This window comes from Paraburkholderia atlantica (genome assembly GCF_000092885.1).
Lineage (GTDB): Bacteria > Pseudomonadota > Gammaproteobacteria > Burkholderiales > Burkholderiaceae > Paraburkholderia > Paraburkholderia atlantica.
On the sequence record NC_014117.1, the window covers coordinates 1,088,068 to 1,145,051 of the forward strand.

Here is a 56,984-nt window from a genome sequence, read left to right on the forward strand (position 1 = left end):
CGGCGAGCTTGTCGAACGGGATTGCGTAGTCGGGTGCGTCGAGCGTGACGAAGACCGGCTTGCCGCCCGCCAGTTCGATCGACGGCAGATAGCTGTCGTAGGTCGGTTCGATCACGATCACTTCGTCGCCCGCGTGGACCGTGCAGAGGATCGCGGTCAGCAACGCCTGCGTGGCGCCCGCGGTCACGGTGATTTCGCTATTGGCGTCGTAGCGGCGGCCGTACAGATTCGCGATCTTGTCCGAAATCGCCTGACGCAGCGGCAGCACGCCGGCCATCGGCGGATACTGGTTGTGGCCGTCGCGCATCGCGTTCGCGACCGCGTCGACGATGCGCGGATCGCAGGCGAAGTCGGGAAAGCCCTGACCCAGGTTCACCGCGCCTTTTTCCGCGGCGAGCGCGCTCATCACGGTGAAAATCGTCGTGCCGACGTTCGGCAGGCGAGATGGAAACGTGGGGCTCGTGGGCGTGTCGTGCGGTGCGTTCATGGCGTCGTGGGTAGCGGGGCGATAAGGTTGGCCTGGTTTGTCCGAATTCTCGAACAGTCGTTGCGAAGGGCGAAGCCTGATTGTAGGGAATCGCGACAGGCTGTGCGCGCCGCGCGTGTCACCTACGGACAGCCGGATTCATGCGCTGACGGGCTCGCCCCCAGCATTCTGCACGATGCCGGCTTCCGCGGCGAACGGTGCCGGTTGCGCGATTCTGAAGCCGAAATCGCGCGCGATGCGTTTCGCGAGTTTCAACACCGCACGATCTTTCGACACGAGCCAGTCGGCCCGTGCCGCATGCGCGAGCTCGAGAAACTTCTGGTCGTCGCGATCCTTGCATTGGGGCAGCGGCCGGGTGTTGTCGGTGGGCTCGGTCGGCTCAGGTGGCTCGACCAATTGCGCCAGCCGCGCAACGACGGCGAGCGCAGCGGCTTTGTCGACGTTGCGGTGCGCGAATTGTGGATAGTCGAGCACGTAGGCGAGCTCGGCGAGGCAGCGCGCGTCGATTAGCGCGGTGAGCGCGCCGCTTCCGAGCGCGGCGGCGATCGGCCGCGTGTGCGGGTCGTCGAATACGAGAATATCGATCCACACATTGGAATCGAGTACGACGCGCAACGCGCCGCTTGAGGCGGGGGAACCGGGCATTCGTTACAATCGGGCTTTCGTCTTTGACCACCAGGCACGGCGTGCCTGCAAGCCTCTATGATAATCGTTCTGTCGCCGGCGAAATCGCTCGACTACGACACCCCGCCGCACGTCAAAAAGCACACGATCCCCGATTTCGTCGACGACGCCGCCGAACTGATCAGCGGCCTGCGCCGTTTGTCGCCGCAACAGATCGCTTCGCTGATGAGCATTTCCGATCAGCTCGCGCACCTCAATTTCCAGCGTTACGCAGACTGGTCGCCGCAATTCGACACGCACAACGCCAAGCAGGCGGTGCTCGCTTTCAACGGCGACGTGTACGAAGGTTTCGATGCGAAGACTCTGTCGTCGGCCGATCTCGACTATGCGCAGAATCACGTGCGCGTGCTGTCGGGTCTCTATGGCCTGCTGCGTCCGCTCGATCTGCTGCAGCCGTACCGGCTCGAAATGGGCACGCGCTTCGTCAATCCGCGCGGCAAGGATCTGTACGCGTTCTGGGGCGAGCGGATCACGCACGCGTTGAACGCGCAGTTGAAGAAGAATGCGGCTGCCTCGCGCGTGCTGGTCAATTGCGCTTCGGGCGAATACTTCAAGTCGGTCAAGCCGAAGCTGCTCGACGCGCCGGTCGTCACGCCGATGTTCGAAGACTGGAAGGGCGGCCGCTACAAGATCATCAGCTTCCATGCAAAACGCGCGCGCGGCTTGATGGCGCGCTTCGCGGTGGAAAACCGCCTCGATCGTCCCGAGCAGCTGAAGGACTTCGATACCGAAGGCTACGCGTTCAGCGCCGAAGCTTCGAACGACTCCACTTTCGTATTTCGCCGCCGCGTTGCGGAATAAGCATGCCGCTGCGCTAAAAAAGCAGCATTCAGGCAGGAAGACTCTGATGACGTTATCGATTACGAGCAATTTCGACGCAGGCGCGATTGATGTGCTGTCCTGCGAAGACGCCAGCAATATTCGCCTGCGCGTGCGTCCGGACAGCCACGCGGAGTTCGCGCAGTGGTTCTATTTCCGCCTGTCGGGCGCGGCGGGCGAGCGCTGCGTGATGAGCTTCGAGAACGCCGCCGCGTGTGCGTTCGCGGAGGGCTGGCGCGACTATCGGGCGGTCGCGAGCTATGACCGCGTGAACTGGTTTCGCGTGCCGACCTCGTACGACGGCCGCGTGCTGACGATCGACCATACGCCCGATTTCGACAGCATCTACTACGCGTACTTCGAACCGTACAGCGAGGAGCGACATGCCGAGTTTCTCGGCGCCGTGCAGCAGATGCCGCACGCGTCGCTGACCGAGCTCGGCAAGACGGTCGAAGGGCGGCCGATTTCGCTGCTCACGCTCGGCACGCCGCCCGCGGGCGATGCCGCCAACGCCGCGCCCAAAAAGAACATCTGGCTGATCGCCCGCCAGCATCCGGGCGAGACGATGGCCGAATGGTTCATCGAAGGCCTCGTGAAGCGCCTCGTGGGCTGGGGAGACTGGGCGGGCGACCCGGTCGCGCGCAAGCTGTACGATCACGCGGTGTTTCACATCGTGCCGAACATGAATCCGGACGGCAGCGTGCGCGGCAATCTGCGCACCAATGCGGCCGGCGCGAACCTGAATCGCGAATGGATGGAGCCGGACGCCGCGCGCAGTCCCGAGGTGCTGGTGGTGCGCGAAGCGATTCACGCGACGGGCTGCGACCTGTTCTTCGATATTCATGGCGACGAGGCGTTGCCCTATGTGTTCGTCGCGGGCTCCGAAATGCTGCCGGGCTTTACCGAGCGGCAGGGGCGCGAGCAGAAGGCGTTCATCGAGGCGTTCAGGCACGCGAGTCCGGATTTTCAGGACAAGTATGGCTATGCGGCGAGCAAGTATCGCGAGGATGCGTTGAAACTTGCGTCGAAGTACATCGGCAACGAATTCGGCTGTCTGTCGTTAACGTTGGAAATGCCGTTCAAGGACAACGCGAATCTGCCCGACGAGCGGGTGGGCTGGAACGGTGAGCGCAGCGCGTCGCTTGGCGCCGCGATGTTGCAGGCGATTCTGCGTCACGTGGAGACGTTCGCCTGAACAAGCGGACGGTTGGACATGAAAAACGAGGCACGCACGGAAAAGTGCGTGCCTCGTTTTTCATTGGGGCGACTGATCGGACGGTGGCGCGCGCCGATCAGCGCCAGATGCGGTTAGCTCTTCTTCTTCGAGCTCTTGTTTGCCGATTTGCTCGACGTCGTGCGCGAGGATTGACCCGAGCCTGACTTCGACGACTTCTTCGGCGTTTTGCCGCCGACCGCGTGCTTGCCTTTGCCGCTTTTGTGCTTGCCCGATCCCTCGCTGCGCGCGCGGTTCGGCGGCACCGGGTCGTTCCAGCTGAACGCGAGCATTTGCGAGCCGACGTACCCGCAGCGGAATTTCAGATCGGCCGGCTCTCCCGAGTTGTTCTGACGCACGCCGACACCTTCGACGGTGACGATGCTGTCCACCTTGACGCGCTGCTTGCCTTCGTCGAATGAGTCGTTCCACGGCGTGACGGACGAGTGCGCGCTGTCGAACGAACTGGACGGAAATTCGACGTGGTCGAACGCGGTCGACGTGCTCGCGACGAAGTCGCCATGCGCGGCGCAGTCCGCGACGAGCGGATCTGCGTGCATTTCGGTGATAAATCTTTTGACGAGGTCGTTGTGCTGTTCGAGCTGATCAGCGAATGCGGGAGCCGCGCAGATGAGCGAGAGACTCGCTGCGCAGGCCGCCAACCGGCCGATCACCCGCAGCAACCGGCTCGGTACATTGGTGCGATCCATCTAGTTCTTTAGACGCAAATGGGAGATGAGGCAAATAAGATGCCCCGCGCAAGGGTTGAGTTCAATGTTGCTGCAAATATTCTGTCCGGTCCTGATTGGCGCGCCCGGAAAGTCTGCGGCGGCGAGGCGCTGATTATCACAGATCCGCCGCACGCCACGCCAAAGCGGGCATTCTCAGGTGCGCGGGCCGCCCAGGCGATAGCGCCGGACATCGTAGGTGGTTACCCACGCAGGACGGTAGACCGCGATCAGCGCGGTCGCCATGCCGGTGAACCATGCTTCGCCGGTGGCGAGCAGCAGCACGCTGAGCGCGTAGCCGACCGGCACCACGGTCATCGAACCGCCGGACACCGCGATATGAATGCCGAGCGCTGCCGCGGCGGTGAACGACACGGCGATGGCGGGCGAAACGAAGCCCTGGCCGAAGATGAACATGAAAAGGTTGCGCGGCAGCCACGCGGTGCAGATGCGCTGGAGCAAGGTCGACACGGCGACGGGCAGGGCGCCGTAGACGAGGAACGTCAGCGCGATGCCCTGCCACGGCGCATCGAAGACAACGGCGGCGAGACCCGTGACCACCGCCATCGCGATCACGGCGAGCCCCCAGTCGAATAGCGTGACGACGAGCGTGGCGCCGAGAAGATGCATCACGGTACCGTCGTCGAGCCAGGCGTTGCTCGCCCACAGCACCGACACTGCGACGATTATCGCGAGCCAGACATGCTGGAGCGTGCCGTCCTGAAGTCTTTTGAAAGGATTTTTCCACAACGCGAGCGCGATCACCATCGCAGTGGCAGTCCAGCCACCGACAGCGACCCAGAACGGAAGCGGTGTGTAGAGGAAACCCATGTGTCTCATATTACTCGTTGGACGACAAAAGGTGTGAGCGGATTCCATGCCAGCCCACCCTCAACGCTGCGCGCATGCCACTGCGGGCATGCGGATGTTCCAACCCATACGCGCGGCGCGACCCGCGTCATGCGGAGTCCGGCCTGATCGACTTCCGCGCCGGCCTGCCGTTTGGGGTTTCACCGTACGACGTGGCGGGCTCCGCGGCCATCGGCAGCGCGCTGCTGGTGTCGTTGCCGGGCAACGGATACTGGAACCGCGCGCGTTGGCGCCGCCGGAGCGGAACCGGGCCAGGCTGTCCGCGGATGACCGGCCGCGCGCTGTGCTCGCCGTTGTTGCGCAGCACTTGCAAATGATTGGTGAGCCAGCCGTTGTAAAGCGCGACTGCGGCGGCGCGATTGGGCGCGCCGAGTTGCTGGAATATGCTCGTCAGGTGAATCTTGACCGTGCCTTCGCTAATGCCGAGCGTGCGTGCGATCATCTTGTTGGTGCTACCCATGTGCACGCAGCGCATGATCTGCTCTTGTCGCGGCGACAGCCCGCTCGAGAGTTTGTTGCGGCGGGGCGGCGGACTTTCTTCATCGAACGTGCGGATCGCGGTATCGGTTGGCAGCGGCGGATCGATCGCCAGCGCACCGGGCGGCACGTAGTGACCGCCGAGCAGCACCATTTCCAATGCGCGCACGATCAGGCAGGGATCGGTGTCGCGTGGAACGACGCCGAGCACACCCTCGTCCATCAGCGCACGCACGAGCGCGGGCAAGGTCCCGTCGGTGAGCACGCTGATGCGCAGGTCGGGAAAGTGACTGAGCAGCGCGCGAACTTGTGCAACCGACATCCAGTTCTCCCAGTCGATCACGACGAGATCCGGCCGATAACGCTTGAACGGACGTTCGAGCAGACGCCATTCATCGGCCTCGGTGAAGCGCGCCAGCCGGTCGATCTGCCGCAGCAAGGCTTTGAGTCCATCACGTCGTTCTGCGTTTGAATTGAGAATCGCGAAGCGCATGCATGTCTCCAGATGTTTCGGGCGAAATGGCGCGACGCATCTGTCGGACTCATGAAGCTGACTCGATCACGGCGATGCGTCACCGTGCCTATGATGACAAATTCCCTCCGTTTTGACGGCTGTCCAAAAGGCATAAGAAAAGCGGACATTCAACGAAAAAAGCCCCGTCTATACGGGGCTTTTTCGCGATAAGGCGTGGATATCGACGTCGGGATTAGTGGAAATGCGGTTGCGCAGGCTCGGCATCCTCGGGCATTTCCGCGTGGACGATTTCGCCGAGCGGGTCCGCATACAGCGGCACGCCGCAGTCGTCGCAATATTCCGGCTCGAACCGGCCCGCGTGGCGGCGTACATCCGTGATGCCGGTTTCCTTCAGCAGCGCGACGATTTCTTCGAGCGGCTCGTCCGAGCCGGTGACTTCCTCCGGCTCCTCGTCGATGCCCGCCTCGCCGTTTTCGCGGCCGTAGAGCGGCCACACCACACCGTAGATCACGTCGTTGCTGCCCTTGCGCGTGAAGCCGACGCGGTATTCGTCGATGCGCCGTTCACCGAAACCGGCGACCACCGCGCGCAGGTCCTGCGGCGCCGCGCCAATCGTGTCAAAAAGATAACGCACGGCGGTACGCACGGTGTGCGGACGCACACTTTCGTCGGCGTCGCGGCAGGCCGAGTAGTACGCATCCGGCAGCAGACATTCGAATTCGCAGCCCGGCAGCACGACCGACAGGTTCGCGCCGCCTTGCGTGGCCCATTGCTCGAGACATTGGCCGCGCTCGATGCGCGTACCGTGCTCTTCTTCCTGCCAGCGGAACGTCGCTTCGCCGACGGGCGCGGCGACTACCGCAAGCAGAAAGCGCGGGTCCGCCAGAATCGGCGACGTCTCCGGCAGTTCGCCGAAATTGAGCTTCGCGTTGCCGCCGCTGACCGCGGCTTGCGCAAGTTGCTGGGCGATGCGCCACGTTTCGACGTGATGGCGCGGCAGCTGGTCGATGCTGTACAGGAACGGAGCCATTGCCACTCGCGTGTTCGCGGCGAGCACATGCGCTTGCAGGTGTGCGCGCAAAGCGTCGGCGGCGTCGGACTTGAGCGGGCCGGACGGAATCACGTAGCGGGTCCAGGCGAGCACGGGAGCGGCGATCAGCAGCGCTTCGTAAGACACGCCTTCGTGTTCGATGACGAACGATTCGCTATGCGTTTCAGCCATGTCGGCCAGCGCGCCGTATGCATCCGGATGGTTTTGCTGCAGATGGTCGAGCGCTGCGTCCAGCGTGGTCTGGTTGGCATTACGCACGATTTTGGCCAGCAGCGCGTCGAGCTTTGCTTCCCAGAAGCGATCTTCAGTACGGCTGCCCGACGCGAAAAGCGCGAGCGAGAGACCGACGAGCTTGTCGGCGTCGGGAGGGAGACGTTTGGCGATTCGCGAGCGCATAAATCCAGAAAAATTGGGGGCACGGAACCTTATATTCTAGTCTTTTCCAGGCAGCTATATGGCTTGCTCGGCAATCTTGGGGCAGATTCAAGCTCTTTCATCCCAAAAAATGCGTTCGCCACCGACATGGTCGCACGCGACTCGTAACGCCTGGGCCGGATCGGATAAGACACCCCAGACGCCCGACTCGCTTCTATACTGACGGCGTTCAGCGGGCGCCTGACGGGCGTGTGTCATTTGATCGCCACGTCTGGCGCAATAGGGGAGATCCATCGTGAAATCGGACCAACTAATCGAGCGACTTGCAGCGGTATTTGCATTGATTGTGCTCGTGGGTGGGTCGTTGCTGGTGCTGGCGCCATTTACGACTGCGCTGCTGTGGGGCGCCATCCTCAGCTACAGTTCCTGGGGCCTGTACCGGCGGCTCACTGGCGTCGTTGGCGGCCGCCGCAAGCTGGCCGCGACCATGATCGTGCTGATCATTCTGGTCGTGGTGCTCGGGCCGTTCGTCTATGCGGGTTTTGCGTTCGGCGCGCATGTACACGAGATCGTCGCGCTGGTGCAAAGACTTTTCGAGTCGGGGTTGCCGGATCTGCCGCCGTGGGTGCAGCGGATCCCGCTGGTCGGTTCGAGCATCGAGGCCTTTTGGGAGCGCTTGACCAGCAGCAATTCTGAGCTGATTGCGCAGTTGCGCACGCTCGCCGCGCCGGCTGGCAAATGGATTCTGGCGGCGGCGCTTGCGGTGACGCATGGGCTGGGGCTGCTCGCGTTGAGCATTGTGCTGGCCTTTTTCTTTTATACCGGTGGCGAGGGTGCGGCCGCCTGGCTGAACGCCGGCATGCGTCGAGTCGCTGGTGAGCGTGCAGAGTATCTTCTGGCGCTGGCGGGCAGCACGGTGAAGGGCGTGGTCTACGGGATTCTTGGTACGGCCCTCGTGCAGGGGGTTCTCGCGGGATTCGGTTTCTGGGTGGCCGGTGTACCGGCGCCGGCGTTGCTAGGGCTCGTGACGTTTTTTCTGTCGGTGGTACCGGGCGGTCCGGTCGTAGTCTGGTTGCCGGCTGCGATCTGGTTGTATCAGGGTGGGTCGACTGGATGGGCGATTTTTCTGGTGGTGTGGGGCCTGCTGGTAGTAGGCATGGCGGACAACGTCATCAAGCCCATCCTGATTGGCAAGAACAGCGACATGCCGTTGATTCTAGTCATGCTTGGCATTCTCGGCGGCGCGTTTGCGTTTGGTTTTCTTGGTGTTTTCATCGGCCCAACGTTGCTGGCGGTAGCTCATACCGTGCTGCATGATTGGACGATCGGCGCATCCGCCGCGCAGACGCAGGCGCTAGAAGCGAAAGCACCAGCGATAGAAGATCCGGGCCGTGTGGGAAAGACCCCTTAAGGAAAACCCGCCTAAGGGAAACCCCAGGATTTCACTTGCAAGTTCTGGCCGCGGCGACTAGAATTCCGCTCTTTCGTGCTCCGGACGCCGGGGCGCGGGGAAGCGGGAAGCCTTTGCTGGCGAGGGCTCCGGCGGCGTGGGCAGGTTAAGCGAGTGATAAAAAACCTGTTGACGATCCGGCGGAAGTTCTCCATAATCTCGCTTCTCTGCTGCAGACGCAGCGACGCAAACGAAGCGGTGCCGGGTGGTGGTGGTTCAGGCGCAGCGGGTTGGGCGGATCGATCTTTAAAAACTAACAGCCGATAAGTGTGGGCGCTTGATGCGGAATGCGGCGGCGGATTCTCCGGAGTCTGCCGCAAGGCAAAAGTATCAGAAGCCTCACACAGTATTAGAGGAAGGTTTGTCTGTCGAAAGACGGATCAATCATCGTCAGTACGTTGAGTGAGCGACCGGTTCGTAACTGAACCGAAAACAGTAACAGGTTTGAACTGAAGAGTTTGATCCTGGCTCAGATTGAACGCTGGCGGCATGCCTTACACATGCAAGTCGAACGGCAGCACGGACTTCGGTCTGGTGGCGAGTGGCGAACGGGTGAGTAATACATCGGAACGTGTCCTGGAGTGGGGGATAGCCCGGCGAAAGCCGGATTAATACCGCATACGCTCTGTGGAGGAAAGCGGGGGATCTTTCGGGACCTCGCGCTCAAGGGGCGGCCGATGGCAGATTAGGTAGTTGGTGGGGTAAAGGCCTACCAAGCCGACGATCTGTAGCTGGTCTGAGAGGACGACCAGCCACACTGGGACTGAGACACGGCCCAGACTCCTACGGGAGGCAGCAGTGGGGAATTTTGGACAATGGGCGCAAGCCTGATCCAGCAATGCCGCGTGTGTGAAGAAGGCCTTCGGGTTGTAAAGCACTTTTGTCCGGAAAGAAAACCTCTGGGTTAATACCCCGGGGGGATGACGGTACCGGAAGAATAAGCACCGGCTAACTACGTGCCAGCAGCCGCGGTAATACGTAGGGTGCGAGCGTTAATCGGAATTACTGGGCGTAAAGCGTGCGCAGGCGGTGCTGTAAGACCGATGTGAAATCCCCGGGCTTAACCTGGGAACTGCATTGGTGACTGCAGCGCTGGAGTATGGCAGAGGGGGGTGGAATTCCACGTGTAGCAGTGAAATGCGTAGAGATGTGGAGGAACACCGATGGCGAAGGCAGCCCCCTGGGCCAATACTGACGCTCATGCACGAAAGCGTGGGGAGCAAACAGGATTAGATACCCTGGTAGTCCACGCCCTAAACGATGTCAACTGGTTGTCGGGCCTTCATTGGCTTGGTAACGTAGCTAACGCGTGAAGTTGACCGCCTGGGGAGTACGGTCGCAAGATTAAAACTCAAAGGAATTGACGGGGACCCGCACAAGCGGTGGATGATGTGGATTAATTCGATGCAACGCGAAAAAACCTTACCTACCCTTGACATGGATGGAATCCTGGTGAGAGCTGGGAGTGCCCGAAAGGGAGCCATCACACAGGTGCTGCATGGCTGTCGTCAGCTCGTGTCGTGAGATGTTGGGTTAAGTCCCGCAACGAGCGCAACCCTTGTCCCTAGTTGCTACGCAAGAGCACTCCAGGGAGACTGCCGGTGACAAACCGGAGGAAGGTGGGGATGACGTCAAGTCCTCATGGCCCTTATGGGTAGGGCTTCACACGTCATACAATGGTCGGAACAGAGGGTTGCCAAGCCGCGAGGTGGAGCCAATCCCAGAAAACCGATCGTAGTCCGGATCGCACTCTGCAACTCGAGTGCGTGAAGCTGGAATCGCTAGTAATCGCGGATCAGCATGCCGCGGTGAATACGTTCCCGGGTCTTGTACACACCGCCCGTCACACCATGGGAGTGGGTTTTACCAGAAGTGGCTAGTCTAACCGCAAGGAGGACGGTCACCACGGTAGGATTCATGACTGGGGTGAAGTCGTAACAAGGTAGCCGTATCGGAAGGTGCGGCTGGATCACCTCCTTTCCAGAGCTATGCATTCCTTGCACTCAAGTGCTCACGCTTATCGGCTGTAGTTTGGTAGAAGCAACGCAGACAGACTCAGGGGTCTGTAGCTCAGTCGGTTAGAGCACCGTCTTGATAAGGCGGGGGTCGATGGTTCGAATCCATCCAGACCCGCCACTGTCTTGTCTGGTGAGCTGGTCGGGTGAAACCTCTGGAGTGTGTGTTGTGTGAGACTGGGGGATTAGCTCAGCTGGGAGAGCACCTGCTTTGCAAGCAGGGGGTCGTCGGTTCGATCCCGTCATCCTCCACCAATCCTCAATGCGCAGGGTTCTGCATGAAGGCAGAGCGTTGCGCATTGGCGATTGAGCCAGTCAGAGCGGTACACGATCAAATCGTGATATCGGCTGTCGTTCTTTAACAATCAGGAAGAAGTAGTAAAGAGATTCACGAAAGCGTACCTGGAGATGGGTGCGTGAGTAGGTGAATCAGGGTTGTGATTGTATCGATGTATTTTAAGGGAATCGAGAGATTGCCTTTGGAATACGGCGCAACACGAATACTCAACCTGTAGCGGCATGTGATCTGCGGTGAGCAATCATTGAGACACACCCGTTATAGGGTCAAGCGAACAAGTGCATGTGGTGGATGCCTTGGCGATCACAGGCGATGAAGGACGCGGTAGCCTGCGAAAAGCTCCGGGGAGCTGGCAAACGAGCTTTGATCCGGAGATGTCCGAATGGGGAAACCCACTCCTAATGGAGTATCCATGACTGAATCCATAGGTCATGTGAAGCGAACGCGGTGAACTGAAACATCTAAGTAACCGCAGGAAAAGAAATCAACCGAGATTCCCAAAGTAGTGGCGAGCGAAATGGGATCAGCCTGTACTCTTTATTCTCATTGTTAGTCGAACGCTCTGGAAAGTGCGGCCATAGCAGGTGATAGCCCTGTAGACGAAAACAGCGGGAAAGAACTGGGTGTACGACAAGTAGGGCGGGACACGTGAAATCCTGTCTGAAGATGGGGGGACCATCCTCCAAGGCTAAATACTCGTGATCGACCGATAGTGAACCAGTACCGTGAGGGAAAGGCGAAAAGAACCCCGGGAGGGGAGTGAAACAGATCCTGAAACCGCATGCATACAAACAGTCGGAGCCTCGTAAGGGGTGACGGCGTACCTTTTGTATAATGGGTCAGCGACTTACATTCAGTGGCGAGCTTAACCGATTAGGGCAGGCGTAGCGAAAGCGAGTCCGAACAGGGCGTCCAGTCGCTGGGTGTAGACCCGAAACCAGGTGATCTATCCATGGCCAGGTTGAAGGCACGGTAACACGTGCTGGAGGACCGAACCCACTAACGTTGAAAAGTTAGGGGATGAGCTGTGGATAGGGGTGAAAGGCTAAACAAACCTGGAAATAGCTGGTTCTCTCCGAAAACTATTTAGGTAGTGCCTCGTGTATCACCTTCGGGGGTAGAGCACTGTCATGGTTGTGGGGTCCATTGCGGATTACTTCGCCATAGCAAACTCCGAATACCGAAGAGTGCAATCACGGGAGACAGACATCGGGTGCTAACGTCCGGTGTCAAGAGGGAAACAACCCAGACCGCCAGCTAAGGTCCCCAAATATGGCTAAGTGGGAAACGAAGTGGGAAGGCTAAAACAGTCAGGAGGTTGGCTTAGAAGCAGCCACCCTTTAAAGAAAGCGTAATAGCTCACTGATCGAGTCGTCCTGCGCGGAAGATGTAACGGGGCTAAGCCATATACCGAAGCTGCGGATGCACATTAATGTGCATGGTAGGAGAGCGTTCCGTAAGCCTGCGAAGGTGCACTGGAAAGTGTGCTGGAGGTATCGGAAGTGCGAATGCTGACATGAGTAGCGATAAAGGGGGTGAAAGGCCCCCTCGCCGTAAGCCCAAGGTTTCCTACGCAACGTTCATCGGCGTAGGGTGAGTCGGCCCCTAAGGCGAGGCAGAAATGCGTAGCTGATGGGAAGCAGATTAATATTTCTGCACCATTGTGAAATGCGATGGGGGGACGGATCGCGGAAGGTTGTCCGGGTGTTGGAAGTCCCGGTCGCTGCATTGGAGAGGGTGCCCTGGCAAATCCGGGCACAGGACTCAAGGGTGTGGCGCGAGCTTCTTCGGAAGCGAAGCAACTGGAAGGGGTTCCAGGAAAAGCCTCTAAGCTTCAGTTTCACAGTGACCGTACCGCAAACCGACACAGGTGGGCGAGATGAGTATTCTAAGGCGCTTGAGAGAACTCGGGAGAAGGAACTCGGCAAATTGGTACCGTAACTTCGGGATAAGGTACGCCCTGGTAGCTTGACTGGCCTGCGCCAGAAGGGTGAAAGGGTTGCAATAAACTGGTGGCTGCGACTGTTTAATAAAAACACAGCACTCTGCAAACACGAAAGTGGACGTATAGGGTGTGACGCCTGCCCGGTGCCGGAAGATTAAATGATGGGGTGCAAGCTCCTGATTGAAGTCCCGGTAAACGGCGGCCGTAACTATAACGGTCCTAAGGTAGCGAAATTCCTTGTCGGGTAAGTTCCGACCTGCACGAATGGCGTAACGATGGCCACACTGTCTCCTCCCGAGACTCAGCGAAGTTGAAGTGTTTGTGATGATGCAATCTCCCCGCGGCTAGACGGAAAGACCCCATGAACCTTTACTGTAGCTTTGCATTGGACTTTGAACCGGTCTGTGTAGGATAGGTGGGAGGCTATGAAGCGTGAACGCCAGTTTGCGTGGAGCCGTCCTTGAAATACCACCCTGATCTGTTTGAGGTTCTAACCTTGGTCCGTAATCCGGATCGGGGACAGTGCATGGTAGGCAGTTTGACTGGGGCGGTCTCCTCCCAAAGTGTAACGGAGGAGTACGAAGGTACGCTAGGTACGGTCGGAAATCGTGCTGATAGTGCAATGGCATAAGCGTGCTTGACTGTGAGACTGACAAGTCGAACAGGTGCGAAAGCAGGTCATAGTGATCCGGTGGTTCTGTATGGAAGGGCCATCGCTCAACGGATAAAAGGTACTCTGGGGATAACAGGCTGATACCGCCCAAGAGTTCATATCGACGGCGGTGTTTGGCACCTCGATGTCGGCTCATCTCATCCTGGGGCTGTAGCCGGTCCCAAGGGTATGGCTGTTCGCCATTTAAAGAGGTACGTGAGCTGGGTTTAAAACGTCGTGAGACAGTTTGGTCCCTATCTGCCGTGGGCGCTGGATATTTGAAGGGGGCTGCTCCTAGTACGAGAGGACCGGAGTGGACGAACCTCTGGTGTACCGGTTGTCACGCCAGTGGCATCGCCGGGTAGCTATGTTCGGAAGAGATAACCGCTGAAAGCATCTAAGCGGGAAACTCGCCTTAAGATGAGATATCCCCGGGGCTTCGAGCCCCTTGAAGGGTCGTTCAAGACCAGGACGTTGATAGGTCAGGTGTGCACGTACAGTAATGTACTGAGCTAACTGATACTAATTGCCCGTAAGGCTTGATCCTATAACAGGTGTGTCTCGACAACCGTCAGCGCTTCAGCGCTTACGGGTGTCCGATCCCCGAAGGGGATGAAGACATGCCGGTTGAGATCGGTGTTGTGCCAGAAACAACACAACCCCACACACGAATCCTTTACGCTTCTTCCCGATTGGCTGTGGCGCCGGGTTGACCCCAACCTGAGAGCGACGCAGCAACCCGTCATGCCTGATGACCATAGCGAGTCGGTCCCACCCCTTCCCATCCCGAACAGGACCGTGAAACGACTCCACGCCGATGATAGTGCGGATTGCCCGTGTGAAAGTAGGTAATCGTCAGGCTCCCCCAAAGCCAGAAACCCCACCCCCAGCGGTGGGGTTTTTGCGTTTACGCGGCCGTCATCGGTAAGCGCCCGGGCACCCCACCTTGAATTGCGCTAAAGCTCTTGGCAGTAGCGTGTCCACTTAACGGTTTAACGAATAAGCGGACACGTGAACACTATCGAAGAAGAAACGCTGCCGACACGTCGACGCCGGCGACGTTACAGCGAAGAGTTAAAGCGCAGGTTGTGGCAGCGTGCCAGGGAACGGAAGTCTCGGTCACGGCGGTCGCGCTGGAACACGAGCTCAATGCGAACCTGCTGCGACGCTGGATCGATCAGGCCGAAGGCAGACTTCCCCCTAGACTGCCGGGCCGTCCGGCGCATACGCATGCAGCGTCCTTGCCGGGATTTGTTCCGGTTGCACTTGAGACGCGCGAGACGCGTTCGACAGAGATCGTGTCGAAGTGCGCCGTGGCGATCAGACGGTCACGGTAAGCTGGCCAGCAACGGAAGCAGCGCAGTGCGTCGCGTGGCTTCGTGGGTGGTTGTGGTGATCCGTGTCGACGAGGTGTGGCTGGCTGTCGATCCGCTGGACATGCGCGCCGGCTTCGACACTGTACTGGCGCGGGTAGTCAAGGTAGTCGGCGCCGCGCATCCGCACCATGCCTACCTGTTCACCAACCGCCGTGCCAACCGCGTGAAGGTGCTGGTGCATGACGGCATCGGCATCTGGCTGGCAGCACGGCGGCTGAATCAGGGGCAATTCGTCTGGCCGCACATGGGCAGCGAGCCGAAGCAGCATGCACTGACGCATAAGCAGCTGGCTGGCCTGGTGCTGGGCCTGCCGTGGCAGCGCATCGGCTAGGACGGCGTGATCCGCATCGTCTGGGACAGGGTCCTGAGGGACGTAAACAGTTTCGCTTCCACGGTGTGTGGGGTTCTCTGACTGGCCCGCATGAACCTGCCCTCCGACCTCGCTGCCCTCGATGCTGAGCAGTTGCGCGCCCTGGCGGCGCAACTGATGGCCGAGGTGCAGGCAAAGGATCTGGAGCTGAGCAACAGGGAGCGAGAGGTCAGCGAACGGGACCGCGAACTCCACTTCCGGCAGACCCGCATCGAGCAGCTCACTCACGAGATCTCGATTCTCAAGCGCCAGCAGTTCGGCCGACGCAGCGAACAGCTCAACACCGAGCAGATGAGCCTGCTCGACGAGGCGATTGATGGGGACCTGGCCGCCGTCGAGATGGAACTCGAGCAGCTCGAACCCACCACGCCCGAACGGCAACGCGAGCAGCCCAAACGCGCACCGTTGCCACCGCGGCTACCGCGCGTCGACATCCATCACGAGCCGCACAGCACGATGTGCCAGTGCGGCTGCGAACGCGTGCGCATCGGCGAGGACATCAGCGAGAAGCTGGATGTTGACGGTTGAGCGATACATCCGCGGCAAGTGGGTATGTCGCCACTGCGAAACGTTGATTCAGGCACCGATGCCTGCACACGTGATCGACCAGGGCATTCCGACGACCGGCCTGCTTGCATCAGTGCTGGTCAGCAAGTATGCGGACCACCTTCCCCTTTATCGCCAGGAACAGATCTTTGCGCGGGCGGGCCTGGCGATACCGCGCTCGACGCTGGGTGCGTGGGTAGGCACATGCGGTGTGCAGTTGCAGCCGCTGGTCGACGCACTGCATCAGGAGATCCTGCAGCGCGATGTGCTGCATGCGGATGAGACACCGGTGCAAATGCTCAGCCCCGGCAAGGGCAAGACTCACCGTGCGTATCTCCGGGCGTATACGCCCACGCAGTTCAGTGACCTGCGCGCCGTTGTCTACGACTTCGCCGACAGTCGCGCCGGCGAGCATGCACGCACGTTCCTGGAGAACTGGCACGGCAAGCTGGTGTGCGACGACTACGGCGGGTACAAGGCCTCATTCCAGCAGGGAGTCACCGAGGTCGGATGCGCGGCTCACGCGCGGCGCAAGTTCTTCGATCTGCATGCCAACCACAGCAGTCAGGTCGCCGGGCAGGCGCTGCCGTTCTTCGCAGCGCTGTACGACATTGAGCGTGATGCTCGGGAACTGGGGGCCGAGGAGCGGCGCCGGCTCCGGCAAAGCCGGGCCAGGCCAGTCTGTGATGCGTTCTATGAATGGGCCCCTGTTGAATTCCGAGTGGGTGGTATCGTCCGGTTTTTTGTGCAAAAGACGAAGGGAAGTCATGCATAGCCAGTTGTTCGAAGCCGCATTGGGTGTGAGCGATCCGTGGTTCGGGAGCGGCGTTGATTTCGACGCGGCGGCCAAACGGCTGACGATTCAGATCGATTTTACTGCCGGGACTCGCTTTCCGTATCCGGAAGTGGCTGGCGCGCATCCCGTGCATGATACTGTCGTCAAGCGCTACCGCCACCGGCAAGCTCAGTGGCTTCACGCTGCTTTTCGAGGCGATGGTACTTACGCTCGCGCAGCAGATGCCCTTTGCTGCAGTGGCGCGTGCCGTCGGCGAGTCGTGGTACCGCGGACACGCGATCTGCAAGCGCTACGTCGAACTGGCGTTGGCCGAGATTGATGTGTCCGACCTGACGAGCGCTGCCGTCGACGAAACTTACTATAAGCGCGGTCACAACTATCTGACGCTCGTGGCCGACGCCAAACAACGCAAGATCGTGTTCGTTACCGAAGGCCGCGATGCTGCCACCATCGAGCAGTTCGCCGCCCATCTGCAAGCGCACAACGCCACGCCCGGGCAAATCACCTCGGTCAGCATCGACATGTCGCCTGCCTTCATCAAGGGCGTCAGCAGGCACCTGCCCAACGCCCGCATCACCTTCGACAAATTCCACGTTGTCGCTCAGGCATCGTTTGCTCTGGACAAGACGCGGCGGCTCGAACAGAAGACCGACCCTGACCTCAACGGCCTGCGCTGGGCACTGCTCAAGGACCGCGACCGGTTGAACGTGGGGCAGCGTGCCGACCTGGACGCGCTCGTTGCCAACGTCACGACCAGGCGCACCGCCCGGGCCTGGCTCTATCGCGAGCAATTGCGAGACATCCTCGATCGCAAACAGATCAACGTCGTCTCCGCGATGCTTGAGCAGTGGTGCACCAACGAGATGCGCTCCAAAGTCGAACCCATGAAAGAGGTTGCACGCATGATCCGCAAGCACTTCGACGGCATCGTCGCCTGGACCCAGACGCGCCAGACCAACGGCTTTCTGGGAGCTCTCAACGGCCTGTTTCAGGCCGCTACGCGACGCGCGCGCGGTTACGCCAACCTCACGACCATGCGTACCGTGCTGTTTCTGATCGCCGGCAAGCTCGACTTCACTTCGATCAACCCGCATGCGGCATAACCCACTCAAATCTCAACAGAGCCATGAATGGCTGGCTGCGCAACGCAAACTCGTGTCCGAAGGCTCCGCCATTGCCAAAGCCCTGGGCTACAGCCTCAAGCGCAGGGAAGCGCTCACGCGCTATCTTGACGACGGGAATGTGCCCATCGATAACAACGACTGTCATGCCGCTAGCGGCATGAGCAAAGTTATGCCGACTCCCCGATTATGCCGCGTCGTGCATGCGCGTGGCGGTGGATATGGCCTTTCGTGATCGCAGTGTCGGCATAAACGTATGATTTCTCACGCTGGCTATCGCGCTGGCCAGGAGAGATCAGATGAATGCGGCACGCTCAGTCAGCGAATCCGGCGGGCTGCCGGCCCATCACATCGATGCATTTCTTGATCGTCTACGGACGGCACACTATTCCGAGGTATCACTTCGCAAGAAACGAAGAGTCCTGTGTGCGTTCTCTGGGTGGATGAAGAACAGGCACATCGACCTGATTGGATCTCGATGAGTCTGTCACGGCTCGTTTTATGAAGCGCATGATTGACGCATCACGAGACCGCGTCCAGCGTGCGCGACCCACATTGCGGCAGTTTCTCGCCTATCTGCGTGCCGAAGCCGTTGTGTGCCCGCCGACGTCGGGCCGCCAATCCGCAATCGCGCACATTTATCGCCGATACCTGGACTATCTGAGGCAGGATCGCGGACTCGCGAAGAACTCTCTGCTCGTCTATGGCCCGTTCATTCGCGACTTTCTCGACTGCCACTCGCCGGCGACGGAAGTTTATTGCCAGATGCATTTGACGCGGTAACGATCCGGAATCATCTTCTTGCCCGCAGCAAAGGCCGATCGGCAAAGTACACGCGGCTGATGGCAGTTGCGCTCCGCTCGTTCTGCCATTTCCTCTTTCTGCGTGGCGACACGGCCCGAGACCTGTATGAGTCAGTGCCCTCGGTTCGTAAGTGGCGACAGTCGACTGTGCCGACGTTCCTCACGCCTGAGCAGCAAGAAGCTCTCATTGCATCTGCAGACCGGTCGACTCCGACTGGGCGCCGTGACTATGCAATCCTGCTGTTGTTGGCGCGGCTCGGCTTACGTGCCGGAGAAATCGTCGCAATCGAGCTCGACGACATTCACTGGCGCTCGGGGGAACTCGTCGTTCATGGCAAGGGGCAGATAGTCGAGCACGTCCCGCTGCCATCGGAGGTCGGAGAAGCAATCGCAACATATTCTCCGCAATGGTCGCGGAGCGAGTGCATCGCGGCGCGTCTTCCTTCGCAGATTGGCACCTCGGGTTGGTTTGGCGGGGCCGGCGGCGATTGGCAAGATTGTTTGTCAGGCCTTCGCACGTGCCGGTTTCCGCCCCGCGTGCCGGGGCGCCGCACATCTGTTCCGTCACGGTCTGGCGACGACGATGATTCGCCACGGGGCCTCGATCGCGGAGATAGCCGAGGTCTTGCGGCACCGCTCACCGGACAGTACCGCGATCTATGCAAAGGTCGCGTTTGAGGACCTGCGCGAGGTCGCGCGCTCGTGGCACACGGCTGGAGGTCCAATATGACTGCGATCCGCGATTCTCTCGCTCGGTACGTGGCGGTCCGCGGCGCTCTCGGGGCGTCATTCTACGAACCTGCATTGGCACTCGGCCATTTCGTTGATCTTCTGGAACATGGAGGTGCTGAGTTCATTACTACCGATCTGGCTCTGCGCTGGGCGATGACGTCCACACTCGTCGAACGCGCCACTTGGGGGAGGCGCCTCTCTCAAGTGAGAGGATTCGCCAGATGGATGAACGTCATTGACGGTCGAAAACAGATTCCTCCGGCAGGGCTCCTGAGTGCCCGCAGACGGCGCAATGCCCAGCACATTTACACCGAGCAGGAAATTGATCTGCTTATGACCCGAGCAGCTCAACTGCGATCCCGAACCGGCATGCGAGCACTGACGTATTCGACGCTCATAGGGCTTCTTGTAGCGACGGGCCTCAGGCCAGGCGAAGCGTTTCGGCTCGACCGGTCGGACGTTGACCTCGTCAGCGGGATACTCTCCATCCGGGAATCCAAGCTCGGCAAATCGCGGCGTGTTCCTGTGGCAGAGTCGACCCGGGTGGCACTCGAACACCACGTCCAGAAACGCGATCAACTCTGTCCTTTACGATTGAGCGAGGCGTTTCTGGTTAGTGAGCGTGGCAAGCGATTGAATGCCGGCACCGCACGAAGTATGTTCGTCAGAATGTCGCGCGCTGTTGGTCTGCGATCGGCGACAGAGGATGGGCGCGATGGTTACGGCCCACGCCTCCAAGACTTCCGGCATAGCTTCGCGACTGGACGGCTGGTCGAGTGGTATCGTGCCTGTCGCGACGTAAGTCGGGAATTGCCGAAACTTGCCGCCTACCTCGGGCATGTCAACGTCGGTCTTACGTACTGGTACATCGAAGCGGTTCCTGAGTTGCTCGAACTCGCGGCAGCCTATCTCGACAAGAACTGTCCAGGAGAACAGCCGTGAGCGCCGCCAGTCTCCCATCCCTCGTTCAGCGTTTTTTTAGCCAGCGTCTGCTCGATCAGCAAGGTCTGAGTTCGCATACGGTGGCAAGTTACCGTGACACGTTCCGGCTGCTTCTAGCGTTTGCCACTAAGCGCATCAGGCGCACGCCGTCAAAGCTGCGAATCGAGGACTTCGACATGTCGTTGATCGAGGAATTCCTACCACCTCGAACACGGCAGAGGCAATTCGGTGCGGACACGCAACACGCGCCTTGCCGCCGTGCATGCCTTCTTCCGGTTCGTCGCGATCAGCGAGCCTGCGTTGTTTCTGCAGTGTCAGCGTATCCTTGCAATTCCGTCCAAACGTTGTGAACATGGTCCCGTCGAGTTTCTAACCGAGAAAGAGGCCGCAGCGCTAGTAGCGGCACCTGATGTACGAACATGGATCGGCAATCGCGACCGAGCGCTGCTTCTTGTAGCGGTTCAAATGGGTCTGCGGAATAGCGAATTGACCTCTATCAGGCGTCAGGATGTGGTGCTCGGTACAGGCGCCCACGTCCGTTGCCTCGGCAAAGGCAGAAAGATGCGATGCACTCCGCTTCGACCGGACGTCGTCGCGGTGATGAAAGCATGGCTACGCTATCAACCTGGCGAACCCGACGATCCGGTCTTCCCCAGTTCGCGCGGTGGCCGTCTTAGCGCCGACGCACTTCAGCGGCTTGTGTCGCGCAACGTCGCAATCGCGTGCCACTCGTGCCCCTCGCTGAAGGACAAGTCAGTAACTCCCCACACGCTTCGACACGGGGCCGCTATGAGCCTGTTGCATCACGGCGTAGACCTGTCCGTAATCGCGCTCTGGCTCGGTCACGAGTCCTCCGAGACGACTCAGATCTACTTGCACGCCGACATGCAACTCAAGGAACGCGCGCTCGCGCACGCCACGGCGAGCGGTGTTGCGCCGACACGCTACAAACCTCCAGATCCGTTATCCGGCGGTACTGGGCCTGCAGGCAATGCGCTGCAAGAATGTGAACACCAGTGTGGTTGCCGTTGCGCGAGAACTCTCAGGGTTCATCTGGGACATCAGCAGACTGGCGATGTCCCTCGCCATACCGAAAGATGCCAGGCCGGTCTGACACTCCATCATCTTAACGAGGACACTGAGAGTTTCCTGAAGACGGCGTAGCCCGGCACCCGAGTAACCCGCGAGCGGATTATGCAACACATCTAATGCGATTTGCGACTTGAGGCAGCGGCAGGCTCATAGGGCGGACCACAGTAATGCGGTAACCAACCCGCGGATATCAGTGTGACCCACCGTCGAGACGTACTGCTACGTCGCCCTCAGGAAATTCAGATGAACCAAAACCGAGAACCCATCGCGATTGACACGGAAAGTCATATCAATCCGCCGGGTCTGCGCTACTCCATGTGGTGGGGACTACTCTTGCAACTTCTTATCAGACCGTCGAGACGGCACGCTGGATTCGCTTACCAAGCGGCGGAATCAAGCGGAAGTCGTCATTCCCCGCCATGGAAACGCGGCTAGTACCCGCCTGATCGCCGTATCGAAAGGTGTGCGTCGGCCGAGGCCAAGTGCCTCCAGACGGCTCGATGCCAGATGACAGTTGTGCGGGCGCGGCGTCGCGTCGGTGGGTGTGTGCTGCGGCATCAAATGCGCGTCGAGTTGCAATGCTTCTGCCACGCGCACGGCGATCTCGTACTTGTTCATCGGTTCGTCGCCCGACCATTGCACGATGCCGGAGATGGTTTCGCCGCGCGCGTGTCGTTCGAGCATCTGTCGGATCACGACCGCGACATCGGGCGTGAACGTAGGATAGCGGATCGCCCAAGCGTCCATCTTGGCAGCTTGGGTGTCCGGCGCGGCCGACGCCGCGATCGCCGGCACGAGGCTAGTCACGGCCGACTCCGACCAATTCGCAATCGGCCCATACAACAACGGCAGACGCAGCACGCATCCGCGCTCGGCCGTTTCGATTAGCGCTCGTTCGCCTTCGAGCTTGCTCTGTCCGTACGCGTTCAATGGCGCTGGTGTACTGTCGTGACGATAGGGCGGGTGCTTGCCGTCAAACACGTAGTCGGTCGAGATCGACAGCGTCCACGCGCCGTGTCGATTTGCCGCGCTGGCGATCATTTGCACGGCATCGACGTTCAACGCACGAGCATGTGCCGGATCGCGTTCGCATACATCGGGTCGGCGCTCCGCCGCGGCGATCACGACGGCATCCGGGACCACGTGGTCGATGAAACGCTCGACCGCCAGGCTATCGCGAACATCCAATCGGACCATTTGCGGAGACGGCCGACTAAATGCTGTGGAGACGATGTGCCAATCGACTTGGCCCGCGAGTTCGTCGATGAGCGCGCGGCCGAGCAGCCCGGAACCACCGATTACGGCGACCTTGAACATGCCGGGCACCCTCAGCGCAGAGACGTGACGGTGTATCCGGCTTCGTCAATCGCGGCCTTCAGTGCCTCGATCGGTTGTGCCGACTCCACGAGCACGCGGCCGCTCGCGAGATCCACCTGAACCTGCGCGGCCGCGTCGTGCTCGCGGATCGCGTTCGTGACGGCGGTAACACAGTGCTGGCAACTCATGCCTTCTACATGGAGTTCGATTGTCATTGCAGGACCTCGAGGGAATCAGATCGCGGATAGCCGAATTATGCCTGCCGTTTCGTGTTTGGGTAGCTGACCTTCCCACCATGGGAAGGTGTAGGATCGGTTCGAGTTCATCCGCAATCTTGGGAAAACAGTCATGAACATTGGCGAAGCGGCCCGCGCGTCGGGCGTCACGGCGAAAATGATCCGCTACTACGAAAGCGTCGGCCTATTGACCGCAAAGGGGCGCACCAGTGCTGGCTACCGCGTGTATGGCCCCCAGGAAGTGCATTCTCTTCGCTTTATCCGCCAGGCCCGTCGACTCGGATTTCTCGTCGAGGATATCCGGCGACTGCTTGCCCTATGGAACGACCGCTCGCGTGCAAGCGCCGAAGTAAAGCGAATCGCACTCGAACATGTCGCCGAACTCGATCGCCGCATCACCGAGTTGACGGACATGCGCGACACTCTCGCGCATCTGGCCGACCATTGTCACGGCGATGACCGGCCAGATTGTCCGATCATCGAGCGATTAGCGGACACCGATCTTGTTTCGGGACAAGGTTGCCATCCGCTTTAGCCGGTGGATCGGGGGAAAAAGGCGCAACCGGGTCTGCCGCGGCTCAAGCCAAGCGAGTTGCGCACCGAAAGTGTGCGTGGAAATTGGCGCAATGACCTGCGCGCCGAGCGTACCCGATGAATCTCAATGAAATCAGCGCCTGAAATGCACCTATGCAGTGCTTCATTCCAGAATGGAATGCACGTCATGCGGGCATTTCACTGTTCAGGTTGCACCCTATGGCTATAATACGGGTTAACCCTTTTACGGGAAATCCCTGATGTCAAATCACCGGGGATTCGGTCTGATCCTTGGAGAACATCATGTTTGCATTCATTCTTGAGAAGCTGAGCACCTGGTTCGAAACCGCGGAACGTAGCCGTCGTGAGGCATACCTCGCATCTTCGTCCGATATCGTCCAGCTCGAACAGCGCATTCGTTCGCTGGAAACCAACGGCTATTCGCGCTGAGTTTCCGCTTTGAGTTTGACCTTGGCGGCGCCTTTTGCGTGGCCATTGCAGTACCAATGTCGAGCCCCGTCAAAGCGGGGCTTTGTCGCATCTGAACACCGAAACCCGGGTGCCTTCGGCGTTTTTCGAGTGATCGTCGCAAGAAGGCTTCTCATGGCGAATATCGACTAGCTTCGTAACGCGGGCCGCGGTAATGTAGGGCGTTTTTCGCGCAAGACGGCATTCATAACCAATCGGGCTGCCCATGTCCTCCGTCCGTTCGCTGCAAACTTTCCGATTCTTGATGGCCGCGGCCGCCGCGGCGACGCTCGCCACCCTCTGCGCTGCGTCGGACGCATATGCGGTATCCGATTACGAGCGTCCTCCAGTGATTCTCGATACGCTTGGCGGCATCAATAATGGCCAGAGCGGTACCGTACTGCTGAGCTCGCCGCCCGCGCCGGAGCCGATCGTCGCCGCGCCGTCGATCGCGGCACCGGCCGAACTGCCTGCAGAATCGTCGCCGCCGTTCGTCGTCGCACCGTATATTCAGTTGCCGGCGGGCGGTGGCGTGCCGCCGCGGCCGATGCCTCGACCGGTGCCGTTTCCGCAATAGGCAGTGACGGCGCGAAAGATCGCCGGTCTCGCTTCTCTCCCTACGCCAGCTTTGCTCGGACCTAGCAACTCCATTCGGGTTTGGGCGCATGGCGTCGGTGAAACCGTCCGACGACAATCGTTGCGACGCCTCGTCGCCCTGAGCTTCGGTCCCGGCGTGCGCGCCTGCGTCACCGCTTCGAACGGAAAACACAGGAGACGTCACCATGCCCAATCACTGGATGCAGCGTGCGACCCGCGCCTGCGTGATGCTGCTCACACTGGCTACGCTGCCCAGCGCCGGATTCGCGAAGGACGCGCCGGAAATGCCGACACTGACGATGGCCGTCGGCGGCTTACCAGGTCTCTACTACCTCCCGGTCCTCGCCGCGCGGCAACTCGGCTACTTCAAGGACGAAGGCCTGAATGTCACGCTCGAAGATTTCGCGGGCGGCTCGAAGGCGCTAGAAGCGGTGGTGGGCGGCAGCGCCGAAGTGGGCGCGGGCGCATTCGAGCACACGCTGTTCATGCAGGCGAAGGGACAGCACTATCGGGCGTTCGTGTTGATGGGCCGCGCCCCGCAGATCGTGATCGGCGTGGTGCAGTCGAAGGCCGACCAGATCAAGTCGCTCGCGGACTTCAAGGGCGCGAAGGTCGGCGTGAGCGCACCGGGTTCGTCGACCGATCTCGTGCTCACCGTTGCGTTGCGCAAGGCCGGCGTGCAGCGCAGCGACATTTCGGCGATCGGCGTCGGCAGTGGGGCGACGGTGCTGGCCGCGGTGGGCAGTGGGCAGATCGACGCACTATCCAATGTCGATCCGATGATGACCAAGCTCACGCGTAGCGGCGCGATCAAGGTGCTGGTGGATACGCGCACGGTGAAAGGCACGCAGGAGGTTTTCGGCGGCACGATGCCCGCGGCGACGCTTTACGCGCCCGAAAGCTTTATCCAGAAAAATCCGAAGACGACGCAGGCGCTGACCAACGCGATCGTGCGCGCCAATCATTGGCTGCAGACCGCGAGCGATGCGGATCTGTTGAAGATGGTGCCGCCAGCCTACCTGTTGGGCGACCCGACGCTTTATCTCGACGCCTTTCACAACGTGCGCGATGCGTATTCGCCGGACGGACTGATGCCCGCGGATGGGCCGGCGACGGCGCTGCGCGCGTTGTCGTCGTTCGACAGCCGGCTCGATCCGAAAAGGATCGATTTGAGTGCGACCTATACGAACCAGTTCGCGAGCAAGGCGGCCGCGCAGTTGAAGTGAGCCTGGGTGCAGACCAGGTTGCGCGGGCAGGCAACTGCAGACCGCACGCGCAATCCGCTCACGCGCCGCTCATCGCGTTCAATTGCCGCGATATTCGACCTTGAACGTCGCAGCCTTGTCCTCGCCGAGCGTCTTGACGAGCCATGGCATCTGATCGTTCAGCATCTTCGCGAGCGTATACGGCGGGTTCAGGACGAACATGCCGCTACCGAAGAGCCCATAGCCGTCTTCCGGTGGATTGCTGACGGTCAGGCTGACGTGCAGCCAGTTGTCCTTCTGCAACTGCTTGAGCTGGTCGGGAAAACGCTGCGACTCGGGGCGCTTGACTTGCGGATACCACACCGCATACGTGCCGGTCGGAAACCGCTTCAGACTTTCTTCGACACAGCGCAGCGTGCGCCCGTAATCGCGCTTGTCTTCATACGACGGGTCGAGCAGGATCAGCGCGCGACGCGGCGCCGGCGGCAACAGCGCGAGAATGCCGTCGAAGCCGTCGCCCGCGTACAGCATCGCGCGGCGACCCGCGTCGCGAAAATTGTGGCGCAGCACGTCGATTTCGGTGCTGTGCAATTCGAATAGCCGCATCCGATCCTGCGCGCGCAACTGTCGCCACGCGAGATACGGCGAGCCCGGATAGAAATGCAACTGGCCGTCGGCATTGAGCGCGCTGACTTCGTCGACGTAGTCGGCGAACAACGGCGGCAGGTCGTTGCGGCCCCACAGTTTTGCAATACCCGTCTCGAACTCGCCGGTCTTCGTCGCGTAGCCTTCCTTCAGCGAGTAGACGCCGGCGCCCGCGTGCGTGTCGATATACCAGTAGGCCTTGTCCTTCTGGCCAAGGTAGCGCAGGAGCTGCAACACGACGGCGTGTTTCAGAACGTCGGCGTGATTGCCGGCATGAAAGGCGTGGCGGTAGCTGAGCATGATGAGAGGACGCTGAGAGAGCGCAGGCCGGCCCAAAGGAGTCGGCGACGCGCGGTCGCGTATTGTACGCGACCGCGCGTGCCCGGTTGGCCACTCAGTGCGTGGCGCTGCGGGGCGATTACTCGTGCGCGTCGCCGATGATCTCCTCGATTCGCTGCTTGATCTCCGGCGTGATGCGCGCCGCCAGCTCGGTGGACTGCATATTTTCGCCGATCTGTTCGACCCGCGAGGCGCCCGTGATCACCGTGCTGACATTCGGATTCTTCAGAATCCACGCGATCGCGAGCTGACCCACTGTGCAGTCGAGTTCGTCGGCGACCGCGCCGAGCTGGCCGACCACGTTGTTCCGTGTCGGGTCGGTGAGCTGCTGACGCAGCCAGTCATAGCCCTGCAACTGCGCGCGACTGTCGGCCGGCACGCCGTCACGGTATTTGCCGGTGAGCAGACCCGATGCGAGCGGACTCCACGTGGTCAGGCCGAGGCCGATGTCCTCGTAGAGCCGCTTGTATTCCTGCTCGACGCGTTTGCGGTGAAACAGGTTGTATTGCGGCTGCTCCATGACCGGCTTGTGCAGATGATGCCGCTCGGCGATTTCATATGCGGCGCGAATCTCGTCGGCGCTCCATTCCGAGGTGCCCCAGTACAGCGCCTTGCCGCGCGTGATCATGTCGCTCATTGCCCAGACCGTTTCCTCGACCGGCGTGTTCGGGTCGGGACGATGACAGAACACGAGATCGACGTAATCGAGTTGCAGGCGCTTCAACGACCCGTCGATCGCGTTCATCAGGTACTTGCGGTTCAGCGTGTGGTACTGATTCGGCGCTTCGTTGAGTCCCCAGAAAAATTTCGTCGACACGACGTAGCTCACGCGCGGCCACGCGAGCTCCTTCAACGCATGGCCCATGATTTCCTCGGATTTGCCGCCCGCATAGACTTCGGCGTTGTCGAAGAAATTGACGCCCGCGTCGCGCGCCGCGGCAAGCGATTCGCGCGCGGCGCGGTGATCCACCTGGTTGCCGTACGTGACCCATGAGCCGATCGACAACTCGCTCACTTGCAGGCCGGAGCGGCCCAGACGTCGATAATTCATGCATGTCTCCTGGTTGGTGATGCCACGGGAATGGAGCCCGGATTCAGCCGGAAAGCGTCCAGTTTAAATAGATCCGGTTCGGCGTGCGTTTTACCTATGCCGTTCACAGGGTTCATGCACAATAGCAAAGTCGGCCGCTGCGCTGCATCCGCCGAACGGTCTATACCGTTTGGCCGACTTCTCGCGGCGCGCGGCTTCGTGGTCTCATTGCTCATCAACTGCATGGAGGTTCTGGATGTCGTCTCTGAACTCGAATCTGAACGGCAAGGTCGCCGTCGTCACTGGCGCCGCGAGCGGCATCGGCAAACAGATCGCGTTGACTCTGTCAGCCGCGGGTGCGGCCGTCGCGATCGCCGACCTGAACCAGGACGGCGCGAACGCCGTTGCTGAAGAAATCAGAAAGGGCGGCGGTAAGGCAATCGGCGTGGCAATGGACGTGACGAGCGAAGACGCCGTCAACCAGGGTATCGACAAGGTCGCCGAGGAATTCGGCTCGATCGACATTCTCGTTTCCAACGCCGGCATCCAGATCGTCAATCCGATCGAAAACTATTCGTTCTCGGACTGGAAGAAGATGCAGGCCATTCACGTGGACGGTGCGTTCCTGACCACCAAGGCCGCGCTCAAGCACATGTACAAGGACAACCGGGGCGGTGTCGTGATCTACATGGGCTCGGTCCACTCGCATCTCGCCTCGCCGCTGAAGTCGGCGTACGTGACCGCGAAGCATGCTCTGCTGGGTCTGTCGCGCGTGCTCGCCAAGGAGGGGGCTGCGCACAACGTGCGTTCGCACGTCGTGTGTCCGGGCTTCGTGCGCACGCCGCTCGTCGACAAGCAGATTCCCGAGCAGGCGAAGGAGTTCGGCATCAGCGAAGAAGAAGTGATCAAGCGCGTGATGCTGGGCGGTACCGTCGACGGTATCTTCACGACGGTCGAAGACGTCGCGCAGACCGTGCTGTTCCTGTCGACCTTCCCGAGCGCGGCGCTGACTGGCCAGTCGTTCGTCGTGAGCCACGGCTGGTACATGCACTAAGGGGCGGCCCATGGCGCAACGCAATCTGAAGCGGGCGCGCGTGGGCGTGTCCGGCGACGGGGAGGGCGCGGGTCCGGCGGTTGCCGCCCGCTCGCGCCGGCACCTCCGGTTGCCCAACTACGAAACCGTCGCGCTGATGCTGCAAGGCGGTGGCGCGCTCGGCGCCTATCAGGCCGGCGTCTTTCAGGGACTTTACGAAGCCGGCATCGAACCGAACTGGATCGCCGGAATTTCGATCGGTGCGCTGAATACCGCGATCATTGCGGGCAATCCGCCGGAACGACGCGTCGAGCGTCTGCTGCAGTTCTGGGAGACGATCTGCCAGCCGGCGTTCGGACCGCCGTTGCCCGCTCCGGTCGAACACGCGCTGTTCAATTCGAGCGAAGCGGTGCGCAAGGCATTTACGGCAGCACAGGCAATGAGCGCGATCGTCGAAGGGCAAAAGGGCTTTTTCGTGCCGCGTTTTCCGCCGCCGTTGCCCACGGTGTCCGGTCCGCCGCAATTGGCGAGCTACTACGACACCACGCCGCTGAAGGCCACGCTCGAGTCGCTGTGTGATTTCGACCGGATCAATTCCGGGGAAATACGCGTGTCGGTGGGCGCGGTGAATTGCGGCACGGGCAATTTTGCGTACTTCGACAATACGCACACCACGCTCAGGCCCGAGCATTTCATAGCGTCGGGCGCGTTGCCGCCGGGCTTCGCGGCTGTCGAGATAGACGGACAGTTCTACTGGGACGGCGGCCTGATGTCGAACACGCCGCTCTACGAGGTGCTCCAGACCACGCCGCGTCGCGATACGCTCGCCTTTCAGGTCGATTTATGGAGCGCGATCGGGCCGGTGCCGGACAACATCACGGACGTGCAGGGGCGCATGAAAGACATCCAGTATTCGAGCCGTACGCGTCTCGTGACCGACATGCTGCAGCGCTCGCAGCGTTTCCGCCACGTACTGCGCGAGGTGCTGGACCGTGTGCCCGAAGAGCAACGCGACGATCCGTGGTGCAAGCTGGCCCAAGACCTGTCGTGCTCGAAGCGCTACAACGTGATTCACCTGATCTACCGGCACAAGGAATACGAAGGACATTACAAGGACTTCCAATTCGGTCTGTCGACGATGCGCGAGCATTGGCGAAGCGGTCTCGAAGATATTGTCCGTTCCCTCGAGCAGCCCGACTGGCTCGATATGCCGCAGAACGATGCCGGCTTCGTCACGCACGATATTCATCGGGACTCGCGCTGATTTCTGCGCAGACAGACCCGACGCGACGCCGGCAACGTCCTACGAACAGGCAGGCAGGCATGAAAAAACGGCGCCCTTTTCATAAAAGAGCGCCGTTTCGATAGACAGTTGCAGCGGTGAACCTGCTGCACTGGCGCGGCAAACCTCCGCGCCGTGAATCGCCTTACTTCAGCACGTGAGCAATCGCGTTGGCGACGACGTCGAGATTGCGCGTATTCAGCGCAGCCACGCAGATACGGCCGGTGCTGACCGCATAGATGCCGAACTCTTCGCGCAGACGATCCACTTGCGGTGCCGTCAGACCCGAGTACGAGAACATGCCGCGCTGTGCGTTCACGAAGCTGAAGTCACGATCGACACCGCTCGCCTTCAGGCGTTCGACGAGACCGTTACGCATTGCGCGGATACGGTCGCGCATTTCGCCCAGTTCGCTTTCCCACGTCGCGCGCAGTTCCGGCGACGCGAGCACGGCCGCGACCACCGAGCCGCCGTGCGTCGGCGGGTTCGAGTAGTTGGTGCGGATCACGCGCTTCAGTTGCGACAGCACGCGCGCCGCTTCTTCCTTGCTCGAGGTGATGATCGACAGTGCGCCGACACGCTCGCCGTACAGCGAGAACGACTTCGAGAACGACGACGACACGAACACGTTCAGTTCCTGCGCCGCGAACAGACGCACGGCTGCCGCGTCCGCTTCGATGTTGTCGCCGAAGCCCTGGTAGGCGATATCGAGGAACGGCACGAGGTTGCGCGCCTTGACGACCTCGACGACCTGCTTCCACTGTTCGACGCTCAGGTCGACGCCGGTCGGGTTGTGGCAGCACGCGTGCAGCACGACGATCGTGCCCGCCGCATAGCTGTTCAGCGCGTTCAGCATGGCGTCGAAGTTCACGCCGTGCGTCTGCGCGTCATAGTACGGATACGATTCGACGACGAAGCCCGCGCCTTCGAACAGCGCGCGATGGTTTTCCCAGCTCGGGTCGCTGATCGCGACCTTGCTGTTCGGGTTCACGCGCTTCAGGAAGTCCGCGCCGATCTTCAGCGCGCCCGTGCCGCCCAGCGCCTGCGCCGTGACGACGCGGCCGGCCGCGATCAGCGGCGAGTCGTTGCCGAGCAGCAGCTTTTGCACGGCGGCATCGTAAGCGGCGATACCTTCGATCGGCAGATAGCCACGCGGCAGCGCGGCATCGACGCGGGCCTTTTCCGCCTCGCGCACGGCGCGCAGCAGCGGGATCTTGCCTTCTTCATTGAAGTACACGCCAACCCCGAGGTTGACCTTGGTGGCGCGCGTATCGGCGTTGAAAGCTTCGTTCAGGCCCAGAATCGGGTCGCGGGGAGCTAGTTCGACGGCGGAGAACAGAGACATGATGGGTGGGCAGCAGTAGTAAAAAGAGGGCGGCTTCGCGCGCGGGAGGCCTCATATGGAGCGTCGGCGGCATTTCGGGCGTGCGGCGTGAGTTCGACGAAACGCGAAAATCAGGGACGGCCTATGGACAGCGGCGAGCGAGCGCAACTTCGCATTGTAACGAATCTGGGCGCTTTTTTCGGACGACCGGATGGCCAAAAGGCAATTATTTGCTTGAAAAACAGGCACTGGGGGGCCATGTGGCAGTATGGAATTCGAGCGGACGGCGCGCGGTGGACCGCGCGCGCGTGCCGAGGTGCGCTGTCCTTCGCCGCGCGTACGTCCGCAAGGGGCCATAACAGATAGTCGCCTGCACGCCCCAGTGCAGCCCTACGTAACCCCGCTCGATCTTCGCTTTCAGCAACCCGTTAGAATGATTCTTTGCTCAAGGCCCGGTGCCGCCCCTCATGTCCGAACACCATCTGACTGAAGCCGACGATACGCTCGACGAATCCAAATTCATCACGTTCGAAGGTTCGCCGTTCAAGCTCTACCAGCCGTATCCGCCCGCCGGCGACCAGCCCACGGCCATCGAGACGCTCGTCGAGGGCGTCGGCGATGGTCTCGCGTTCCAGACGCTGCTCGGCGTGACCGGCTCCGGCAAGACCTTCACGATGGCCAACACGATCGCGCGGCTCGGCCGCCCGGCGATCGTTTTCGCGCCGAACAAGACGCTCGCCGCGCAGCTGTACTCGGAGTTCCGCGAGTTCTTTCCACGCAACGCGGTCGAGTACTTCGTCTCGTACTACGACTACTACCAGCCGGAAGCGTATGTGCCTCAGCGCGATCTGTTCATCGAGAAAGACTCGTCGATCAACGAGCATATCGAGCAGATGCGGCTGTCGGCGACCAAGAGCCTGATGGAGCGGCGCGACGTCGTGATCGTCGCGACGGTGTCGGCGATTTACGGTATCGGCAATCCGTCCGAATACCACCAGATGATCCTGACGCTGCGCACCGGCGACCGGCTCGGCCAGCGCGACGTCATCGCGCGGCTGATCGCGATGCAGTACAGCCGCAACGAAGCCGACTTCCAGCGCGGCTCGTTCCGTGTGCGCGGCGACACGATCGATATCTTCCCGGCCGAGCACGCCGAGATGGCGGTGCGCGTCGAGCTGTTCGACGACGAAGTCGAAACGCTGCAGCTGTTCGATCCGCTCACCGGCCGCGTGCGGCAGAAAATTCCGCGCTTTACGGTGTATCCGTCGTCGCACTACGTGACGCCGCGCGACACCGTGCTGCGCGCGGTCGAAACGATCAAGGCCGAACTGCGCGACCGGCTCGAGTTCTTCTATAGCGAAGGCAAGCTCGTCGAGGCGCAGCGGCTCGAGCAGCGTACCCGCTTCGACCTTGAAATGCTGCAGGAGCTCGGATTCTGCAAGGGCATCGAGAACTATTCGCGGCACTTCTCTGGCGCGGCGCCGGGCGAGCCGCCGCCGACGCTCGTCGATTACCTGCCGCCCGACGCGATCATGATGCTCGACGAATCGCACGTGTTGATCGGCCAGCTGAACGGCATGTACAACGGCGACCGTGCGCGCAAGGAAAATCTCGTCGACTACGGCTTCCGGCTGCCGTCGGCGCTCGACAACCGGCCGCTCAAGTTCAACGAGTTCGAGCGCAAGATGCGCCAGGTTGTGTTCGTGTCGGCGACGCCCGCCGATTACGAAAAGAAGACGTCGGGGCAGGTTGCCGAACAGCTGGTGCGCCCGACCGGCCTCGTCGACCCCGAGATCGAGGTGCGGCCGGCCCGCAGCCAGGTCGACGACGTGCTCGGCGAGATCAACGAGCGCATCAAGGCCGGCGACCGCGTGCTGGTCACGACGCTGACCAAGCGGATGGCCGAGCAGCTCACCGAGTTTCTGGCCGACCATGGCATCAAGGTGCGCTATCTGCACAGCGACATCGACACGGTCGAGCGCGTCGAAATCATCCGCGATCTGCGTCTCGGCGCGTTCGACGTGCTGGTCGGTATCAACCTGCTGCGCGAGGGTCTCGATATTCCCGAGGTGTCGCTGGTCGCGATTCTCGACGCGGACAAGGAAGGCTTCCTGCGCGCCGAGCGTTCGCTGATCCAGACCATCGGCCGGGCGGCGCGTAACGTGAACGGCAAGGCGATCCTGTATGCGGACAACATCACCGACTCGATGCGCCGCGCGATCGACGAAACCGAGCGGCGCCGCGCGAAGCAGATCGCGTTTAACGCCGCGCACGGCATCACGCCGCGTGGCGTCGTGAAACGGATTCGCGACATCATCGACGGCGTGTACAACGTCGACGAAGCGCGCGCCGAGTTGAAGGAGCAGCAGACCCGCGCGAAATTCGAGGACATGTCCGAGAAGCAACTCGCCAAGGAAATCAAGCGCCTCGAAAAGCAGATGATGGAGCACGCGAAGAATCTCGAGTTCGAGAAGGCCGCGCAGACTCGCGACCAGCTGGCGCTGCTACGTCAGCGCGTGTTCGGCGCGAACGTCGGCGATCACGTGGCGGGCGTCGACTAATCGACGTTTCGTTCCATCGCCTTTGTCCACCATGAAAGGGCGCGGCCATTCGCCGCGCCTGTTCGCATTGGCCGGCACTTAAGCTCCCGCGGGAGCCGTCGAAATGGTCACTTTGACGGTGACGAATTCCATCCCTGCTTCCCAGCCACACAAAGATTTTTCTTAAGCGAACCTTAAGACCATGCTGGCATGAGGCCAAGCGCACTAACAGGTTTGTTCTCACCAGCGATCGATGATAAACTCAACCAATATTGAGAATGGTTCGCATTTAAATTTACATCTGTCTTGCGACCGCCGTATTTCAATGAGATCGATTCCAGTCTGATAAAAACAAGGAGCATCAATGCGGATTTCTTCCTTTGTGCGCGGTGGCGCGGCAGCGGTAGCCGTGGTCGCGGCGCTGTCGGCCTCGGCCGCCGAATATCCGATCGGCAAGCAGCAGATTCAGGGTGGCATGGAAATCGGTGTGGTCTACCTGCAGCCGATCACGATGGAGCCCGAAGGCATGATGCGCAAGGCGTCGGATTCGGACATCCATCTCGAGTCCGACATTCACGCGGTCAAGAACAATCCGACGGGTTTCGCCGAAGGCGACTGGATGCCTTATCTGCAGGTGCGCTACGAACTGACGAAGGCCGGCTCGAACCAGCCATTGAAGGGCGACCTGATGGCGATGGTCGCGAACGACGGTCCGCACTACGGCGACAACGTCAAACTGCAAGGCCCGGGCAAGTATCACCTGAAGCTGATCGTCGAACCGCCGATGCAGACGGGCCACATGGCGTTCGGCCGCCACGTCGACAAGGAAACTGGCGTCGGTCCGTGGTTCAAGCCAATCACGCTCGAATATGACTTCACCTTCGCTGGCATCGGCAAGAAGGGCGGTTATTGATCGGCGTGCGGCGCCAACGCGGTCGCTCAACGTATCAGTTAATGCAGCAGACGGCGCGCGGACGGTCGGTGTGATACCCGGCGTCGGCGCGTCGCGTTTTCCGGAAAGGGCAATGGGAATCAACCGAAAGATCACGATGCTTGCCGCCACGTTTTGCCTGGCGGCCACGGCTCACGCAGCCGATCTGCCGACCTTCAAGCTCGAAATGAACGACGGCAAGCTGAACCCGGCCCGCATCGAAGTGCCCGCGGGGCAGCGTATCAAGATCGAAGTGCGTAACACCGGCAAGGGCGCGGCCGAATTCGAAAGCGTGCAGTTGCGTAAAGAGAAGGTGCTGGCGCCGGGCGCCGATTCGTTCGTCGTGATCGCTCCGCTGGAGCCGGGCGAATACAAGTTTTTCGACGACTTTCATCAGCAGGCGCAGGGCGTGATCGTCGCGAAGTGAAGTGGGCAGTAGAAGGATCGAAGGGAGAGCTTGAATGGGTCAGATTCTGTTCATCGTGTGGCGGGAAAGTGTCGAGGCGCTGCTGGTCGTCGGCATCCTGTACGCGTGGTTGAAAAATGGCGACGACGACGCGCGCCGCGGCCTGCCGTACCTGTGGGGCGGCCTGGCGGCCGGCGTGATCGCGGCGGTCGCGCTCGGCGCGGCGCTGGTCGGCTTCACCGAGGTGCTCGCCGGTGACGCGCAGGATTACTTCCAGACGGCGATGGTGCTCATCGCCTGCGTGCTGATCGTGCAGATGGTGCTGTGGATGAAGCAGCACGGCCGCACGCTGAAGCGCGACATGGAACAGTCGCTGCAAAAGAGCAAGCGCGATTCGAACTGGTGGGGCGTCGCGCTGCTGGTCGCACTGGCGATCGCGCGCGAAGGCAGCGAAACGGTGATCTTCCTGTACGGCTTGGGCTTTGGCCAGTCGGGTCATGTCGACGGCAGCCAGATGCTCGCTGTCGCGATCGGTCTTGCGCTCGCGTTCCTGACCTTCTACGTGTTGCAGCTCGGCGGCAAGATCATCTCGTGGCGGCTCTTTTTCCGCGTCACCGAAATCATGCTGCTGTTCCTCGGTGCGGGGCTGTTCCAGACCGGCATCGACAAGCTGATCGACAAGGAAATCCTGCCGACGCTCGTCGACCAGCTGTGGAATTCGTCGGCGATCCTCGATGATTCGAGCACCTTCGGCTCGCTCGTCGCGACGCTGACCGGCTACCGCGCGCATCCTGCACTGATGAATCTGCTTGCCTATGCCGTGTACTGGGCGGTCGTTTATCTGCTGGTGCGCCGCGCTACTCGCAAGCCCGCGCGACAAACAGCAGGGCGCGCGGCATGAGCGCCGTGATGGCTTCGCGGCCTGGCCGCCTCGCGGCGGTCGGCCAGTGGATGCAGCGCCATGGCGCGGTGATTCGTGGCATCCAATGGGTCGTGGTCGCGGTGTACGCGTTCCTGATCATCGCGCCCGCGCTGATGCCGCTGCCGGACGATACCGCGCATCTATGGAGCAACCTGACACTCGCCGCGCAGTTCGTGTTCTGGGGCATCTGGTGGCCGTTCGTGCTGCTGTCGATGGTGATGCTCGGCCGCGTCTGGTGCGGCGTGCTGTGCCCGGAGGGCGCGCTCGCCGAGTTCGCGAGCAAGTTCGGGCGCGGCCGCGCGATTCCGCACTGGATGCGCTGGGGCGGATGGCCCTTCGTCGCATTCGGCATCACGACGATCTACGGTCAGATGGTGAGCGTCTACCAGTATCCGAAAGCGGTATTGCTGGTGCTCGGCGGCTCGACTTTCGCGGCGATCGTGATAGGTCTGCTGTACGGTCGCGAGAAGCGCATCTGGTGCAAATACCTGTGCCCCGTCAACGGGGTTTTTTCGCTTCTGGCGCGCCTCGCGCCGTTTCACTACAAGGTCGACGAGGACGCGTGGCGCCGTTCGTACACGAACGGCGAGCACGGGCACCGGGTGATTCCGATCAACTGCGCGCCGCTCGTGCCGTTGCGCAACATGAAGGGCGCGGCCGACTGCCATATGTGCGGCCGCTGCAGCGGACACCGTGATGCGATCGCGTTGACGTGGCGCAAGCCTTCGACGGAAGTCGTGCAGTTGGGCGACAAAAAGGCGAATCCGTGGGACACCGCGCTGATCCTGTATGGCCTGCTCGGCATCGCGATCGGTGCGTTCCACTGGACCGCGTCGCGCTGGTTCATCGACCTGAAGATGTTCGCGGCGACCTGGCTCGTCGATCACGACATCACGTGGCCGCTCGACACCAACGCGCCGTGGTTCCTGTTCACGCATTACCCTGATCAGAACGACGTGTTCTCGTGGCTCGACGGCTCGCTGCTGATCGGCTACATCCTCGCGACGGCGCTCGTCTACGGTACCGCGCTGCTGCTGTTGCTGACGGGCGCGACGCGCATGCTCGGGCGCTTCAACGCAACGCGGTTGCATCATTTGACGCAGGGGCTGATTCCGATCGCAGGCGCGGGCGTATTCCTCGGTTTGTCGGCGACGACGCTGTCACTGCTGCGCGCCGAGCACGTGTCGCTGTGGTGGGCGTCGGATCTGCGCATCGCGATTCTCGTGATTGCCAGCGCATGGAGTGCATGGCTCGCGTGGCTCGTCACGCGTCGCTATAGCGAGCGCTTCGTGCCGCGTGCGCTGGCGATGCTGTGGTTCGTCGCGGCGCTGGCGGTCGTCAATAGCGCGTGGTGGCTGATGTTCTGGGGCTGGGCGTCGAAGTAAGTCTTTGGCCTGTGTTCGGTGCGAACGCGGGCGCAAGCGCAAAGAAAAAGCCGTGGGATGGTGACATCCCACGGCTTTTTCTTTTTCATCTTCAGCGTTGTGCGCCGTTGTGCGCATCCGCTTTCGAGTGAGAACCAAAAAAAACGGCCTGGCTTGCTGCGACGGCTGGCTTGGTGTCTGCACGAAGGGGTCTAGTTCTCGCGTGCAAGCCGTCGTGGCTGGCTAATGCCTAACACCTCTCGCGGAGGTGGTCCCCACAATACCCGGTACTTACTTCGTTCGTGTTGCGTTGCTACTTCGTCAGGATCAGCTTGCCGAGGCGCGTCGCTCGTAGCTGGTACGTCTCGCCGTTGTGCACGATGCTGATGTGACTATGGCCTTGCAGCAGCGCGTCGCTGCGCACCACCCGTTCCGCAGTCGCGCTCTGGCCGGCGGTGCGTTCGGCGGTGGGCTTCGCTGCAGGCGCGGTCGTCGTCGACGGCTTCGGCCGGCTGGCTAGCGCGGCCGCTGAGCGGCGCAGGCTCAGCGTGGTGGAGCGAGTCATATCGGTCATTCGTTCTAGCTTGTTCGTCGATTCGATGGGAGGATTCTAAATGATAACTATTCCTATTTACAAGGCCGAGAAATTGATCGGATTCGACTTCTGATAGCTGAATGAAATGTGTGGCTAGACGACGACCTTGGGGGCCATCCTGGACATGGCCCCGCGACGGCGCGGGCAGCGCGCCCGCGCAGTTTCTCAGTGCAACGGTCCCGGTTCCTGTCTGGTCGCGACGTACTGGCGGATCAGCCGCACCGTATCGATATCGTTCTCGCGATACGCGGACTTGACGATCTCCTGCGTCCGCACGGCGTCCTGATCGGTCGTCGAGACGGGCAGCGTGGTCGCGTACTCGAAGCGCAGGAACAGCTGCAGCTCATCGGGTTGCTCGATCGTCATCGTCAATGAGCCGCCGACGTGTTCCGCGGTCGGCAGGATGTCGTAGCGCACGCTGTCGCTTTCCTGCAGCGTGACGCGATCGCGCACGGTGGCCTGGCCGTAGTGCAACTCACGCTCGAGCACGTTGCCGTCGCGCGACAGGATCGTGCAGCTGTCGAGGCCCATCACGAACAGTTGCGGCTGCTCGGCGCGCAGCACAAGGCCTTCCCACAGCTGCTCGCGAGTCATCGATTCGACGAGGGGATTCAACGGATCGTTGATCTGAATGAGATGTTCGAAATTCAAGTCGACTGCGTCCTATGAAAATATTGCAATGCCCGTGGCCCGAACGGGCGACGTCCGACCGTCCTATGCATCGTCTGGTGCGCCTGTTAAGCGACGGCGAGCGCGGAGCGGATCGAAATCGTGTGCGTGAGGATTTTGTGCACCGGGCATGCATTGGCAATTTGCAAAAGCCGTTCCCGCTGCTCGTCGGACAGTTCGCCATCGAGCATGATCTGACGGTCGATCGTAGAGCCCGCGTTGCCGGTTTCCATCGACAGTTTGACCCGTACGCCCGCGAGCGGCCAGCCTTTGCGCTGCGCATACATCTTCAGCGTGATCGACGTGCACGCGCCGAGGCTCGACAGCAGCAGCGAGACCGGTGTCGGGCCGCGGTCGCCGCCGCCTAGCGATTCGGGTTCGTCGGCAATCCATGTGTGCTTGCCGTCGTCGAACACGACCTGGAAATTCGTCGAACCGATGTGGGCGGTGACGGTGGGTTCTGCCATGCGCGCTCCTGTGATAGCGATCATATTGGGTCGCGCGGCTCGGACCGTTGCAAGCAACGCGGCTCGCGCGACATGAGCCGATATTGTGACCGAATTTACCGGTGTTCGCGCCCCGAGAGGGGCGATCTGGCGGCGCGCGTTAGCCGGTCAATGCGTGATCGCGCCCATCCGCCCGGCCTGATAGTCGACCACCGCCTGACGGATCTCGTCCTCGGTATTCATCACGAACGGGCCATAGCGCACCACCGGCTCCTTCAGCGGCACGCCGCCGAGCAGCAGCACTTCGAGCGGTTCGTCGCCGGCAGTGATGGTCACCGTGTCGCCGTCGTTGGCGAACACGACCATCGTGCGCGCGTCGATGTCGGCGCGCGCGTCGCCTTCGCCATACACGCCCTTGCCGGACAGCCCATACGCGAACGCGCGATAGTCGGTCGGCACCGGCTGGCGGATCGTCGCGCCCGGCTGCAGCGAGAAATGCTGATACAGGATCGGCGTACGCGTCTCGATCGCGGCCTTGACGCCGAGCGCTTCGCCCGCGATGACCTTGACGCGCACCTGGCCGTCTTCGGACGTCGCGACCGGAATGCGTGTCGACGGGATCTCCTGATAGCGCGGTGCGATCATCTTGTCGCGACGCGGCAAGTTCACCCACAACTGCAGGCCGTGCACGCGGCCGCCGGTGCGCGTGAATTCCGGGTCCGGCATTTCGCTATGCACGACGCCCGCGCCCGCGGTCATCCACTGGACGTCGCCGGCGTGCAGCGTGCCCGAATGGCCCGCCGAGTCCTTGTGGCCGAACTGGCCTTCGAGCACATACGTGACCGTCTCGAAGCCGCGATGCGGATGATCGGGCGCGCCGATGGCCTCGCCCGGCGCATAGTCGATCGGCCCCATTTCGTCGAGCAGCAGGAATGGATCGAAGTCCATCAAGAGACGCGTCGGAAACGGCCGATGAACGATGAATCCGCCGCCTTCCACCGTGCGAACCGACGGAAACGTGCGTTCGATCGTGCGTGACGTAGTCATCAATATCACCTCGAAAAATGGGGAATAGCGTTATTTCTGAAACATGGAGCTATTATAGGGACCGTTTTTCGCGGTGCCAGCCGCCTCCCAGCAATGGATTGTTCTGTTCATGGAACGATGAGATGAAGATCGATTCACACAACCTGAACGACCTGATGTACTTTTCGCAGGTCGTCGAACATGGCGGATTTTCGGCCGCCGAGCGGGTCTTGGGCATCTCGAAGTCGCGCCTGTCGCGCCGGCTCACGGAGCTGGAGGCGTCACTCGGCGTGCGGCTGTTGCAGCGTTCCACTCGCAAGCTCGCGCTGACTGAAGCGGGGCAGCTGTTCTACCAGCATTGTCAGGCGATGCTCAGCGAAGCGCAGGCGGCGGTCAATGTCGTGCAGCAATTGCGCTCGTCGCCGCGCGGCACGGTGCGCGTCAGCGTTCCGGTCACGATCTCGCAGACGATTCTGTCGACGATCCTGCCGGAATTCATGCACCGCTATCCGGAGGTGCGCGTCGTGATGCGCGTGACCAATCGCGTGGTCGATCTGTTCGAGGATTCGATCGACGTCGCGTTGCGTGTGCGTTCCGATCCGCCGGAAAACGCGAACATCGTCGTGCGGCCGCTGTGGCGCACAGAGCAGATGCTGGTCGGCGCGCCGAGTCTGCTGCAGCAGAATGCGCCGCCGCTCACGCCGGCCGACCTGAACCGCTTCGAAACACTCGACGTGCCGACGAGCGACGGCCGCCACGTGTACAACCTGATCTCGCCCGACGGCACACGCCATGCTCACGAGCACGAGCCGCGCCTCGTGACCGCGGATCTGATGACGATCCGCGAGGCGGTGCTGGCCGGCGTCGGCATCGCCGCGTTGCCTGAGATGATGTATGGCGCCGCGTTGAGGGCAGGGCTGTTGTCACCCGTGATGCCGGGCTGGAGTTTTCCGACGCCGCAGTTGTACGCGGTGTTCGTATCGCGTCAGGGGATGGTGCCGGCCGTGCGCGCGTTCGTCGATTATCTGGTCGAGATGCTCGATCCGGATGAAGGTAAGCACATCATGGGCGAGTGTCCTGCGCACGGCAACAAAACGATCGCGCAGGCATCGGTTGCGGCGGCGGCTCCCGTTGCGTCGACGGTGGTTTGATAAGCCGCTTGAGGAAACACAGGAGTCGCACGGTGCGCCGCGAGCCTGTATCGCGCTTCGCAAATCGCTTTTAGCATTTAAGCGTGGCCTGTTATGGTTACTTTCAATGGCCGTTTGCTTGAATGCGCGCGCGCACAGGCATATAGTGAAATCCCTTTCGCTAAGGAGTCTCCTATGCGAAAACTCATGGCCGCTATCATAGCGGGCCTGATAGGGCTGACCGCGTTGTCCGTGTCGACCACGGCCCTCGCATGCGGTGATAAAAGCTATCAGTCTTCGGCCGATGGCAAATGATCCCGCCGCCCGAAGGCGCCGAGCGCGCACAAAAAAGGCCTTCATCCGACGATGAAGGCCTTTTACTTTCTGGCCGTCTTTCAACGGGTATTTCGCGTGGACGAGCGTACTGCTTCGCGTGCCACGCTACCCGTTACTTCGCTTTGGGCTGCGTGACGAAACCAATCTTCGTCAGTCCGCCGGCCTGCGCGGCGGACATCACCTGAGCGACCTTCTCGTACGGCACCTTGCGGTCCGCATCGAGATGCAGTTCCGGCTGCGGGCTTGCCTGCGCGGCCGCGGCGATCTTCGCGGCGAGCGCCGCCTCGTCGACCTTGGTGCTGTCCCACAGCACGTTGCCGTCCGCGTCGATCGACACCGTCACCTGCGCGGGCTTCGTGTCTTCCTTCTGACTGCTTGCGTGCGGCAGGTCGATCTTTACCGCGTGACGGATCACCGGAATCGTCACCATGAAGACGATCAGCAGAACCAGCATCACGTCGACGAGCGGCGTCATGTTGATCTCGTTCATCAGGCCGTCGTCATCGTCTCCGGCGAAAGGGCTCATTGCCATCGGAATGCCTCGTCGATCAGTTGGCGCGGGTCGCGAGACGCAGGCCGTCGCCGCGTTTGGTCGACGACAGACGCGCACCGGTTACGAAGAACGCATGCAGGCCGTGCGCGAAGCGGCTCAGCTTCGCGACGATCGCCTTGTTGGCGCGCGTCAGCGCGTTGTAGCCGAGCACCGCCGGAATCGCGACGAACAGACCGAACGCGGTCATGATCAGCGCTTCGCCGACCGGACCGGCGACCTGATCGATCGACGACTGGCCGCTCGCGCCGATCGCGAGCAGCGCGTGATAGATGCCCCACACGGTGCCGAACAGGCCGACGAACGGCGCGGTGCTGCCGATCGACGCGAGAATCGCGAGACCGCTCTGCATGCGCGCGACGCTTTCGTCCATCGTGTCCTTCAGGCAGCGCGTGATCCAGTCCGACACGTCCATGCGGTCATGCAGATGCGGCTGCGTCTGGTGGTGATGGTCAGCCGCTTCCTGGCCCGACAGCGCGAGTGCGAGGAACGGGTTGTCATGCGGCGTCGAGGCGCCGCCGCCGAGCTTTTTCACGCCGTCTGCGAGGTCGTCCGAATGCCAGAACGCCTGCTCGGCGTTCTTCGTCAGGCGCTTCAGGCGCACCACATTCCACCCTTTGACGACGATCACGCTCCACGACATCACCGACATTATCAACAGCGCGAGCGCGATACCGCGCGTCACGAAATCCCCTTGCGCCCACACGTGCGCCAATCCATAGTTTTGCATCGCGATTCCTTGTTTTTGAAAGCTTGCTTCAGTCGGTCAGATTGAAGTTGAAAGGCTGGGTAAAAGCGGCCCGAATCGGTTGGCCGTTCTCGAGGTAAGGCTTGCAGGCGCTGGCGTGCACGGCCGCGACGGCGGCGTCGTCGAGCCGGCTAAAGCCGCTGCTCTTCGCCAGTTCGATGTTTTCGAGCTTGCCGCTCAGGCCGATGACGAACCGCACGGACGCGGTGCCGGTCTCGTGACGGCGCTTTGACAGCGTCGGGTAATCCGGCTGCGCGATATTGCACTCGACGTGCGACACGTTTTTCGGCGCGCTGACCTCCATCGTCGGCTTGCCGATCGCGGGTGCTGCCGCGGCGGGCGGCGTCGCCGGCGCGGTGGGCGCGGGCGGTGTCGGATCTGGCGCGGCGACTGGCGTCGGCGACGGCGCATCGGCTTGCTGCAACGGAGTCGGAGTGGGAGTCGGCTTGGGCGTCGGAGCCGGTTTCGGCTGGACTTTCGGCTTCGTATGGACGGGCGGCGTCGGCTGGGGCGGCGGCGGAGCGAGCGATTGCAGCGCGACCGGCGCGGCGACCGGTGCGGGCGGCAGCAGTTCGGCGGTCATCACGCGCGATTCGAGCGCGACCTGCACAGGCTCGTGACGCAGCGTCATGATCATGGCGAGCAGCGCGACGTGAACCACGGCGACCACGGCGGTGGCCGTCAGCGCGCGGGAATTTGGTCGGGTGGACGACGCCAGCGGGGCGCCTGCGGTAACGGGGTGCGGAGCCTGCATGGTCAGTGTGGCAGCACACCGTTCGGGCGGCGCGTCGGACAGGACATCGTCATGTTCGGAAAATCAGCAGCGAAATGAACAAAGTAGTCACGAAACCAATCAGCAATTCCATCTCGAGCTCCTTTCGAAGGGAGAAGGGGTAGCTGGCTGGTACGAATACTGGCTTGCTGACGGCAGTGGGATAACGCGGTACGGCGGACTGTACTGCGGTTTTGTTGCAGACATGCGGCACTTTCAATGTCGCATTAAGCGTTACATTAAACGTGCATGAAGCATAGGGGCTTGGGAAACACCGACACGGCTTGCACCGCGCCCCGCTAGCTAATTCAGGCTGCCTTGCGCTCGTAGAACGTGACTTGCATGACTTCGGCGACGCTCTGCACCTGTTGATGACGCTCGACTACGCCACAACGGCTCGCGCATACGCCGCTTTGCAGCATCACGTCGCGCACGGATTCCTCGCATTTGCCGCAGCACGAGGCGACGCCGAGTTCAAACTGCAACTCGTCGAACGAGTCGATGCCGTCCGCAATCGAGGAGCGGATTGTGCGGTCGGAAACGGATTTGCAGACACAGACGATCATGGCAGGCGTCATAGCTAACGTTAATGCGAATTATTATCATTTTGTTTGGTTCGTTTGGCAAGCGTCCTGTGCGATTTTTTGTAACAAAACCAGCCGCTTAGAATGGATTTTGTCGGCAGACAGGGCGACGCGCGTGCCGGATGCCGGCTCTAGGCGGCGCGGGAATCCGATGCGGCAGTGCGGCGGGACGGTATCGACACCTGCTCGACCGCAGCCTCGATCTGCAGCAGTGTGGCAGCCAGTTGCTGCTGATGGATGCCGTCGTCGGTGGAGTAGAAGCGCGGCAGCGGCGTGCTTGCGGCTGGCGTGGCGGCGCGCAGGCCGTGTTGCTCGAGCACGCGTTCGAGCTGACGCGCGATCGCCACGCTCGTGTCGATCAGTGCGAGCCGCTCGCCGACGATGTCTCGGATCGCCGCGTCGAGAAACGGGTAATGGGTGCAGCCGAGCACCAGCGTGTCGGCGCCAGCGTCGAGCATTGGTTGCAGGTAGCTGCGCAGCAGCGCGCGTAGCTCGGCGGAGCCGACGTCGCAGCGCTCGACCGCCTGCACGAGCCCGTGACCGGGCTGGCACAGAAAGCGGCAATCGGCGGCGTAGCGTTCGAGCAGCCCCTGGAAGCGGGCGCTGCGCAACGTCGCCTGGGTCGCCAGCACGCCGGCGACGCGGCTTTTCGATTGCAGTGCCGCGGGCTTGACGCCCGGTTCGACGCCGACCAGCGGAATCGGCAGCTTTTCGCGCACCAGCGCGATCGACTGCGCGGTCGCCGTATTGCACGCGACCACGAGCGCCTTCGCGCCTCGTGCGGCGAGCCATTCGCCGATGGCTAGCGTGCGGTCGGTGATGAAGTCATCGTCGCGCTCGCCATAGGGCGCGTACAGCGAATCCGCGACATACAGCAGCGCCTCGTCAGGCAGTTGCGCGCGCACCGCACGCAGCACCGACAGTCCGCCGAGCCCCGAATCGAAAATTCCGATCGGCGCCAGCGACGCGGCACCAGCGGCAACACTGCGGACAGTCGGGGACGGCGCGGGAACGGGCATAGACGAAGGAAACGAGCGTGACGTGGCGGTCGAAGAAACAGGCGGAACCAAGGGCGAAGAGCCAGCAAGCGCGCAAGTATATCGCCCACGCGGTGCGGTCCGGCGCGAATGCCTGCCGGGCAGGTATCGGGCCGCAACCGCGCGGGATGCTTCAACGTGCCTCGATCACGACTCGACCGAGCCCATCGCGCTTTGCTGGTAGTTCTGGATACCGACCTTATCGATCAGATCGAGCTGGGTTTCGAGCCAGTCGATGTGCTCTTCGGTGTCGTCGAGAATCTTCGTGAAGATTTCGCGCGAGATGAAATCGCGCACCGATTCGCAGTAGGCAATCGCCTCCTTGCAGGTGCTTTGCGAAACCTGTTCGAGCTTCAGATCGCATTCGAGGATCTCTTTGGTTTCCTCACCGATCAGCAGCTTGTGCAGGTCCTGCAGATTCGGCAGACCGTCGAGCATGAAGATCCGTTCGATCAGCATGTCGGCGTGCTTCATTTCGCCGATCGACTCGTCGTACTCGTGCTTGCCGAGCTTATCGAGGCCCCAGTGGCCGTACATCCGCGCATGCAGGAAGTACTGGTTGATCGCGGTCAGCTCGTTCTTCAGCTGCGCGTTCAGATATTCGATGACCTTCTTGTCGCCTTGCATGTTATTTCCTTTTTCGGAGACCTTGAATTTCCAACAACAATAAACGCCATGCCCAAAAAAGCCAAGAATCCGACACAACTTTTGGCGCCGTTCGCGGCCTCGAACAGACGGCGCCTCGCGTATGCACGATGCGCGGCAAAAAAAAAAGCCGGGACAGCGGCCCCGGCTTTTTCGACTGATCTGAGTGGCGCTGATTGCGACTCATCAAGCCGTGGCGACCGGAATCTTGCCGATCTTGGCCTGCCATTCCTTCGGGCCGGTCTGGTGCACGGAGGTGCCGTTCGAATCGACGGCGACCGTGACCGGCATATCCTGCACGTCGAACTCGTAGATCGCTTCCATGCCGAGGTCTTCGAACGCGAGCACCTTCGCGCTGCGGATCGCCTTCGACACGAGGTACGCGGCGCCGCCGACAGCCATCAGATACGCGGCCTTGTGCTTCTTGATCGCCTCGATCGCGACCGGGCCGCGCTCGGCCTTGCCGATCATCGAAATGAGGCCCGTTTGCGCGAGCATCGTCTCGGTGAACTTGTCCATCCGCGTCGCGGTGGTCGGGCCCGCCGGGCCGACCGCTTCGTCGCGCACCGGATCGACCGGGCCGACGTAGTAGATCACGCGGTTGGTGAAGTCGACCGGCAGCTTCTCGCCCTTCGCGAGCATGTCGGCGATGCGCTTGTGCGCGGCGTCGCGGCCCGTCAACATCTTGCCCGACAGCAGCAGCGTCTGGCCCGGCTTCCAGCCGGCCACTTCTTCCGGCGTCAGCGTGTTCAGGTCGACGCGCTTGCTGGTTTCCGTGTTCGGTTCCCAGTGCACCTTCGGCCATGCGTCGAGCGACGGCGCTTCGAGCTTGGCGACGCCCGAACCGTCGAGCGTGAAGTGCGCGTGGCGGGTCGCCGCGCAGTTCGGGATGATCGCGATCGGCTTGGACGCGGCGTGCGTCGGCGCGGCCATGATCTTCACGTCGAGCACAGTGGACAGACCACCGAGGCCCTGCGCGCCGATACCGAGCGCGTTGACCTTCTCGTGCAACTCGACGCGCAGCTCTTCGATCCAGTCCTTGGGGCCGCGTGCGATCACGTCCTGAATGTCGATCGGGTCCATCAGCGATTCCTTCGCCATCACCATCGCTTTTTCAGCGGTGCCGCCGATGCCGATGCCGAGCATGCCCGGCGGGCACCAGCCGGCGCCCATCGTCGGCACGGTCTTCAGAATCCAGTCGACGATCGAGTCCGACGGGTTCAGCATCGCGAACTTCGACTTGTTCTCCGAGCCGCCGCCCTTGGCCGCGACCTGCACGTCGACGGTGTTACCCGGCACGATCTCGTAGTGGATCACGGCCGGCGTGTTGTCCTTGGTGTTCTTGCGCGCGCCTTCAGGCGGGCTCACGATCGATGCGCGCAGCACGTTGTCCGGGTTCAGGTAACCGCGGCGCACGCCTTCGTTGATCATGTCGGTGACGCTCATCGTGGCGCCGTCCCAGCGCACGTCCATGCCGACCTTAACGAACACCGTGACGATGCCGGTGTCCTGGCAGATCGGGCGCTTGCCTTCGGCGCACATGCGGCTGTTGGTCAGGATCTGCGCGATTGCGTCCTTCGCGGCCGGGCTCTGTTCGAGCTCGTACGCGCGGCCGAGCGCTTCGATGTAGTCGAGCGGATGGTAGTAGCTGATGTACTGCAGCGAATCAGCGATGCTCTGGATCAGGTCTTCCTGTTTGATGACGGTCATGGCTAGCTCAGTGGGGAGGCGCTTGTTGTCGGATCGCAGCGCGGTGCGGTCAGTCTTGCGCCTTCAGGGGAGTGGAAACCTTGATGCCGCCCACGGCGTGCAATGCCGCGGGCTCTTCGAAATGTTTGGGATGCGTGTGCGTGGTAAGGCGGTCGACGAACGCCATCACGAGCGCGGAAACGAGGAACGTGACGTGGATGATCACCTGCCACATGATCGTGTGCGTCGTGTTCTGGTCGGGGCTGATGAAGGTCTTCAGCAGATGGATCGACGAGATGCTGATCAGCGCCATCGACAGCTTCACTTTCAGCACGCCGGCATTCACGTGATCGAGCCATTCCGGTTCGTCGGGATGACCGTCGAGGCCGAGGCGCGACACGAACGTTTCATACCCGCCGATGATCACCATGATCAGCAGGTTGGAGATCATCACCACGTCGATCAGACCCAGCACGACGAGCATGATGCTGGTTTCGTCGAGCTTCATCGCGTCCGAGACGAGATGCCAGACTTCCTTCAGGAATAGCACGACGTAGACTGCCTGCGCGACGATCAGTCCGAGATATAGCGGAACCTGCAGCCAACGGCTCATGAATACCAGGTGGGGCAGCGCGCGCATAGGGCGGCGCGGACGGGCGGAGGCGGGTCGCGGAGCGGACATAGGCAACGGTCAGATGAAGCGGGGGTGACGGAACACGGGCCACGCGCCGACGGCAGTGCGGGGGCGGCCATCGAAGGATCGCGGGACTCGCGTCGGGCGCCGTATTGTACAGCGTCGGTCGGATCTGCTGCTCTGCGGCGGGCAGCGAGCCTGCCACACCGGAATTACGATGCGACCGGCGGCACGCTGCGCGCCTTCAGGCTCGCGAGGCCGATACCGGCGACCACGCAGGCAAGCGCGATGCCGTGCGGGAGCGTGGGCCGCTCGCCGAGGAACACGATGCCGTAGAGCGCCGCGGCGACCGGCAGCACCGCGCTGAACACGCCGGCGAGACTGCCGGGCACGTGACGGATGCCTTTCATCCACAGCCAGAACGAGAAGATGCTGGCCGACAGCCCGTACCAAAGAACCAGCATCCAGACGCTCGATGGCACCGCGCGATAGTCGAAATGCGCGAGCGCGCCGGCGCCGAGCGGCAGCATCAGCAACAGGCCGAACAGATGCGTGTACGTGCAGATGTCGATCGGCGCGAGCGTCTGCGTGAGGCGGCGCGACAGGATGATGTACAGCGATTCGCAGCACACGGCGCCGAGCACCATGAAGTTGCCCGCGAGCGAACCGGTGCTGGCCGTCGCAGCCTCGCCCGCCTCGACGTGCGCGACATTGATGACGACGACGCCGACGATCGCCAGCACGATCGACGCGAGCGCGCGGCCATCCGGCCGCTCCTTGAGGATCAGCCACGACAGCAGCGCGACGACCGCCGGAATCGTGCTCGTAATCACACCGGCCGCGACCGCGCTGGTGCGCGCGACGCCGTTGAGCATCAGCAGCGTGAAGCCGAAGGTGCCGAAAAACGCTTGCAAAAACAGGTTGATCCATTCGTCGCGTTTGACGCGGCGCAGTTTGGTCGCGCGCAGGAGCGGCCATAGCACGGCCATCGCGATCACGAAACGCAGCAGCGCGAACAACGGGACGGGGACGAAGGCGACGATCGATTTACCGATTCCGACATTGCTGCCGACCAGCAGCATCGAGGTAATCAGAAGCAGGGCGTAGCGATTCAAGCTGGAATCCGGACGGCTAGTTCAGTTAGCATTGTAAGAGGCCGTGCCAGAGAGCGTAAGTGTGCGAAAGCGGGCGACCTGGCGGTGCATCGAGTTCGCATTAACGGCATGCGGTGTGCTGCGGCTGAACATGGCACGCTCGATAGAACGGGCGATCTTTTCCGCGCGGATCTCGTCTGATCAACGCGCAAGCGCCTCGATGGCTCGCCCGATCTAAGGGTTTTCGCTTGTAGATCAACACGATGCGCGTAAGTGGCCGGTAAGTTGCGGCGCTTAAGGTTGAACCTTGACGCGGGTTAGGGGGCGAGCAGGGCGCCCGCATGCACGGATGTTGCGATGCCGCACGCACACGCGTTTGACGGCATTGCGAGGTGGGAGACAGCGCCGCTCGTGGCGGCTCGAACAGGATAAGGCGCGCGCGACGCGCGCCGGTACAGGTTTTACGTTTTTCATCTTCACCAAGGGGTTGTCGATGTCTGCGATTGAATCGGTTCTTCAGGAACGCCGCGTTTTTCCGCCCTCCGCTGACACGGCGAAGGGTGCCACTATCTCCGGCATGGACGCGTACCGGGCGCTCGCCGCCGAAGCGGAGCGCGACTACGAAGGCTTTTGGGGGCGTCTTGCGAAGGAGACGCTAAGTTGGCACAAGCCATTCACGAAGGTGCTCGACGAGTCGAAGGCGCCGTTCTACACGTGGTTCGAAGACGGCCAGCTGAACGCGTCGTATAACAGCATCGACCGTCACGTCGAGGCCGGCAACGGCGGGCGCGTCGCGATCGTGTTCGAAGCCGACGACGGCACCGTCACCAACGTCACCTATCAGGATCTGCTGCAACGTGTATCGCGCTTCGCGAATGCGCTGAAAAAGCGCGGCGTGAAGAAGGGCGACCCGGTCGTCATCTATATGCCGATGTCGATCGAGGCCATCGTCGCGATGCAGGCGTGCGCGCGCATCGGCGCGACGCACTCGGTCGTGTTCGGCGGCTTCTCGTCGAAGTCGCTCAACGAGCGGCTCGTCGACGTCGGCGCGGTCGCGCTGATCACGTCCGACGAGCAGATGCGCGGCGGCAAGGCCTTGCCGCTGAAGAACATCGCCGACGAAGCGCTCGCGCTCGGCGGCTGCGAAAAGGTCAAGAGCGTGATCGTGTACCAGCGCACCGGCGGCAAGGTCGCGTGGGACGCGGCGCGCGACCTGTGGATGCACGAACTCACGCAGGGCGAGTCGGACCAGTGCGCGCCCGAATGGGTCGACGCCGAGCATCCGCTCTTCATCCTTTATACGTCGGGCTCGACCGGCAAGCCGAAGGGCGTGCAGCACAGCACCGGCGGCTATCTGCTGTGGGCCGCGCAAACGCTGAAGTGGACCTTCGACTGGCGCCCGTCCGACGTGTTCTGGTGTACCGCCGACATCGGCTGGATCACCGGCCATAGCTACATCACGTACGGACCGCTGACGCTCGGCGGCACCCAGGTCGTGTTCGAAGGCGTACCGACCTATCCGGACGCCGGGCGCTTCTGGCAGATGATCGCGAAGCACAAGGTCACGTTGTTCTATACGGCACCGACTGCGATCCGCTCGCTGATCAAGGCCTCCGAGGCCGACGCGAAAGTGCATCCGAAGAGCTACGACCTGTCGACGCTGCGCATCATCGGCACGGTCGGCGAACCGATCAATCCGGAAGCGTGGGTGTGGTACTACGAGAACGTCGGCGGCGGCCGTTGTCCGATCGTCGATACATGGTGGCAGACCGAGACCGGCGGCCACATGATTGCGCCGATGCCGGGCGCGACGCCGCTCGTGCCGGGTTCTTGCACGCTGCCTGTGCCGGGCATCATGGCCGCGGTCGTCGACGAAACGGGCCAGGACGTGCCGAACGGGCAGGGCGGCATTCTGGTGGTCAAGCGTCCGTGGCCGGCGATGCTGCGCAACGTGTGGGGCGATCCGGACCGCTACAAGAAGAGCTACTTCCCCGAGGAGCTCGGCGGCAAGCTTTATCTCGCCGGCGACGGCGCGGTGCGAGATAAGGAAACCGGCTACTTCACGATCATGGGCCGCATCGACGACGTGCTGAACGTGTCGGGCCATCGACTCGGCACGATGGAGATCGAGTCGGCGCTGGTCGCCAATCCGCTCGTCGCGGAAGCTGCCGTGGTGGGCCGCCCCGATGCGACGACCGGCGAGGCGGTATGCGCGTTCGTCGTGCTCAAGCGTGCGCGTCCGCAAGGCGAAGAGGCCGTCAAGCTCGCGAACGAACTGCGCAACTGGGTCGGCAAGGAGATCGGTCCTATCGCGAAACCGAAGGACATCCGCTTCGGCGAGAACCTGCCGAAGACGCGTTCGGGCAAGATCATGCGTCGTCTGTTGCGCTCGCTCGCGAAGGGAGAGGAGATCACGCAGGACGTGTCGACGCTGGAGAACCCGGCGATTCTCGACCAGCTCGGCGAGTCGATTTAAAGCGTTGTAACCGGGTCTGCGCGGCCCGCGGCGGTGTGTCGATCGACACACTTGCGGGCGTGCCGCGCGGAGCCGAGATTCGAGCGGGCGGCCTGCATCGCGGCGTTGCGCGGACAATCCTAATTGCTTCGCCGTTGCCTTTTTGATACATAGGCGCATGGCCGCGCCGCACCTATCCTCCCATGCTACGTTGAACCCCCCGCCCGAACCGCCACCGGTCTCGGTGGCGATGGCGCTCGCGCATCGCAAGTACTGGCGTTTCAACCTCGCGCTGATCGCGGTGCTGATGACGCTTGGCTTCTTCGTCTCCTTCGTCGTGCCATTGCTGGCGCCCACGCTCGCGCGGTTGCGCGTCGGCGGCTTCAGCCTGCCGTTCTACTTTGGCGCGCAGGGCGCGATCCTGATCTACCTCGCGTTGATCGTCGTCTATATCGTGCTGATGCAGCGCGCCGATCGTCAGTTGCAGCGCGCGTTCGAAGCGGATTCGCAGCGCGATGCCGCAAGCGGTCCCGCCGCGGATTCCACCCGCGACGCGAACGATGATGTCAACGTGGACACGGACGCGCCGGCCGCGCGCGGACGCTGAGCCGATGAAACTCACGCATCGGTTGATCCGCTCGTACGCACTCTATACGCTCGGCTTTCTGCTGTTCGTCTATGTGATGTGGCGCATCGAGCGCAGCACCGGTCCCGGTGTGTGGATCGGCTATGTGTTCCTGTTCGTGCCGATCGCGGTGTATGCGGTGATCGGCGTGCTGTCGCGCACGTCCGATCTGGTCGAATACTACGTGGCGGGGCGGCGCGTGCCGTCGGCGTTCAACGGCATGGCGACGGCGGCCGACTGGCTTTCGGCCGCGTCGTTCATCGGCCTGGCGGGCTCGATCTACGCGACCGGCTACGATGGCCTCGCGTACCTGATGGGCTGGACCGGCGGCTATTGTCTCGTTGCGTTCCTGCTCGCGCCATATGTGCGCAAGCTCGCGCGCTACACGATTCCCGACTTTCTCGGCACGCGCTATTCGAGCAACGCGGTGCGCGGCCTCGCGGCGCTCGCCGCGATCCTGTGCTCGTTCGTGTATCTGGTCGCACAGATCCAGGGCGTCGGGCTGATCGCGACGCGCTTTATCGGCGTCGATTTCGCGGTCGGGATTTTCTGCGGGCTCGCGGGCATTCTGGTGTGCTCGTTTCTGGGCGGCATGCGCGCCGTGACGTGGACCCAGGTTGCGCAGTACATCATCCTGATCCTCGCGATGCTGATACCGGTGTCGATGATCGCGCACAAGGACGGCCTCGGCTGGGTACCGCAATTCAGCTATGGGCGCCTGATGGAGCGCATGGAAGCGCTCGAGAAACAGGTGCGCGACGCGCCGCTCGAGGAGCGCGTGCGCGACGACTATCGACGCCGTGCCGCGCTGATGCAGATGCGGCTCGATACGCTGCCGCAATCGTTCATCGACGAGAAGCAGCGACTCACGCAGGAGGTCGGCGACCTGCGGCGCCATAACGGTCCGTTGCGCGAGATCAAGGAGCGCGAGCGCGCGCTCGAACAGTTTCCGCGCGATGCCGCTGCCGCGCAGATCGTCTGGAGCCAGAAGCGCGACGATATGCTGATGCGGGCGACCGCCCCGGTGCCGATGCAGGAACCATTTCCTGCTGTCGGCGATGAAGACCGGAGTACGCATGCGCGAAACTTTTTGTCGCTGCTGCTGTGTCTGTCGCTTGGCACGGCGAGCCTGCCGCATATCCTGACGCGCTATAACACGACGACGTCGGTGGCGTCGGCGCGCCGCTCGGTGGGGTGGACGCTCTTTTTCGTCGCGCTGTTCTATCTGACGGTGCCGGTGCTCGCGGTGCTGATCAAGTACGAGATCCTGTCGAATCTGGTCGGCCATCATTTTGCCGACCTGCCGCAGTGGCTGATGCAATGGCGCAAGGTCGAACCGAGCCTGATCAGCCTTGCCGATACGAACGGCGACGGCATCGTGCGCTGGAGCGAGATCCAGATGCAGCCCGATATGGTCGTGCTCGCGGCGCCCGAGATCGCGGGGCTGCCGTATGTGATGTCGGGCTTGATCGCGGCGGGGGCGCTGGCGGCGGCGCTATCGACCGCGGACGGTCTGCTGCTGACGATCGCTAATGCGTTGTCGCACGATGTGTACTACCACATGGTCGATCCGAACGCGTCGAGCCAGCGGCGCGTGACGATCTCGAAGATTCTGCTGCTGGGTGTCGCGCTGTTCGCGTCGTACGTGGCGTCGCTGAATACGGGGAATATTCTGTTTCTGGTCGGGGCGGCGTTTTCGCTGGCGGCGTCGAGTCTGTTTCCGGCGCTCGTGCTCGGCGTGTTCTGGAAACGCACGACGCGTCTCGGCGCGGTGGCGGGGATGGTCGCGGGGCTCGTCGTGTGCATCTACTACATCGTCTCGACGTATCCGTTCTTCACGCAGATGACGGGTTTCACGGGCGCGCGCTGGTTCGGCATCGAGCCGATCAGCTCGGGCGTGTTCGGCGTGCCGGCGGGGTTTCTCGTGGCGATCGGGGTGAGTTTGATCGATCGAAAGGCGGACGCTTATACGATCGCGCTGGTCGACTATATCCGGCATCCGTAGGCAGTTTTCGCGCGGCTTGGGCGGGGGTGTGGCGCAGGGCGCGAAGTTTGCTATAATTCGGCTCCCCGCCGGAGAGATGGATGAGCGGTTTAAGTCGCACGCCTGGAAAGCGTGTATAGGTTAATAGCCTATCGGGGGTTCGAATCCCCCTCTCTCCGCCACCCGACACACCATGCACCATTGATTGCTCAGTGCAGCAGCCGCACCCGCTTCGGTTCCGTCGATAACTTCGCTTCCCCCTCGGTTTTGCCGCGCCTTACGTGCGAGCACGCTGCCCGATTTGCGGTCGACTGAAAGGCAACGCATTCAACGATCTCCACTCCTCGACACAGCCGGTTCGTGGTTTATTTCGACCCAGTCGGATCTCTGCTGTGAACTGACGGCGATCGAGGTATCCCCACTCGACACATGCAATCGATCATCGATTCCGGTCGGACAACCGGCCGACGAACTTCCATCCCTGATCGGCCACCCAAACATACGTGAAGCCCGTTGGACCGTCGATGAAAACGGTTATGGGCCGCTCTGATCTTGCCGCCTCCTGTTGTCGCTCCGTCGACGCGGGGGTGATTCGCGCTTCGTCCTGTTTCAATGGCACGGCGCGGTCCTCAAGCCGCCAACCGTCTTCATGGATGTAAGTGAGCCGCGACGTTCCGCCTGATGGTGTCAGCAGAGTGAGGGTAAGCGGGCCTTCGTTGATGTCCGCTGGATGGGCGCCATGGGAGTCCATGTTCGCCGTCACCGATGCATCCGCACCCGCCCCGACGACACCCGCTACAGGTGTGGCAGCCAAACCTATGCTGCACGCCGCTTCGAGCGTCATGAGTGCTGCGAAGGCGAACACCGCGCGTGTGATACGAGGGCTTTTCATGTTAAGTACCTCCTTGCTGGCCGCGCTGTAAGGGTCGTCCATTCGTGCTGTTGAGGGGTGTCAAACGGTACGTTCGGTCGAGGAGCGGCCGTCTCTCGATGAGCTTCACTATCGGCCGAACCGTCGTCGAGCAAAACCCGCACTCCGGAGGGACCGTCTCCCCCCAAGCGGAGCCGTATCAATTGCAGGCCGAGCACGCAGAGATTGCTTGCCGAATGAGCGATCAGCGCGAAGCATCGATGCAAAGACCGCTCACTCCTGGCCGTACCCGACAGCCGCTTCCGTATGAGGAAAACCGAGGGATTGCGGGTGCATGCCTCGGCATTTCCGCGCATTCCCGGCTATGTCCTCGCGTCGGCGATTTACATGTTCAGTGAAAAAAGCCGCGGACTTGATCGTCCAAGACTTGCGCTGCTAGGGCGGTTGCCGCTGCGCCGATTGTTCGGAGGGAAGGCGCGTCCTAGAATGATTGAGCTACCTTCAACGCGCCCGGCCAGCGCCGATCGCGACCAACGACGATGAACCTGTTCAGCTTGCCGCAGGCTTCTGCCTGGAAACGCCTGCAACAGCAGCCCGCGCTCGCGACATTCATCGCGCGGCTCGTCGAAACGCTGTGCTGGCCCGCGCGTTTTGCCGATCCCGAGGTCGAGCGCCAGTTCACCATCGAATATGGGCGCGGTTTCGCCGATTTCCGCCGTGCGGCGATCATTCTCGGCACGCTCGTGTGGATGTGCTTCGGCTGGTGGGAGATCAGTCTTGCGCGTCACAGCGAGGCATTCCGGCCGTATTTCGCCGAGATCTTCTTTTTCCGCGTCGCCGGCACGCTCGCCGCAACGGCTGCGATCGTGCTGTCGTTCCGGCCGACGTTCGTGCGCGATGAAACTGCGCATCGAGTCATGCTGTCCGGGATGGCGATCATGTTCGTCTGCCTGACGGTGCAGACTTTCCTCGCGCCACGGCCTTTCAACTACACCCATTTCTTTGTCGGCTTCTACCTGATCCTGTTCTATCAATTCGGTTTTCTGCGTTTGCGCGCGAAGGCGACGTTACTGCTGACGCTCGGCGCAACCGGCGCGATCCTGCTGGCCCAACTCGTGTCGCAGGGAATCGACCCGGACCTCTTCTGGGCGGGCATGTTCTACCTCGCAAACGTCGTGGTGATCGGACATAGCGTGAACGTAAATGCGGAGCGGCACGTGCGCGATCGCTACCTCGCAGTGCAGGCGCTCGCGCACAGCAATGACGCGCTGCAGGGAGCCAACGCGGAGCTCGGGCGCAAGCATCAGGATCTGGAGCAGGCGCGCCGCGAGCAGCAGACGCGCTCGGATGCGCTGATGGCGTTGCGCGAGCAGCAGAAAGAGGCAGCCGAGCAGGCGAGCCGCGCCAAATCGCGCTTTCTCGCGGCGGCGGCGCATGATCTGCGGCAGCCGATGCACGCGCTGAACATGTTCCTCGCGGCTGCCGACGAGGCGCTCGCGAAGCGCGATATCGAGACTTCTACCGCACTCATAGGCGATGCACGCAAGGCTTCGGCGCTGAGCGCGCGGCTCTTCAATGCCGTGCTCGATCTGTCGAAGCTCGAG

General features: G+C 61.8%; 48 protein-coding genes, 3 tRNA genes, 3 rRNA genes and 4 pseudogenes (2 of these 58 only partly in view). 33 read left to right on the top strand and 25 right to left on the bottom strand.

Annotated elements, in window-relative coordinates:
• Both BC1002_RS04880 and BC1002_RS04885 read right to left on the bottom strand, forming a co-directional pair.
• Positions 1-487: the 5' end (the start) of a pyridoxal phosphate-dependent aminotransferase gene (locus BC1002_RS04880; RefSeq protein ID WP_013088963.1), read on the bottom strand. 686 nt of this gene lie to the left of the window's left edge; the window shows 487 of its 1,173 coding nt (coding positions 1-487); the start codon lies at positions 485-487; the stop codon falls past the left edge of the window.
• A 138-nt stretch (positions 488-625) separates the two neighbouring features.
• Positions 626-1,132: a putative toxin-antitoxin system toxin component, PIN family gene (locus tag BC1002_RS04885; protein ID WP_013088964.1), complete on the bottom strand. Its 507-nt coding sequence runs from the start codon at positions 1,130-1,132 to the stop codon at positions 626-628.
• A gap of 57 nt (positions 1,133-1,189) precedes the next feature.
• On the opposite strand from BC1002_RS04885, the gene yaaA reads away from it, so the two are divergent.
• Both yaaA and BC1002_RS04895 read left to right on the top strand, forming a co-directional pair.
• Complete coding sequence (gene yaaA / locus BC1002_RS04890; protein WP_013088965.1) at positions 1,190-1,972, top strand: peroxide stress protein YaaA; 783 nt, start codon at positions 1,190-1,192, stop codon at positions 1,970-1,972.
• Positions 1,973-2,018: 46 nt separating this feature from the next.
• Positions 2,019-3,185, top strand: coding sequence for a M14 family metallopeptidase (locus tag BC1002_RS04895; RefSeq protein WP_013088966.1), 1,167 nt, complete (start codon positions 2,019-2,021; stop codon positions 3,183-3,185).
• A gap of 113 nt (positions 3,186-3,298) precedes the next feature.
• Here the strand turns inward: BC1002_RS04895 and BC1002_RS04900 are convergent, their stop codons facing one another.
• The 4 genes from BC1002_RS04900 to BC1002_RS04915 all read right to left on the bottom strand — a co-directional run bounded on the left by BC1002_RS04900 (position 3,299) and on the right by BC1002_RS04915 (position 7,200).
• Positions 3,299-3,913 (bottom strand): BspC domain-containing protein, encoded by a 615-nt coding sequence (locus tag BC1002_RS04900; protein ID WP_013088967.1) that lies wholly within the window; start codon positions 3,911-3,913, stop codon positions 3,299-3,301.
• Between the two features lie 174 nt (positions 3,914-4,087).
• Positions 4,088-4,762 (bottom strand): energy-coupling factor ABC transporter permease, encoded by a 675-nt coding sequence (locus BC1002_RS04905; protein WP_041734311.1) that lies wholly within the window; start codon positions 4,760-4,762, stop codon positions 4,088-4,090.
• A gap of 127 nt (positions 4,763-4,889) precedes the next feature.
• Positions 4,890-5,771, bottom strand: a complete 882-nt coding sequence (locus BC1002_RS04910) for a response regulator transcription factor (RefSeq protein WP_013088969.1) — start codon at positions 5,769-5,771, stop codon at positions 4,890-4,892.
• A gap of 214 nt (positions 5,772-5,985) precedes the next feature.
• Positions 5,986-7,200 carry a DUF2863 family protein gene (locus BC1002_RS04915; RefSeq protein ID WP_013088970.1) on the bottom strand — a complete coding sequence of 405 codons (1,215 nt, stop codon included), beginning with the start codon at positions 7,198-7,200 and terminating at the stop codon, positions 5,986-5,988.
• A gap of 274 nt (positions 7,201-7,474) precedes the next feature.
• Here BC1002_RS04915 and BC1002_RS04920 point away from each other — a divergent pair, with 274 nt between their 5' ends.
• The 14 genes and pseudogenes from BC1002_RS04920 to BC1002_RS39705 form a co-directional block, all read left to right on the top strand.
• Positions 7,475-8,590, top strand: coding sequence for an AI-2E family transporter (locus BC1002_RS04920; protein ID WP_013088971.1), 1,116 nt, complete (start codon positions 7,475-7,477; stop codon positions 8,588-8,590).
• Between the two features lie 485 nt (positions 8,591-9,075).
• Positions 9,076-10,609: ribosomal RNA gene (locus BC1002_RS04925) — 16S ribosomal RNA — on the top strand.
• 79 nt (positions 10,610-10,688) lie between these two features.
• Positions 10,689-10,765 (top strand) — tRNA-Ile (locus BC1002_RS04930).
• 58 nt (positions 10,766-10,823) lie between these two features.
• Positions 10,824-10,899 (top strand) — tRNA-Ala (locus tag BC1002_RS04935).
• Between the two features lie 307 nt (positions 10,900-11,206).
• A 23S ribosomal RNA gene (locus BC1002_RS04940) occupies positions 11,207-14,086 on the top strand.
• A gap of 200 nt (positions 14,087-14,286) precedes the next feature.
• A 5S ribosomal RNA gene (gene rrf, locus BC1002_RS04945) occupies positions 14,287-14,400 on the top strand.
• Together the 16S, 23S and 5S rRNA genes with 2 tRNA genes alongside form the textbook arrangement of a ribosomal RNA operon.
• Before the next feature lie 510 nt (positions 14,401-14,910).
• Positions 14,911-15,246, top strand: coding sequence for an IS66 family insertion sequence element accessory protein TnpB (gene tnpB / locus BC1002_RS37460; protein ID WP_157874650.1), 336 nt, complete (start codon positions 14,911-14,913; stop codon positions 15,244-15,246).
• 90 nt (positions 15,247-15,336) lie between these two features.
• Positions 15,337-16,534: pseudogene (gene tnpC, locus BC1002_RS04955) on the top strand (IS66 family transposase); the annotation flags it as partial.
• 224 nt (positions 16,535-16,758) lie between these two features.
• The gene (locus tag BC1002_RS04960; RefSeq protein ID WP_238537921.1) at positions 16,759-17,730 is read left to right on the top strand and encodes an ISL3 family transposase; all 972 of its coding nucleotides are present in this window, start codon (positions 16,759-16,761) and stop codon (positions 17,728-17,730) included.
• Between the two features lie 22 nt (positions 17,731-17,752).
• A pseudogene (locus tag BC1002_RS37615) lies at positions 17,753-17,887 on the top strand (IS66 family transposase); the annotation flags it as partial.
• A 703-nt stretch (positions 17,888-18,590) separates the two neighbouring features.
• Positions 18,591-18,893, top strand: a pseudogene (locus BC1002_RS39355) (tyrosine-type recombinase/integrase); the annotation flags it as partial.
• Between the two features lie 127 nt (positions 18,894-19,020).
• A complete protein-coding gene (locus BC1002_RS39360; protein WP_274380040.1) occupies positions 19,021-19,281 on the top strand; it encodes a tyrosine-type recombinase/integrase in 261 nt (86 codons plus the stop codon).
• Complete coding sequence (locus BC1002_RS04975; RefSeq protein WP_013088974.1) at positions 19,278-20,225, top strand: tyrosine-type recombinase/integrase; 948 nt, start codon at positions 19,278-19,280, stop codon at positions 20,223-20,225. The genes BC1002_RS39360 and BC1002_RS04975 overlap by 4 nt, the downstream gene beginning before the upstream one ends.
• Positions 20,222-21,191: pseudogene (locus BC1002_RS39705) on the top strand (tyrosine-type recombinase/integrase); the annotation flags it as partial. The gene BC1002_RS04975 and the pseudogene BC1002_RS39705, both read left to right, overlap by 4 nt.
• 519 nt (positions 21,192-21,710) lie before the next feature.
• On the opposite strand, the gene BC1002_RS04985 reads toward BC1002_RS39705, so the two are convergent.
• Positions 21,711-22,634, bottom strand: a complete 924-nt coding sequence (locus BC1002_RS04985; protein WP_013088975.1) for a dTDP-4-dehydrorhamnose reductase family protein — start codon at positions 22,632-22,634, stop codon at positions 21,711-21,713.
• A gap of 11 nt (positions 22,635-22,645) precedes the next feature.
• Positions 22,646-22,849, bottom strand: a complete 204-nt coding sequence (locus tag BC1002_RS04990) for a heavy-metal-associated domain-containing protein (RefSeq protein ID WP_013088976.1) — start codon at positions 22,847-22,849, stop codon at positions 22,646-22,648.
• A gap of 133 nt (positions 22,850-22,982) precedes the next feature.
• Here BC1002_RS04990 and cueR point away from each other — a divergent pair, with 133 nt between their 5' ends.
• The 4 genes from cueR (at position 22,983) to BC1002_RS05005 (ending at position 25,695) form a co-directional block, all read left to right on the top strand.
• Positions 22,983-23,405, top strand: a complete 423-nt coding sequence (gene cueR, locus BC1002_RS04995; protein WP_013088977.1) for a Cu(I)-responsive transcriptional regulator — start codon at positions 22,983-22,985, stop codon at positions 23,403-23,405.
• Positions 23,406-23,707: 302 nt separating this feature from the next.
• Complete coding sequence (locus BC1002_RS36090; protein ID WP_013088978.1) at positions 23,708-23,854, top strand: DUF3563 family protein; 147 nt, start codon at positions 23,708-23,710, stop codon at positions 23,852-23,854.
• A 244-nt stretch (positions 23,855-24,098) separates the two neighbouring features.
• Positions 24,099-24,449: a hypothetical protein gene (locus tag BC1002_RS05000; RefSeq protein ID WP_013088979.1), complete on the top strand. Its 351-nt coding sequence runs from the start codon at positions 24,099-24,101 to the stop codon at positions 24,447-24,449.
• Between the two features lie 205 nt (positions 24,450-24,654).
• The gene (locus tag BC1002_RS05005; RefSeq protein WP_013088980.1) at positions 24,655-25,695 is read left to right on the top strand and encodes an ABC transporter substrate-binding protein; all 1,041 of its coding nucleotides are present in this window, start codon (positions 24,655-24,657) and stop codon (positions 25,693-25,695) included.
• Between the two features lie 78 nt (positions 25,696-25,773).
• Here BC1002_RS05005 and BC1002_RS05010 read toward each other — a convergent pair whose 3' ends face one another.
• Positions 25,774-26,619 (bottom strand): 23S rRNA (adenine(2030)-N(6))-methyltransferase RlmJ, encoded by an 846-nt coding sequence (locus tag BC1002_RS05010; protein ID WP_013088981.1) that lies wholly within the window; start codon positions 26,617-26,619, stop codon positions 25,774-25,776.
• Positions 26,620-26,737: 118 nt separating this feature from the next.
• Entirely contained in the window at positions 26,738-27,709 is a 972-nt protein-coding gene (locus BC1002_RS05015) for a potassium channel beta subunit family protein (RefSeq protein ID WP_013088982.1), read from the bottom strand.
• 235 nt (positions 27,710-27,944) lie between these two features.
• On the opposite strand from BC1002_RS05015, the gene BC1002_RS05020 reads away from it, so the two are divergent.
• Complete coding sequence (locus tag BC1002_RS05020) at positions 27,945-28,742, top strand: 3-hydroxybutyrate dehydrogenase (RefSeq protein ID WP_013088983.1); 798 nt, start codon at positions 27,945-27,947, stop codon at positions 28,740-28,742.
• Positions 28,743-28,752: 10 nt separating this feature from the next.
• The gene (locus tag BC1002_RS05025; RefSeq protein WP_013088984.1) at positions 28,753-29,985 is read left to right on the top strand and encodes a DUF3734 domain-containing protein; all 1,233 of its coding nucleotides are present in this window, start codon (positions 28,753-28,755) and stop codon (positions 29,983-29,985) included.
• A 163-nt stretch (positions 29,986-30,148) separates the two neighbouring features.
• Here the strand turns inward: BC1002_RS05025 and BC1002_RS05030 are convergent, their stop codons facing one another.
• Positions 30,149-31,348 carry an amino acid aminotransferase gene (locus BC1002_RS05030; RefSeq protein WP_013088985.1) on the bottom strand — a complete coding sequence of 400 codons (1,200 nt, stop codon included), beginning with the start codon at positions 31,346-31,348 and terminating at the stop codon, positions 30,149-30,151.
• A 446-nt stretch (positions 31,349-31,794) separates the two neighbouring features.
• Here BC1002_RS05030 and uvrB point away from each other — a divergent pair, with 446 nt between their 5' ends.
• The 5 genes from uvrB (at position 31,795) to BC1002_RS05055 (ending at position 37,511) form a co-directional block, all read left to right on the top strand.
• Positions 31,795-33,888 carry an excinuclease ABC subunit UvrB gene (gene uvrB / locus BC1002_RS05035; RefSeq protein ID WP_013088986.1) on the top strand — a complete coding sequence of 698 codons (2,094 nt, stop codon included), beginning with the start codon at positions 31,795-31,797 and terminating at the stop codon, positions 33,886-33,888.
• Between the two features lie 343 nt (positions 33,889-34,231).
• Complete coding sequence (locus BC1002_RS05040; protein WP_013088987.1) at positions 34,232-34,780, top strand: iron transporter; 549 nt, start codon at positions 34,232-34,234, stop codon at positions 34,778-34,780.
• A gap of 112 nt (positions 34,781-34,892) precedes the next feature.
• Complete coding sequence (locus BC1002_RS05045; RefSeq protein WP_013088988.1) at positions 34,893-35,225, top strand: cupredoxin domain-containing protein; 333 nt, start codon at positions 34,893-34,895, stop codon at positions 35,223-35,225.
• A 34-nt stretch (positions 35,226-35,259) separates the two neighbouring features.
• Positions 35,260-36,105, top strand: a complete 846-nt coding sequence (locus BC1002_RS05050) for an FTR1 family iron permease (RefSeq protein WP_013088989.1) — start codon at positions 35,260-35,262, stop codon at positions 36,103-36,105.
• A complete protein-coding gene (locus BC1002_RS05055) occupies positions 36,102-37,511 on the top strand; it encodes a 4Fe-4S binding protein (RefSeq protein WP_013088990.1) in 1,410 nt (469 codons plus the stop codon). The genes BC1002_RS05050 and BC1002_RS05055 overlap by 4 nt, the downstream gene beginning before the upstream one ends.
• 292 nt (positions 37,512-37,803) lie before the next feature.
• On the opposite strand, the gene hemP is transcribed toward BC1002_RS05055, so the two are convergent.
• The 4 genes from hemP to BC1002_RS05075 all read right to left on the bottom strand — a co-directional run bounded on the left by hemP (position 37,804) and on the right by BC1002_RS05075 (position 40,247).
• On the bottom strand, positions 37,804-38,064 hold the full coding sequence (gene hemP, locus BC1002_RS05060) for a hemin uptake protein HemP (RefSeq protein ID WP_013088991.1): 261 nt from the start codon (positions 38,062-38,064) through the stop codon (positions 37,804-37,806).
• A gap of 186 nt (positions 38,065-38,250) precedes the next feature.
• A complete protein-coding gene (locus BC1002_RS05065; RefSeq protein WP_013088992.1) occupies positions 38,251-38,736 on the bottom strand; it encodes an SRPBCC family protein in 486 nt (161 codons plus the stop codon).
• Between the two features lie 86 nt (positions 38,737-38,822).
• Entirely contained in the window at positions 38,823-39,221 is a 399-nt protein-coding gene (locus tag BC1002_RS05070; RefSeq protein ID WP_013088993.1) for an OsmC family protein, read from the bottom strand.
• A 147-nt stretch (positions 39,222-39,368) separates the two neighbouring features.
• Positions 39,369-40,247, bottom strand: coding sequence for a pirin family protein (locus BC1002_RS05075; protein ID WP_013088994.1), 879 nt, complete (start codon positions 40,245-40,247; stop codon positions 39,369-39,371).
• Positions 40,248-40,369: 122 nt separating this feature from the next.
• On the opposite strand from BC1002_RS05075, the gene BC1002_RS05080 reads away from it, so the two are divergent.
• On the top strand, positions 40,370-41,377 hold the full coding sequence (locus tag BC1002_RS05080) for a LysR family transcriptional regulator (RefSeq protein ID WP_013088995.1): 1,008 nt from the start codon (positions 40,370-40,372) through the stop codon (positions 41,375-41,377).
• Between the two features lie 427 nt (positions 41,378-41,804).
• Here the strand turns inward: BC1002_RS05080 and BC1002_RS05090 are convergent, their stop codons facing one another.
• From BC1002_RS05090 to BC1002_RS05130, 9 genes are all read right to left on the bottom strand, one after another.
• Positions 41,805-42,224 (bottom strand): ExbD/TolR family protein, encoded by a 420-nt coding sequence (locus BC1002_RS05090; protein ID WP_013088997.1) that lies wholly within the window; start codon positions 42,222-42,224, stop codon positions 41,805-41,807.
• Between the two features lie 16 nt (positions 42,225-42,240).
• Positions 42,241-42,972, bottom strand: a complete 732-nt coding sequence (locus tag BC1002_RS05095) for a MotA/TolQ/ExbB proton channel family protein (protein WP_013088998.1) — start codon at positions 42,970-42,972, stop codon at positions 42,241-42,243.
• A 28-nt stretch (positions 42,973-43,000) separates the two neighbouring features.
• A complete protein-coding gene (locus tag BC1002_RS05100) occupies positions 43,001-43,744 on the bottom strand; it encodes an energy transducer TonB (protein ID WP_013088999.1) in 744 nt (247 codons plus the stop codon).
• 326 nt (positions 43,745-44,070) lie between these two features.
• A complete protein-coding gene (locus BC1002_RS05105; RefSeq protein WP_013089000.1) occupies positions 44,071-44,328 on the bottom strand; it encodes a (2Fe-2S)-binding protein in 258 nt (85 codons plus the stop codon).
• Positions 44,329-44,477: 149 nt separating this feature from the next.
• Positions 44,478-45,365: a glutamate racemase gene (murI, locus tag BC1002_RS05110; RefSeq protein ID WP_013089001.1), complete on the bottom strand. Its 888-nt coding sequence runs from the start codon at positions 45,363-45,365 to the stop codon at positions 44,478-44,480.
• Positions 45,366-45,530: 165 nt separating this feature from the next.
• Positions 45,531-46,010 (bottom strand): bacterioferritin, encoded by a 480-nt coding sequence (gene bfr, locus BC1002_RS05115; RefSeq protein WP_013089002.1) that lies wholly within the window; start codon positions 46,008-46,010, stop codon positions 45,531-45,533.
• Positions 46,011-46,214: 204 nt separating this feature from the next.
• Positions 46,215-47,738, bottom strand: coding sequence for a fumarate hydratase (locus BC1002_RS05120; protein ID WP_013089003.1), 1,524 nt, complete (start codon positions 47,736-47,738; stop codon positions 46,215-46,217).
• Between the two features lie 49 nt (positions 47,739-47,787).
• Positions 47,788-48,399 (bottom strand): TIGR00645 family protein, encoded by a 612-nt coding sequence (locus BC1002_RS05125; RefSeq protein WP_083788675.1) that lies wholly within the window; start codon positions 48,397-48,399, stop codon positions 47,788-47,790.
• Positions 48,400-48,563: 164 nt separating this feature from the next.
• Complete coding sequence (locus BC1002_RS05130; protein ID WP_013089005.1) at positions 48,564-49,466, bottom strand: DMT family transporter; 903 nt, start codon at positions 49,464-49,466, stop codon at positions 48,564-48,566.
• 472 nt (positions 49,467-49,938) lie between these two features.
• Here BC1002_RS05130 and acs point away from each other — a divergent pair, with 472 nt between their 5' ends.
• The 4 genes from acs to BC1002_RS05150 all read left to right on the top strand — a co-directional run bounded on the left by acs (position 49,939) and on the right by BC1002_RS05150 (position 54,691).
• On the top strand, positions 49,939-51,921 hold the full coding sequence (gene acs, locus BC1002_RS05135; RefSeq protein WP_013089006.1) for an acetate--CoA ligase: 1,983 nt from the start codon (positions 49,939-49,941) through the stop codon (positions 51,919-51,921).
• Between the two features lie 157 nt (positions 51,922-52,078).
• Positions 52,079-52,507: a DUF4212 domain-containing protein gene (locus BC1002_RS05140; protein ID WP_013089007.1), complete on the top strand. Its 429-nt coding sequence runs from the start codon at positions 52,079-52,081 to the stop codon at positions 52,505-52,507.
• A 4-nt stretch (positions 52,508-52,511) separates the two neighbouring features.
• A complete protein-coding gene (locus tag BC1002_RS05145) occupies positions 52,512-54,530 on the top strand; it encodes a sodium:solute symporter family protein (protein WP_013089008.1) in 2,019 nt (672 codons plus the stop codon).
• Between the two features lie 70 nt (positions 54,531-54,600).
• Positions 54,601-54,691, top strand: a tRNA-Ser gene (locus BC1002_RS05150).
• Positions 54,692-54,948: 257 nt separating this feature from the next.
• On the opposite strand, the gene BC1002_RS05155 is transcribed toward BC1002_RS05150, so the two are convergent.
• Positions 54,949-55,401: a hypothetical protein gene (locus BC1002_RS05155; protein ID WP_013089009.1), complete on the bottom strand. Its 453-nt coding sequence runs from the start codon at positions 55,399-55,401 to the stop codon at positions 54,949-54,951.
• A 518-nt stretch (positions 55,402-55,919) separates the two neighbouring features.
• Between BC1002_RS05155 and BC1002_RS05160 the strand changes: the two genes are divergently transcribed.
• Positions 55,920-56,984: the 5' portion of an ATP-binding response regulator gene (locus BC1002_RS05160; RefSeq protein WP_013089010.1), read on the top strand. The gene runs 936 nt beyond the window's last position; the window shows 1,065 of its 2,001 coding nt (coding positions 1-1,065); its start codon is at positions 55,920-55,922; the stop codon falls past the right edge of the window.

Excerpts from the sequence above, each read along its gene's own strand:
- BC1002_RS05120 (WP_013089003.1), bottom strand. The coding sequence starts at position 47,738 with ATGACCGTCATCAAACAGGAAGACCTGATCCAGAGCATCGCTGATTCG.
- BC1002_RS04960 (WP_238537921.1), top strand. The coding sequence starts at position 16,759 with ATGATACTGTCGTCAAGCGCTACCGCCACCGGCAAGCTCAGTGGCTTC.
- BC1002_RS05105 (WP_013089000.1), bottom strand. The coding sequence starts at position 44,328 with ATGATCGTCTGTGTCTGCAAATCCGTTTCCGACCGCACAATCCGCTCC.
- hemP (WP_013088991.1), bottom strand. The coding sequence starts at position 38,064 with ATGACCGATATGACTCGCTCCACCACGCTGAGCCTGCGCCGCTCAGCG.
- BC1002_RS05125 (WP_083788675.1), bottom strand. The coding sequence starts at position 48,399 with ATGTCCGCTCCGCGACCCGCCTCCGCCCGTCCGCGCCGCCCTATGCGC.
- BC1002_RS04885 (WP_013088964.1), bottom strand. The coding sequence starts at position 1,132 with ATGCCCGGTTCCCCCGCCTCAAGCGGCGCGTTGCGCGTCGTACTCGAT.
- BC1002_RS05000 (WP_013088979.1), top strand. The coding sequence starts at position 24,099 with ATGTCCTCCGTCCGTTCGCTGCAAACTTTCCGATTCTTGATGGCCGCG.
- yaaA (WP_013088965.1), top strand. The coding sequence starts at position 1,190 with ATGATAATCGTTCTGTCGCCGGCGAAATCGCTCGACTACGACACCCCG.
- BC1002_RS36090 (WP_013088978.1), top strand. The coding sequence starts at position 23,708 with ATGTTTGCATTCATTCTTGAGAAGCTGAGCACCTGGTTCGAAACCGCG.
- BC1002_RS05155 (WP_013089009.1), bottom strand. The coding sequence starts at position 55,401 with ATGAAAAGCCCTCGTATCACACGCGCGGTGTTCGCCTTCGCAGCACTC.
- acs (WP_013089006.1), top strand. The coding sequence starts at position 49,939 with ATGTCTGCGATTGAATCGGTTCTTCAGGAACGCCGCGTTTTTCCGCCC.
- BC1002_RS04975 (WP_013088974.1), top strand. The coding sequence starts at position 19,278 with ATGACTGCGATCCGCGATTCTCTCGCTCGGTACGTGGCGGTCCGCGGC.
- BC1002_RS04905 (WP_041734311.1), bottom strand. The coding sequence starts at position 4,762 with ATGGGTTTCCTCTACACACCGCTTCCGTTCTGGGTCGCTGTCGGTGGC.
- BC1002_RS05015 (WP_013088982.1), bottom strand. The coding sequence starts at position 27,709 with ATGAATTATCGACGTCTGGGCCGCTCCGGCCTGCAAGTGAGCGAGTTG.
- BC1002_RS05080 (WP_013088995.1), top strand. The coding sequence starts at position 40,370 with ATGAAGATCGATTCACACAACCTGAACGACCTGATGTACTTTTCGCAG.
- BC1002_RS04915 (WP_013088970.1), bottom strand. The coding sequence starts at position 7,200 with ATGCGCTCGCGAATCGCCAAACGTCTCCCTCCCGACGCCGACAAGCTC.
- cueR (WP_013088977.1), top strand. The coding sequence starts at position 22,983 with ATGAACATTGGCGAAGCGGCCCGCGCGTCGGGCGTCACGGCGAAAATG.
- BC1002_RS05020 (WP_013088983.1), top strand. The coding sequence starts at position 27,945 with ATGTCGTCTCTGAACTCGAATCTGAACGGCAAGGTCGCCGTCGTCACT.
- BC1002_RS05090 (WP_013088997.1), bottom strand. The coding sequence starts at position 42,224 with ATGGCAATGAGCCCTTTCGCCGGAGACGATGACGACGGCCTGATGAAC.
- BC1002_RS04910 (WP_013088969.1), bottom strand. The coding sequence starts at position 5,771 with ATGCGCTTCGCGATTCTCAATTCAAACGCAGAACGACGTGATGGACTC.
- BC1002_RS05095 (WP_013088998.1), bottom strand. The coding sequence starts at position 42,972 with ATGCAAAACTATGGATTGGCGCACGTGTGGGCGCAAGGGGATTTCGTG.
- BC1002_RS05050 (WP_013088989.1), top strand. The coding sequence starts at position 35,260 with ATGGGTCAGATTCTGTTCATCGTGTGGCGGGAAAGTGTCGAGGCGCTG.
- BC1002_RS05070 (WP_013088993.1), bottom strand. The coding sequence starts at position 39,221 with ATGGCAGAACCCACCGTCACCGCCCACATCGGTTCGACGAATTTCCAG.
- BC1002_RS05045 (WP_013088988.1), top strand. The coding sequence starts at position 34,893 with ATGGGAATCAACCGAAAGATCACGATGCTTGCCGCCACGTTTTGCCTG.
- BC1002_RS04900 (WP_013088967.1), bottom strand. The coding sequence starts at position 3,913 with ATGGATCGCACCAATGTACCGAGCCGGTTGCTGCGGGTGATCGGCCGG.
- BC1002_RS04990 (WP_013088976.1), bottom strand. The coding sequence starts at position 22,849 with ATGACAATCGAACTCCATGTAGAAGGCATGAGTTGCCAGCACTGTGTT.
- BC1002_RS05100 (WP_013088999.1), bottom strand. The coding sequence starts at position 43,744 with ATGCAGGCTCCGCACCCCGTTACCGCAGGCGCCCCGCTGGCGTCGTCC.
- BC1002_RS05140 (WP_013089007.1), top strand. The coding sequence starts at position 52,079 with ATGGCCGCGCCGCACCTATCCTCCCATGCTACGTTGAACCCCCCGCCC.
- BC1002_RS05025 (WP_013088984.1), top strand. The coding sequence starts at position 28,753 with ATGGCGCAACGCAATCTGAAGCGGGCGCGCGTGGGCGTGTCCGGCGAC.
- BC1002_RS04985 (WP_013088975.1), bottom strand. The coding sequence starts at position 22,634 with ATGTTCAAGGTCGCCGTAATCGGTGGTTCCGGGCTGCTCGGCCGCGCG.
- murI (WP_013089001.1), bottom strand. The coding sequence starts at position 45,365 with ATGCCCGTTCCCGCGCCGTCCCCGACTGTCCGCAGTGTTGCCGCTGGT.
- bfr (WP_013089002.1), bottom strand. The coding sequence starts at position 46,010 with ATGCAAGGCGACAAGAAGGTCATCGAATATCTGAACGCGCAGCTGAAG.
- BC1002_RS05005 (WP_013088980.1), top strand. The coding sequence starts at position 24,655 with ATGCCCAATCACTGGATGCAGCGTGCGACCCGCGCCTGCGTGATGCTG.
- BC1002_RS04895 (WP_013088966.1), top strand. The coding sequence starts at position 2,019 with ATGACGTTATCGATTACGAGCAATTTCGACGCAGGCGCGATTGATGTG.
- BC1002_RS05010 (WP_013088981.1), bottom strand. The coding sequence starts at position 26,619 with ATGCTCAGCTACCGCCACGCCTTTCATGCCGGCAATCACGCCGACGTT.
- BC1002_RS05030 (WP_013088985.1), bottom strand. The coding sequence starts at position 31,348 with ATGTCTCTGTTCTCCGCCGTCGAACTAGCTCCCCGCGACCCGATTCTG.
- uvrB (WP_013088986.1), top strand. The coding sequence starts at position 31,795 with ATGTCCGAACACCATCTGACTGAAGCCGACGATACGCTCGACGAATCC.
- BC1002_RS05040 (WP_013088987.1), top strand. The coding sequence starts at position 34,232 with ATGCGGATTTCTTCCTTTGTGCGCGGTGGCGCGGCAGCGGTAGCCGTG.
- BC1002_RS05075 (WP_013088994.1), bottom strand. The coding sequence starts at position 40,247 with ATGACTACGTCACGCACGATCGAACGCACGTTTCCGTCGGTTCGCACG.
- BC1002_RS05145 (WP_013089008.1), top strand. The coding sequence starts at position 52,512 with ATGAAACTCACGCATCGGTTGATCCGCTCGTACGCACTCTATACGCTC.
- BC1002_RS05055 (WP_013088990.1), top strand. The coding sequence starts at position 36,102 with ATGAGCGCCGTGATGGCTTCGCGGCCTGGCCGCCTCGCGGCGGTCGGC.